Here is a 54,468-nt window from a genome sequence, read left to right as displayed (position 1 = left end):
GCGCCACCGCGCCGCCTTCGAAGCCGCGCTGCTGGCGTTCCAGGTCGCGGATCGCGGCGGTGCGCTCGATTTGCGCCTGGTCCAGCGACTTGCGCGCGTTGGAGCGCGCCAGCTGCGCGTCCAGCGCGGCGCGGCCGGCTTCGGCTTCCAGGCTGGCCAGGGTGGCCTGCTCCTGCGCCAGCTTGCTGCGCAGTTCCGGGCTGTCGATCTCGGCCAGCGCCTGGCCCTTCTTGACCACGTCGCCGGCGACCACCTTCAGGCTCACGGTGCCCGGGGCGATCGCGTACAGGGTGGGGCTGTTGGCGGCGATCACGCGGCCGTCGGCGGTGATGTCGCGCACCAGGTCGCCGCGCTTGACCTCGGCGATGCGCACCCGCGCCGCGTCGAAGGAACGGCCGCCGGCGCTCCAGCCCGCCAGCAGCCAGGCCGCGATGGCGACCGTGCCCACGCCGGCCGCGCCGGCCAGCAGCCAGGGACGGCGACGCTTGGCGACCGCGCTCGTGGGGGAGGAAGCGACGGGGCGGTCCTGGGCGGAGGTGTCGCGGATGCTCATGCGGGTGGCGGACTCGGCGTGTGGATGGAAGGTGCTCTACGCCCTTAACCAATGCACAAGCCGTGCCAACCGCAAGTGGTTGATTTAATTGATGCGGACAGCGTGTCCGGGTGTCCGTCCGGACGGACACCGCGTCCGCCGGACGGCCGTCCGGCCCCCGGCCGCTTACACTAGTGCGGACTACAGCAGGAGCTCACGCAGCATGTGCGGAATCGTCGGCGCGATCGCGGATCGCGATGTGGTACCGGTCCTGATCGAAGGCCTCAAGCGCCTGGAATACCGTGGTTACGATTCGGCCGGCATCGCCGTGATCGACGGCGCCGACGTGCGCCGCGTGCGCCGCACCGGCCGCGTGGCGGAAATGGAAGGCGCGGCTCAGGCTGAGTCCTTCCACGCCACCCTGGGCATCGGCCACACCCGCTGGGCCACCCACGGCGGCGTCACCGAAGCCAACGCCCACCCGCACATCAGCTTCGGCGAGCTGGCGGTGGTGCACAACGGCATCATCGAGAACCACGAAGAGCAGCGCGAACGCCTGCGCGCGGCCGGCTACACCTTCGAGTCGCAGACCGACACCGAAGTCATCGCCCACCTGATCCACCACTACCAGTCGCAGGGCGCGGACCTGCTGGCGGCGGTGCAGCGCGCGGTGCGCGAACTGGTGGGCGCCTACGCCATCGCCGTGGTCAGCAAGCGCGAACCCGGCCGCCTGGTCGCCGCGCGCATGGGCTGCCCGCTGCTGGTGGGCCTGGGCGAGGGCGAGAACTTCGTCGCCAGCGACGTGTCGGCCATCATCCAGGCCACCCGCAAGGTGATCTTCCTGGAAGAAGGCGACACCGCGGACGTCACCCGCGACAGCGTGCGCGTGTTCGACGAGCACGGCGCCCAGGTGCAGCGCGACACCCACCTGTCCGACGTCTCGCTGGCCTCGCTGGAGCTGGGCCCGTACCGCCACTTCATGCAGAAGGAAATCCACGAGCAGCCGCGCGCGATCGCCGACACCATCGAAGCGGTGATGGACGACGGCGGCTTCTCCGCCGCGCTGTTCGGCCGCGACGCCGAGCAGGTGCTGCGCGACATCGAAGGCGTGCAGATCCTGGCCTGCGGCACCAGCTATTACGCCGGCCTGACCGCTCGCTACTGGATCGAGGCCATCGCCGGCCTGCCCTGCCAGGTCGAGATCGCCAGCGAGTACCGCTACCGCAAGGCGGTGGCCAATCCCAAGCAACTGATCGTGACCATTTCCCAGTCCGGCGAAACCCTGGACACGATGGAAGCGCTGAAGTACGCCAAGTCGCTGGGCCACGACAAGACCCTGTCGATCTGCAACGTGCCCGAGAGCGCGATCCCGCGCGCGAGCAAGCTGGTCTATTACACCCGCGCCGGCGCCGAGATCGGCGTGGCCTCGACCAAGGCTTTCACCACCCAGCTGGTGGCGCTGTTCACCCTGACCTGCACCCTGGCCAAGCTGCACGGCCGCCTGGCGCCTGAGCAGGAAGCCGGCTACCTGGCCGACCTGCGCCACCTGCCCGGCAGCGTGCAGCACGCGCTGAACCTGGAACCGCAGATCACCGCCTGGGCCGAGCGCTTCGCGCCCAAGCAGCACGCGCTGTTCCTGGGCCGCGGCGTGCACTACCCGATCGCGCTGGAAGGCGCGCTCAAGCTCAAGGAAATCTCCTACATCCACGCCGAGGCCTACCCGGCCGGCGAACTCAAGCACGGCCCGCTGGCCCTGGTGGACGCGGCCATGCCGGTGGTGGTGATCGCCCCGCGCGACAGCCTGCTGGAGAAGGTCAAGTCGAACATGCAGGAAGTGCGCGCCCGCGGCGGCGAACTGTTCGTGTTCACCGACGAGGACAGCCAGTTCGGCCCCTCCGAAGGCGTGCACGTGATCCGCGCCCCGCGCCACGTCGGCGTGCTGTCGCCGGTGGTGCATGCGATTCCGGTGCAGCTGCTGGCTTATCACGCCGCGCTCGCGCGCGGGACGGATGTGGATAAGCCGCGGAATTTGGCTAAGTCGGTGACGGTGGAGTGATCGTGCGAAGGCAGATTGCCTAGGCGGCGCGATTCGGCCGCGACTCTAACCTGGTCATATGAGCTTGGAGCAGCATGGATTGGCGCTTCGTCTTGTTCGTTGCAGGTCAGGGCATTCCGGGACTGTTAGGTCTGTTGGCCACGTTCCCGGTCTTTGTCCTAGCGGCCTCGCCGGGGCGCAAGCTTAGGGCGGTTTCCGCCACGCTGGCTGCGTTGGCGGTGTTCTTTGCCGCATGCTTGTTGGCGGGTCTGCCCGATGTACAGACGTCTCGGCTCGCCGGGGCGTTCCCTGTTGTTGGGTCGTTGGCCGTGCTCAGCTTGCTGGTGCCTTCCATCCGGGCGCTGAAGTGGCGCTGGTTCGGCCTGCTACATGCAGTTACTTTGTTTGCATCGGCGTACTTATGCTTCATCGGGGCGCTAGGCATTAGTCACGACGCTACGTAGCAGGAAGCACTTGCGTGGCCAGTTTCAGCAGTTCCGCAGCTGATGCCAGGCCCAGGCTGACCCGGGCTCTGCCAAATTAGGTCGCGTGATCGGTCCAATCCTCTGATTCGCGTAGGAAACCCCCATTGAGGAGCTCCCTGAGGCGTGCCCAGAATCCGTGATACATCCCAATATGAGATCTAAACGTAGTTGGCCCTCATGGCACCAAGCCGCAACCTGATACCAAAGGTCAGCCTAGCCTTAGTCGTTGGCTTCTTTGTCTATGGCTGGTTCATAGCTGGCTCAAGCGCTACCGGCGGGCCCATTGAAGTACTAGGCATCCCTGGCGCCATCCTTTTGTATGCGGCCATTCTTGGCACACTAGCCACTATCGTCGTTGCCGCCATTCGTGCCCATAGTGCGGGCAGTTGGCTTTGGCTAGTGGTAGTCATTCTTGTTTGGCCGTTGAGCTACGTATATACGCTGGTGATTAATCGTCATGGTTGAGGGTGCTATCAATTCATTCAAGCCGAACCCGCTTCGCGGGTCAGCTTAATTCAGGCATTGGGTGGTCGTGGATACATCTCTGCTACTCGGAAGAACTATCCGCGCTATTTGGCTATTCCGGTCAGAGGGGGTGCACCCGGCTTGGGTAAGCCACCTCACTTTACCCATTGTTGGTTTCGACGCCTTCCTGGAGTTCGCCGATGGCGATCTGATCCAGATCAGCCCGTGTGAGGTAGATCTAGGCGCAGATAGGTATCCTGGCCTTGGCTTGGCGCTCCAACCTTGCACTTCCGAGGCACTGCATTTCATTTCGCCTAGTGGTCGCACTGTTGAGGCCGTCACTCTAGTGGAGGTAGATCCGCTTATGCCATTCGCTATCGCGGGCATTGAGGTGTCCGATCCACTGGGAGAGGACACTGTCAGCCAGTATTCTCTCGTCACTAGCAACGGCGGCCGCGTAACTTTTCGGCACATGTTTCCGCCAATGACGTTGGGGGTGAGCGTGGAGATCGCAGGCGGCACACCTGGCAGTTCGTTGAAGCCGACTCCGCTTCGCGGCGCGGCTTAATTCAGGCGTCAGGCCCAATGGCGACATCAACGCAAACTGCAGCAGATATCCAACGGCTCGTTTGGTTGTTCCTGCCTCGCTGCAATGACCGAGAAACCCTGCTGGCTCTCGACGCGATGGCTGCAGAGCCAAGCCAATGGCACGATGGACACGATTTGTTTCAGAAGATTCGTTCCAAGACGTTGGCGGCAGAGCGAGTTGGTGACCGGCTCAGCAATGCCCAATACTGCTTCGAGGAGGTCTGTGCCAAGACCCTCTACAATCTCAGCGGGTTTCCTGCACCCTTTGACAAAGACTCTCCTGATTGGATTCGCCCCAATGCTCTAGTATTGGCCCAAGCCTTGGGCATTGCCGATTCGGATTCCGTGGTCGGGCTTGGGATATAACAAATCATTCCAGCCGAAGCCGCTTCCCGGCGTGGGCTGATTCAGACGTTAGACCGCATGAATACTTGGCAGCCCATCACCGTAGAAGAGCTCAATGCGCTCATCGCTGAGCAACTCGTCGATTGCTCAGCAGATCAACAGGAGTTCTTTGAGCGCTTCAAGGTCGCCCCATATCTCGTCCCAATAGCTCGCCTTGGCAACACGGAGACTGTCTTTATCGTGGCAGAAGCTGGCGATTTAGTCCTGTACTATGAGGACGTTGAGGAGGGCTTCAACATTTCCGGGCTGTCACCGGATGGGGCAATTGCAACTCCTCATTGCGAGCAGTGGGAGTTGCGCCATGCACTCATCCACCTAGCTGTGGCCTAACAATTCATTCAAGCCGAGGCTGTTTCGCGGCTCGGCCCAATTCAGGCGTTCGGCCCCATGATCAAGATTCTCGTTGTTTCGACCACGGTCGTACTTCTTGGAGGTTGCGCCTCGGGCCGAGGGATGAGTGACTTCCCGCTGCAATATGCAAGCTCCTCGTCCACATTGGTGCTGGCGGACGACCTCCCGCAGCTTCCTGGCAATGGTTCGTATCTAGCTATCTCCGGTTATGTATTTGTGGCGGGGATGATGTCTTTTCACCCGGGAAAGCAACGGATCTCTTATTCATGCCCTGGCGATTGGGGTTGGCGGCAGGTCATCCACTATGTGCCGTCAGTAGAGTACGAGTTCCAGAAAGGAAAGCTGTATGAGCTTTACTGCGAGAATGGATACCCAAAGATTCGTCTCCGGGACGGTGATTAGTCTTGTCAGGTCACACAGCTAGCATGGGTCCTAACAATTTATTCAACCTGAAGCCGCGTCGCGGCTCGGCTTAATTCCGGCGTTAGATGCCATGGTGAGAACCGTCGCGGCCGCACTTCTACTTTTTCCGAGTCTCGAGCTTGGGCGGAACTGCTCCTGCAACCCTGTTGAGTCCAAAGCTCAATGGACTAGGGAGCTATTTCAAGGCTCCACGTACGTCTTCTACGGCCGCGTCGATTCCGTTGCGCCGCCACTTCTTGGTTCAAACGAGACGCGGGATTGCAGAAATGGGGTCAGAGTGCATTTCTCTCGGCTTAAGGAGATGTCATGAAACGCACATGGGCCATTATCGGTGTTGCCAACGTCGCCCGCAGCTACGACTGGTATCGGTCGCTGTTCGGGCAGGCTCCGTCCACTCCGGCTCACGACTACTTCGGCCAGCTTCGGGACGACGACGGCACGGTGCTGCTCTGCCTGCATCAGTGGGGCTCGCACGATCATCCGACACTGGCCAGTCCGGAACGAGCCGAGCCGGGTAATGGCTTGCTGCTGTTCTTTCGCGTGGACGACTTCGACGCGGCGCTAGCGCGTGCACGCGATTTAGGTCCGGAGCTGGAAGAGGAGCCGAGCATCAACCCGGCTACCGGCACCCGGGAGTTTGCGTTGCGCGATCCCGATGGGTACTACGTGATGATCAGCGAACTTGGGAGCGACGGATGAAGCGCACCGCAGGCGTTGGATGCTTGGTTCTGCTGGCATCCATGCCGGCCTGGGGCGTCTGCATCGTGGAGCCATTGGAGCCGCAGTTGCGCGCTGCTGACACGGTCTACGTAGGCACAGTGATCCGCTCGCAGCTGACTTCCAATCTCGAAACCCTGGGCGCGCTCAAAGACCCGCGCAAGCGCAGTGCAGAGATCGAACATACCCTCGTGCCCCAGATCGTACTGAAAGGCGAGCCATCGCAGGCGCCGAGCGTCGTATCGAGTTGGCGGTACAACGATCCACGAGCCGCCACCGTGGTGGAATTTTCGGAGCAGGCGACGCTTACGCCCGGAGATACCGTACTGGTCATCGCGCGTTCGGGCGAGCAGACACGATACAGCCTTTGCTCGGCCACTCGGAAGTGGGACCGCGACGCCATCAAGGCGACACGCGCGGTGTTTCGGCTTAAGCCCTAAAGCCTGCCAGCGCTCTTCGCGGAGGCAGGGCAAAAGCAAATCCCCCCTAGTTCCCCCCTTTTTCAAAAGGGGGGGGAAAGCCCGGCATGTGCCGGGCTTTTTTTTGGGGCGTAGCGACAAGGTGTTACTTCCCCGGCGCGTACCGCACCGTCAGGAACCACTCGCGCCCCGGCTGGTTGTAGAACGAGATCGTCTCGTAGTCCCGATCGAACACATTGGCCAGGCGCGCCTGCAGGGTCCAGGACGGGGTCAGCGCGTACTCGGCGCGCAGGTCTACGGTGCCGTAGCCGCCGACGCGGCGGCTGTTGGCCACGTCGTCGTAACGCGCGCTGGAGCCCACCGCGGTCAGGCCCAGGCGGAAGTCGCCGAAGGCGCGGTCCACGTCGATGCGCGCGCTGCGCTTGGCCCGGCGCGGCAGCTCGTTGCCGGCGTAGAAGCCCAGGCGGTTCTCGCTGTCCAGGAAGCTGGCGCTGGCGGCCACGCTCCACTCGTCGATGTTCGCGTCGAAGCCGATCTCGGCGCCGCGCAGGCGCGCGCTGTCGATGTTGTTGGGGCGGAAGATCGCCGAGTCGTAGGCGATCAGGTCGTCCACATCGGTCTGGAACGCATCGATGCGGGCGTTGAAGCGCTCGCCGCGGTAGGCCAGGCCGACTTCCCAGGTCTTGGATTCTTCCGGGCGCAGGTTGGGGTTGTTGAAGAACGGGTAGTACAGCTCGTTGAAGGTCGGCGCCTTGAACGCGGTGCCGTAGCCCGCGGTCACGCGCCAGCCCTCGCCGAAGCCCAGGCCCCAGGCGACGGAACCGGTGGTGTGGCCGTCGAACTGCTCGTTGTCGTCGCGGCGCAGGCTGGCTTCGATGGACTGGTTGCCGAAGCGGCCCTGGTACTGCACGAACACGGCGCGGTTGTCGCGTTCGGTCTCGTCGTAGGCGGTGTCGCTGTCGACGCGGTCGCGCAGCCAGTCGAAGCCCACGCTGAGCAGCTGGCCTTCGCCCACGCCGAAGTCGCCCTGCAGGTTGATCGTGTCGCGGTCGGTGGCGAAGTAGCCGTTGGCCACGCTGCCCAGGAAGTTGTCCGATGCGTCGCGGTTGCGGCCGGCCGACAGTTGCACGCGCACGGCGTCGCTGGGGCGGTACACGGCCTTGCCGCCGATCACCTGCTGCACCACTTCGGAGTAGTTGACGAAGCTGCCGTCGTATTCGTTGTCGCCTTCGGCGCGCAGGGCATGGCCTTCGAAGCTCAGCGCGTCGCTGGCGTCGAAGCCGCCACGCACGGACAGCGAGCGGTTGCGGTAGCCGTCGCGGTCGGGTTCTTCGGTGAAGCAGCCGGCGAACAGGGTGCTGGAGCCGTCGCAGGCGTTGATGCCGTCGGTGCGCTGGTAAGCGGCGTCCACGCCGAACCAGCCGCGGCCGACGCGGCCGCCGACGCCGGCGCTGGCTTCGCGGGCGCTGTTGCTGCCCACGGTGACGCTGGCGCGCGGCGCGACCGCGCCGCGATCGCGGCGGGTGAAGATCTGGATCACGCCGCCGACCGCGTCGGCGCCGTACAGGCTGGAGCGCGGACCGCGCACGATCTCGACCCGGTCGATCAGGGCCATGGGCAGGTCCTGGAACGAGGCCAGGCCCGAGGTGGGCGAGCCGATGCGCACGCCGTCCACCAGCACCAGCACGTGGTCGGTTTCGCTGCCGCGCAGCGACAGCGTGGTCAGCTTGCCCAGGCCGCCCTGGTTGCCGATGGAGATGCCGGCGCGGCCGCGCAGCAGGTCGGGCAGCGAGCGCGCCTGGCTGCGGGCGATGTCCTCGCTAGTGATCACTTCCACCGGAGCCAGGGCGTCGTTGGCGCTGATGGCGGTGCGGGTGGCGGTGACGATCACGTCGTCGAGGTCGGTGGCCTCGTCGGCGGGCTGCGCCTGCGCGTAGGCGGGCAGGGCGAGGGCGGCGGCGATGGCCAGGGGCAGAACACGCATGAGCAAACTCCAAAGGCGGGCCAGGGCCGCGCCGTCGATCAAAGGAGTTGCGAGGAGAGAGGCCGCGAATGCGGGCGCGGATGGCGCCGACGTCGCCGCCGCGACGCCCTCCGCATCGCAACCAGTCGCGCGTCGTGGCCGGTCTCCGGACTCGCGAGGCGGGCACTGGGCCCGGGTCGCGGCGCCTTCCCGTGCGATGCACAGTGGCGTAGGCCGCGGCCGACTCGCTTACCGTTGCGGGGGCAGCGCCGGACTGGCCTGGTCGCGCGCAGGGCGCGGGGGCGTCACCGGCTTCCCGTTTCAACCCAGGCGGCGCAGGCCGCCGGGGTCACCTCGAAGCGGGCGCAGTTTACGCGATTGGGCTGGTTGGCGGGCGGTCTGAAGCCCTTCCCCGCCCAGCGGGAGAGGGGTTGGGGTGAGGGCACGCGGGGTTACCTGCTTGCGGCGCGCCTTGCGCCATCGCGCGCCCTCATCCGCCCTTCGGGCACCCCCGATTCAAGCACTCGAGGGCAGGCTCTTCTCCCGCAAGCGGGAGAAGGGAATTCCTATTCCCGCTCTTCCGCCTCGTCCCCGCCATCCCCCGCCGGCTCGTCGTCGTAGCCGTCGTCGTAGGACGGCGGCAGCGCCACCGTGTCCTCGGTATGCACCGTGGTGCGCACCGGCGCGGCGGCCGGGCGGTTGCGCGGGGCGGGCAGCAGGGCGGTGGCGGCGTCGGCGGCCTGGATCAGCTCGTTGCGGCGCTCGTCGGAGATCTCCTGCCAGTGGCAGTCCAGCAGCGCGCCTTCGATCGCGTACAGCAGGTTCAAGGTCGGTTTGAAGCCGGCGCGCTTGACCCGCATGAAGGCCTCCACCGTGCCCACCGCGGCGATGTCCTCGTGCGAGCGCAGGCCGACCTGGCGCAGCCAGGCCGCGCTCTTGGGGCCGATGTTGCGCAGCTTGGCGCCGCTCATCGCAGCGTCTCCAGGTAAGCCTGGGCGATGGCTTCCAGGCCGGCCTGATCGTCGGCGTCGAAGCGGTCCAGGGCGGGGCTGTCCAGGTCGAACACGCCGATCAGCCGGCCGTCCAGGCTCAAGGGCACCACCAGTTCGGAGTTCGATGCCGAATCGCAGGCGATGTGGCCCGGGAACCGGTGCACGTCGGCGATGCGCTGGGTCCGGCCGCTGGAGGCGGCGGCACCGCACACGCCCTTGTCCAAGGGAATGCGGATGCAGGCCGGCAGGCCCTGGAAGGGGCCGACCACCAGTTCCTGGCCGTCGTAGAAATAGAAGCCGACCCAGTTCAGTTCCGGCAGGGCGTGATAGACCAGCGCCGACAGATTGGCGGCGTTGGCCACGCGGTCGCGCTCGCCCTCCATCAGGGCGCGCGCCTGGGACAGGAGCAGGGCGTATTGTTCCGGCTTGCTGCCGGTCAGGGCGTTGGCGGCGAACATATCGCGAGTGTAGCAGCGGCACGCCCGCGCATTACCATGGCCGCTATCCGCCCCTGGGGAATGCCGATGACCGAAGCCGGACAGCCGCGTCCCGGGCCGAGCAGCCAGTCGCCGAATACGAGCCCGCCGAGCGCCGCCCCGTCGCTGCCCGCCTTCCGCGAACGCGGCCACCAGGTCACGCGCCTGGAAAGCTTCGTCGATGCCGCCTTCGCGTTCTCGCTGACCATGCTGGTGATCCTGTTCAACGAACTGCCCGACACCGTGGCCGAGCTGCGCGAGGCGCTGCGGCGCGTGCCCACCTTCGTGTTCTGCTTCGTGCTGATCGCCATGTTCTGGGGCGCGCACAACCGCTGGAGCCGGCGCTACGGCCTGGACGATGCGCGCTCGATCGTGCTGAGCCTGGCCCTGGTGCTGGTGGTGATGATCTACGTCTATCCGCTGCGCATGGTGATCTCCAGCGCCATGTCGCTGTTCACCGGCGGCTGGGTGCGCAGCGAACTGGGCATCGACCCCGCGCATTGGAACGCCGACCTGCAGACCGCCTTCATGGTCTATGCGGTGGGCTTCGGCCTGCTGTCGCTGATCGTGTGCGAGCTCAACCGCCACGCCCTGCGCCGCGCCGATGCGCTGGGCCTGAGCGAGGCCGAACGCTACGAAACCCGCACCGAAATCGGCCTGCACTGGATCCTGGCCGGCAGCGCCGGGCTGAGCCTGTTGCTCAGCGGCGTGGCCCTGGCCTGGCCGGGCGAACGCACGCCGGGCCTGGTCGCCTCGCTGCCGGTGTGGGTGTACGCGGCGTTGGGCGCGGCGATGCCGTACTACGCGGTGCGCCGCAACCGGCAATGGCTGGCGCGCCAACGGCCGATCCAGGACGTCCCCGCGTGAGCCCGCGTCGTTACTTCGTCACCGGCACCGACACCGGCATCGGCAAGTCGGTGGCCAGCGCCACGCTGCTGCACGCGCTGCGTGCGCAGGGCTTGCGCGCGGTCGGCATGAAACCGGTGGCCAGCGGTTGCGAGGACACGCCCGAAGGCCTGCGCAACGAAGACGCGTTGCTGCTGCAGGGCGCCAGCGATCCGCGCCCGGCCTATGCCGACGTCAATCCGTATGCGCTGCGTCCGCCGCTGGCGCCGGAACTGGCCGCGGCCGACGCCGGCATCGAAGTGCGCCTGCCGCCGTTGCTCGATGCCTACGCGCGCCTGGCCGCGCAGGCCGATGCGGTGGTGGTGGAGGGCGTGGGCGGCTGGGACGCGCCGCTGTCGGCGAGCCTGGACCAGGCCGATCTGGCCCGCGCGATCGACGCGGAGGTGGTGTTGGTGGTCGGAATGCGGCTAGGCTGCATCAATCATGCGCGCCTGACCGCGCGCGCCGTCGCGGCCGAGGGTTTGCGGCTGGCCGGCTGGATCGCCAACGAAGTGGACCCGCACATGGATCGTCGCGACGACAATGTCCGATTGCTGCTGCAACGTATCGACGCACCCTGCTGGGGCCGGCTGCCTTACGCGACCGTGCCGGATCCGGCCGCTTTCTCGCGTTTGCTCAAGCTGGCGTAAGGCATCGGCCCCGTGACTTATGGGGGGTGGGGGCCGGATTCAGAATGCTAGACTTCCCAGTATAGGAATTAGAACAGTCACCGCGCGCGCGCGCGCAGAACAACGATGGAACCGGAGTCCTTTCCCATGACTATGAACCTGCGCTCCGTGGCATTGGTCGCCGCGTTGGCCCTGGCCCTGTCCGCCTGCGGTGGCGATGGCGAACAACAAGCCGGAGGCGCGCCGCCGCCGCCCGAGCTGGGCGTGGTCAAGGTGCAGCCGGCCAGCGTGCCGCTGCAGAAGGACCTGGTCGGCCGTCTGGCCGCCTACCGCAGCGCCGACGTGCGCGCCCGCGTGCCAGGCGTGCTGCAGCGCCGCGTCTACGCCGAAGGCACCGACGTGCGCGAAGGCCAGGTGCTGTTCGTGATCGACCCGGCGCAGATGGAAGCCGAAGTCGGCCAGGCCCAGGCCGGTCTGGCCTCGGCCCAGGCCAACTACGCCAACGCCAAGGCCGCCGCCGATCGCGCGCGCCGTCTGGCGCCGGAAAAGTTCATCTCCAAGTCCGACCTGGACAACGCCCTGGCCGCCGAACGCAGCGGCTCGGCCGCGGTCAAGCAGGCCGAGGCCGCGCTGGCCAACGCCCGCATCAACCTGGGTTACGCCACCGTGCGCGCGCCGATCGACGGCCGCGCCGGCAAGCAGCAGGTCACCGAGGGCGCGCTGGTCGGCCAGGGCACCGCGACCCTGCTGACCACGGTCGACCAGGTCGATCCGCTGTACGTGAACTTCTCGCTGAGCGTGTCCGAGCTGGAGCAGGTGCGTCGCGCCCAGGCCGGCGGCGGCGCCAGCCAGACCCAGGTGCAGGTGATCCTGCCCGACGGCACCCCGTACGAGCGCACCGGCACCATGGACTTCTCCGGCGACGTGGTCGATCCGGCCACCGGCGCGATCGCGCTGCGCGCGCGCGTGCCCAACCCGGACAAGACCCTGCTGCCCGGCACCTACGTGACCCTGAAGGCGACCCTGGGCACCCAGACCAACGCCTTCCTGGTGCCGCAGGCCGCGCTGCAGCGCGACCCGGCCGGTTCCTACGTGCTCACCGTCGGCGCCGACGGCAAGGTCGCGCGCAAGGACGTGGCCGCCGACCGTACCCAGGGCCCGAACTGGGTGATCAGCCGCGGCCTGGCCGCGGGCGATCAGGTGGTGGTGTCCGGCATCCAGCGCGCCCAGCCCGGCCAGCCGGCCAAGGCCGTGCCCTACCAGCCCGATGCGGGCAAGAAGCAGCCCGCCGCCGGCGCGGCACCGGCTGCCAAGGACTAAGCGACCGCCATGTCCAGATTCTTCATCAACCACCCGGTCTTCGCCTGGGTCATCGCGATCCTCATCACCCTCGGCGGTGTGCTCGCGATCCTCAACCTGGGCGTGGAGTCCTATCCCAACATCGCGCCGCCGCAGGTCAGCATCTCGGCCAGCTACCCGGGCGCGAGCGCGGAAACCGCCGAAGGTGCGGTCACCCAGGTGATCGAGCAGCAGCTGACCGGTATCGATAATCTCGATTACTTCAGCTCCTCCTCCAGCGCCTCGGGCGGCTCCTCGATCACCCTGACCTTCGCTCCGGGCACCGACCCGGACATCGCCCAGGTCCAGGTGCAGAACAAGGTCGCCCTGGCCACGCCGCGACTGCCGGAAGAAGTGACCCGGCAGGGCGTGGTGGTGGCCAAGTCGAACTCGAACTTCCTGATGGTGGTGGCGCTGCGTTCGGAGAACCCGAACGTGGACACCAACGCGCTCAGCGACATGATCGGCTCGCGCGTGCTCGACCAGATCGCGCGCGTGCCCGGCGTGGGCAGCACCCAGCAGTTCGGCTCCGAGTACGCCATGAACATCTGGCTCAACCCGGAGAAGCTGCAGGGCTACGGCCTGTCGGCGACCCAGGTGCTGAACTCGGTGCGCGGCCAGAACGTGCAGTTCGCCGCCGGTTCGATCGGCGCCGAGCCTTCGCCGCAGGAGCAGGCCTACACCGCCACGGTCTCGGCCGAGGGCCGCTTCAGCACGCCCGAAGAGTTCGGCAACATCATCCTGCGCGCCAACGCCGACGGCACCACCGTGCGGCTCAAGGACGTGGCCCGGATCAAGATCGGTTCGCAGTCCTACGGCTTCGAGGCGCGCTGGAACGGCGCCCCGACCGGCGCGTTCGCCGTGCTGCTCAGCCCCGGCGCCAACGCCCTGGGCGTGGCCGAGGCGGTGCGCAAGCGCATGGACGAGCTGCAGACCAGCTTCCCGCCGGGCGTGAAGTGGTTCTCGCCCTACGACACCTCGACGTTCGTGCGCATCTCGGTGGAGGAGGTCGTCAAGACCCTGCTCGAGGCGATCGTGCTGGTGTTCCTGGTGATGCTGATCTTCCTGCAGAACTTCCGCGCCACCCTGATCCCCACCCTGGTCATCCCGATCGCGCTGATGGGCACGTTCCTGGGCATGTACCTGCTCGGGTTCACCATCAACCAGCTCAGTCTGTTCGGCATGGTGCTGGCCATCGGCATCGTGGTGGACGACGCGATCGTGGTGATCGAGAACGTCGAACGCATCATGACCGAGGAGGGCCTCAACGCCCGCCAGGCCACGATCAAGGCGATGAGCCAGATCAGCGGCGCGGTCGTGGCCATCACCGTGGTGCTGGCGGCGGTGTTCATTCCGTCCGCGTTCCAGGGCGGTTCGGCCGGCGAGATCTACAAGCAGTTCGCCATCACCATCGCCATGGCCATGGCGTTCTCCGCGTTCCTGGCGCTGGGTTTCACCCCGGCGCTGTGCGCGAGCATGCTCAAGCCCACCGAGCACCATAAGTCGAACTTCGTCTTCCGCGCGTTCAACACGGTCTATAACAAGGTCGCCGACACGTACGTGGGCCACATCGCCGGCGCGATCCGGCATGCGCCGCGCTGGATGGCGGTGTTCGTGGCGCTGGCCCTGCTGTGCGGTTTCCTGTTCACGCGCATGCCCGGCAGCTTCCTGCCGGAAGAAGACCAGGGCTACGCGCTGGCGCTGGTGCAGCTGCCGCCGGGCGCGACCATGCGCCGCACCCAGGCGGTGTTCGACACCATGCGCCAGACCCTGGAGAAGCAGGAAGGCTACGACGGCATGATGGAAGTGGCCGGCTTCAGCTTCGTCGGCCAGGGCGAAAACATGGGCATGGCCTTCGTCCGCCTGAAGCCCTGGGGCGAGCGCAAGGTCGACGCGGCCACCTTCATCCAGAACGCCAACGGTGCGCTGTTCGGCATCCGCGACGCGCAGATCTTCGTGATCAACCTGCCCACGGTCAGCGGCCTGGGTTCGTTCGGCGGCTTCGACATGTACCTGCAGGACCGCAGCGGCCAAGGCCGCGACGCCCTGACCCAGGCGCGCAACATCCTGTTGGGCAAGGCCGGCGAGAACAAGGCCCTGGTCGGCGTGCGTCCGAACTCGCAGGAGGATTCGCCGCAGCTGAAGCTGGACGTGGACCGCGTGCAGGCGCAGGCGATGGGGCTGTCGGTGAACGACATCTACAGCTCGATCCAGCTGATGCTGGCGCCGGTGTACGTCAACGACTTCGTCGACAACGGCCGCATCAAGCGCGTGACCATGCAGGCCGACGCGCCTTACCGCACCGGCGCCGAGGCCCTGAGCAAGTTCTACACGCCCAATCCCTCGGCGGCGACCAACCCCGACGGCAGCAGCGCGGACAGCACCACCAACGCGATGATCCCGCTGACCAACGTGGTCCACAGCAAGTGGATCATGGCTTCGCCGTCGTTGACCCGCTACAACGGTTATTCGGCGGTGGAGATCGTGGGTTCGCAGGCGCCGGGGCACAGCTCGGGCGAGGCGATGAACGCCATGCAGGCGATCGTCGACAACGACCTGCCCGAGGGCTTCGGCTACGACTGGACCGGCCAGTCGTATCAGGAAATCCTGTCGGGCAACCAGGCGCCGATGCTGATGGTGCTGTCGATCCTGGTGGTGTTCCTGTGCTTGGCGGCGCTGTACGAAAGCTGGTCGGTGCCGGTGGCGGTGCTGCTGGTGGTGCCGCTGGGCGTGCTGGGCGCGGTGATCTTCTCGCTGCTGCGCGGCCTGCCCAACGACATCTACTTCAAGATCGGCCTGATCACGGTGATCGGCCTGGCGGCCAAGAACGCGATCCTGATCGTGGAGTTCGCGATCGAGCAGCGGCAGGCGGGCAAGACCCTGCGCGAGGCGACGATCGAGGCCTGCAAGCTGCGTTTCCGCCCGATCCTGATGACCTCGTTCGCGTTCATCATGGGCGTGATCCCGCTGGCCATCTCCTCCGGCGCCGGCGCCAACTCGCGCCACGCGATCGGCACGGGCGTGATCGGCGGCATGATCTTCGCGACCTTCCTGGGCGTGCTGCTGATCCCGGTGTTCTACGTGATCGTGCGCCGCATCCTGGGCGACAAGCTGGACGAGGCGCCCAAGCGCGTGCAGCACGACGACGAGGAGCCCGCGGCCAAACCCGCGCGCTGAGCGTCCGCTCCAAAGCTGAAGAAGCCCGCCACCCGGCGGGCTTCTTTTTTGCCTGGGCCCCCGTCGCTTTGGGGTAGGAGCGGCGTGAGCCGCGACCGCGAATCCTCACCTACGACGAAAACTACGCACGCCCCCCTGTAGGAGGTGCGCAAGCTGCGACCGCGAATCCGCACCTACGTCGTCACCTGGTTCTCTCCGCTTTGTCTTCCCCCTTTGACAAAGGGGGATTGAGGGGGATTTGCTTTGGCTGTTGCTCTTGCTTAGCAGCAACTGCAACAGCTTCCGTCCGCAAGCGGCCGCGTCACTTTCTTTTGATAAGCGTCAAAAGAAAGTAACCAAAGAAAAACGCTGTCCCTGGACAGAGCTTCCGTGCGAGATCGGAGCGGGCGCGGGGATTTTTCGATGGCACATCCCTGTGCCAGCGAAAAACGGCGCACCTCCTGTGCGCCGCCCTCCGGGTCTTCTATTGGTACGGCGAGTTCGGTGCCCGAGCGAAGATCAAGAGCATTCGCTGCGCTCACCCCCCTCACCCTAGCCCTCTCCCGCAAGCGGGAGAGGGGACACATTCGACGCCGCTGCCTTTTAGCCCCTCTCCCGCTTGCGGGAGAGGGGTTGGGGTGAGGGCGCGCGAAGCCTCAATCTCGCGTCGAACCTCGCGCTCTCAAACCTCCTGCGCCAGAGCGCGGGCTTGCGATCCCGCTCGGCACCGGCCGCCGCCAAAAACAAAAAACCCGGCAGCTCGCGCTGCCGGGTTTCGTGTCCGTCGGGGGTCGACGAGGAGAGAGACTTTGCGACTTACTTGGCGACCTTGGTCGCGGCCTTGGCGGCCTTCTCGACGTTGGCCTGAGCGGTCTTGGCGGTCGACTCGATCTGCGACTTGGCCAGCTCGCCGATGGCTTCGTTGGCCTTCAGGGTGCGGCCGAAGACTTCCTGACCGGTGGCGACGGCGCGCTCGACGTTCTCGCGGGCCACCTGCACGCCCTTCGGCCACAGGGTCTTGAGGGCGTCGAAGTCGCGGGCTTCGGCGGCTTCGCCGAAGAAAGCGAAGGTGGCGTTGACGCGGTCTTCGATCGCGGCCAGCTGCAGGCCGAACACGGCCTCGGCGTTGTCGAGGGTCAGACGGTTGACCTGAGCGGCCGTGTCAGCGAACTGACGCGTCGCGGCGGCGAACTGCTCGTTGAACTGCTGGTACATGGCTGGCTCCTGGAATGCGTTGTGGTCCGGGCCGGGGGGATGCCCGGATTGTGCGGTGCAGCATAATCCGGGGTTTGTTGCGATGCAACATCGATCCGACGAGCGGTTGCCGGCCATTCATCGGCCTAACCAAATCAACGGGTTATGTGGCGCGTGGACGCCATGGCGCCGCCAGCATGGGCGGCCAGGGTGACCGGACAATGACGTGCGCCTGCCTCCGAGCCGGGCTCAGCCCCGGTAGCGGCAGCCCGAAGTGCAGGTCTCGTGGACCACGATTTCGCTCAGCAGCGGCAGCTCGGGCTTGAGCTGCTCCCAGATCCATACCGCCAGCCGCTCGCTGGTCGGGTTCTCCAGGCCGGGGATGTCGTTGAGGTAGTGGTGGTCCAGCCGGTCGTACAGCGGCTGGAACGCGCGCTTCACGTCGGCGAAGTCCATCACCCAGCCGGTGTGCTCGCCGATCGGGCCGTCCAGGTGGATCTCGACCCGGAACGAATGGCCGTGCAGACGCGCGCATTTGTGGCCTTCCGGCACGTTGGGCAGGCGGTGCGCGGCTTCCAGGGTGAAGACTTTGAAGATGTTCATGCCGATATTGTGCCGCAAGCCCCGCCGGGCCGCCGGCACGCGGCGCTATGGGGCCTTCAACCGGTCCGTCGCCAACTGCGCGATCTGCCAGAAAAGCGCCGCATTGCCGGCGGCGCGCGCGGACAGCATCGCGCCGTGGATTGAGGCCATGAACATCGCCGCTTCCGCCGACGGGGTGTCGGCCAGGCGCACCGTTCCCTTCGCCGCGCCTTCTTCCATCGTCAGCGCGAGCCAGGCTTGCAGGCCGTCGAAATGCCCTCGGACCTCATCGGCGACCTCCGCCGGGATGGCCGGCAGTTCGGCCGCCAGCAGCGCGCAGATGCAGATCGGAGGATTCGACTCGCGGATGCATTCGGCCCAATAGCGGCTGTAGGCGATCAGTCGCGCATACGGATCGGCAACCCCTTGTTGCAGCGACTGCAATCCTTGCCGCATCGCCTCGCGATGCAGAGCGACCGTGGCCTTGACCAGGTCGGCCTTGGCCGGGAAGTGGTGATGGATGCTGGCTTTCCTGACCTGCACCAATTCGGCGATGTCGGCATAGCTGAAGCCGTTGTAGCCGCCCGCGGCCAACAGTTCGTTCGTGCGCCGAACGATCTCCAGGGCCTTGGGCGAATACGCGGGCAGGGGGCTTGCGGACGGCATCAACGCGTTACCTGGACTCGATGGGTGCGCTGCTTGTACAGCGCGCGCATTTGCAGCGGAATGCCGACGAGCAGCGCCAGAAAGAGCGCGCCCTGCACACCCAGCAGCAAGGGGTCCTTCAAGTCTGTCACCAGCGGATCGCCGACCGGAAGCCTGCGCAGGCTTTCGGTCGCCGTGGGCACCATCAGCAGGAACACGGTCAGGCTCAGCGCGATCGTCTGCAGGTAGGTCCACAGGCGCTGGGCCGGCCGCCACATCGCGATGCCGTACCCCAGCAGCAGCAAGGTCAAGGTCACGGTGGCGATGACCACGCTCACCGGCTGCCGGGCGATGGGGTAGACGGTGAGCACGCCCAGCAGCATGAACCAGAAATAGGCGCGACCGGCTTTGGTCTCCGGCGCGATCCGCCCGTGCCGGACCAGCAGATACGCGGCGAGCGGGATCGCCGGCAGGCTGCCCAGCGTGTGGAGCCAACCGATCGGTGAGATGCCCATGGGGACGCTTCGCTATGGTGAGGAGGCGTAAATCTACCTATCAGTAGGTAGACAAGTCAACGGGCAGCATGCGACGGCCGGCCGAATCGGGTCCGGAGGCTGCCCTGGCCGTAGCGAATGGAGTCGACCGCCCGCCGTTCCGGGTCGCTGCCGACGCAGGCGGAGCGGTGGGGGAGAGCAGGGGCCCGATCGAACGCGGATCGTCCGCGTCGGATGTTCGCCTATACGGCCGCGCTGGCTGAGGCTGCATGCGTTCGCGGGCGCGCGGCCAACAAAAAACCCGCCTCGCGGCGGGTTTCTTCGCTGCCCGGATTCCGCTGGGGAATCTGGTGGCTATGGGTGGACTCGAACCACCGACCCCAGCATTATGAGTGCTGTGCTCTAACCGGCTGAGCTACATAGCCACGGGGAACCGCGAATTATTCATGCCGGGCCCGGTGCCGTCAATCCTCCCGGGCCGGCTTGTGGTCGGCCAGGGCCCGTGGCAGAGTCGGGCACAGTGAATTCGGAGTCCGCATCGTGATCGATCCGGACGGCTACAGGCCCAATGTCGGCATCGTGCTGATGCATCCCGACGGCCGCTTGTTCTGGGCCCGCCGCGTGCATCGCGACGGCTGGCAATTCCCGCAAGGCGGGATGAACACCGACGAGACGCCGCTCGAGGCCATGTACCGCGAGCTGCGCGAGGAAACCGGGCTGCTGCCGCAGCACGTCGAAGTGCTGGGGGCGACCCCCGGCTGGCTGCGTTACCGCCTGCCCCAGCGTGCGATCCGCCGCAACGACCGCCTGGTCTGCATCGGCCAGAAGCAGGTCTGGTTCCTGTTGCGCCTGACGGGCGAGGAGTCGGACCTGCGCCTGGACCTGACCGATAAGCCCGAATTCGACCACTGGCGCTGGGTGGACTTCTGGTACCCGGTGGAGCACGTGGTGATGTTCAAGCGCGGGGTCTACGCCAGCGCCCTGCGCCACCTGGCCCCGTTCGCGCGCCGCATCGCCGGCGCCCAGGCCGTGCCGGCGCCCGGCCCGGACCTGCGCAGCCCGGAGGCCTGGCCTGCCCGCTGCCGGCAGCGGCCGCGCGCGCGGCAACCCGGGATGAACGCCCGCGGCGGCGGCGACCCTGCGTCGAATTGACAATCATTCTCATTCCTGGCGAAATGGTCCCGCAGCCATCCGGCTGCTCAGCCCGACCGACGCCACCGTGTACGTCTGCATCTGCAACGGAGTCACCGAACGCGACATCCTCCAGGCCGCCGAGGCCGGGTGCCGCAGCGTGCCCGAGCTGACCATGCGCACCGGTGCCGGCGCCAACTGCGGCAGCTGCCTGGACATGGCCAGCGAATTGCTCGAACGCGCCCGCGCGCAGCGCGAGCTGCCCTTGCCGGTGCTGTCGCAAGCCGCCTGATCGCGCCCGCGGCCGCGCTGCGCGACCGCCGCTTCCACGTTGAATCCTTCTCGTTTCGCCCGGCGCGAAATGCACTCGATTCGCGTTCCGTCATGGTCCGCGCGAAAGGTCTAGAGTGCCGCCATCGCAACGGCCGGAGACCGCCATGAAGGGCGACGCCAAAGTCATCGAATTCCTCAACAAGGCGCTCTACAACGAGCTGACCGCGATCAACCAGTACTTCCTGCACGCCAAGATGCTGAAGAACTGGGGCCTGAAGGAACTCGCCGAGCACGAGTACCACGAGTCCATCGACGAGATGAAACACGCGGACAAGCTGTCCGAGCGCATCCTGTTCCTGGACGGCCTGCCGAACTTCCAGGCGCTGGGCAAACTGCGCATCGGCGAGAACCCGCGCGAGCTGCTCAGCTGCGATCTGGCGCTGGAGCTGGAAGCGGTGCCGCTGCTGCGCGAGGCGATCAAGCATTGCGAATCGGTGGGCGACTACGTCAGCCGCAAGCTGTTCGCCGACATCCTCGATTCCGAGGAAGAGCACATCGACTGGATCGAAACCCAGCTGGCGCTGATCGATCGCCTGGGCGAGCAGAACTATCTGCTGACCAAGATCGAAGACTGAGTCGCGACCCGCTTATCCAGCCAGCTCGCGGCGCATGCGCCGCTGCCAGCCAGACACGAAAGCCACCGGCCCGCCGGTGGCTTTCTTTTTTTTTGTGCTTGTCGCTTTGGGGTAGGAGCGGCGTGAGCCGCGACCGCGAACCGACGCTTTACGACGTAAGCAACGCTTTCCTACGCCACACTCGGCTTCGGCGCCCGACGAAACAGCAACCGCCAAATCCACCACAGCAACATCGCCACCATCAGCGTGATCACGCCCACGATGGTCAGCGCCAGCCACGGATGCGCGAACACCAGCGCCAGGGTGCCGATCACGGCCACGTCCTCGCCGACCGAGGCGGTCCAGTTGGTCACCGGTTCGGGCGAGGTATTGAGCAGCACGCGCGAGCCGGCCTTGAGCAGGTGGCTGCCCAGGGCCACGCCGGCGCCGGTGGCCAGCGCGCCGGCGCCGAGCTGACCGTCGGGCGACAGGGTGGCCGCGGCCAGGAAGGCGCCCACGGGCACGCGCAGCAGGGTGTGCAGCAGGTCCCAGCCCGAGTCCACGCCGGGGATCTTGTCGGCGAAGAATTCGGTGGCGGCCAGGGCGCCGGAGACGCCGATGACCCAGGGCGATTCGGTGGCCTGCAGGGCCTGAGGCAGGTCCAGCCAGCCCAGGGCGCCGGCCAGGCCGACCCCGAACACCGTCAGGTAGACCCGGATGCCCGCCAGCCAGGCGAGAACTACCCCAATTGCGAACAGGTGCGCATCGGACACGGCGACAACCCCGCTAGACTTGTCGGCCGAGTATAGAACCACCTGCGGCCCCCGCCGCACCGTCGCATGGCCAAGGCACCACCGCCCCGCTTCGTTATCGTTCAGCAGCGGCCCGACCGCCGGCCGCTGATCGCGGCCGTGTTGGCGGCCGTCTGGCTGGCCAGCCTGGCCGGCGCCTGGGCCTGGGCGACCTGGCGCGCGGCGCCGCAGCTGCCCCGGCTCAGCGCCGAGCTCGATGCCACCCGCGCCCTGCTGCGCGAGCGCCAGTCGCGCCTGGATCGGCTGGAGCAGCGCGAGGCCACCTTGCAGCGCTCCGACCAGATCAGCCGCGTGGCCAACAAGCAGATCCAGGGCGCGCTGGCCGAGCGCGAGGAAGAGATCGCCGACCTGCGCGCCGACGTGGCCTTCTACGAGCGCCTGGTCGGTTCCACCGGCAAGGCCCAGGGCCTGAACGTGCACTCGGCGCAGTTCTCGCCCGAGAACGGCGGCACCTGGCGCTATCTCATCGTGCTGACCCAGAACCTCAACCGCGGCGCGATCAGCGCCGGCCGCCTGCAGTTCGCGGTGGAAGGCGTGCGCAACGGCAAGCTCACCACGGTGGGCTGGGACGAGCTGCACCAGCGCAGCGCGGTGCCGGCTCAGGACTATTCCTTCCGCTACTTCCAGCAGATCGACGGCAGCGTCATGCTGCCGGCCGGCTTCACCCCGCAACGCGTGCGCGTCTCCCTGCGCGGCGAGAACGCGAGCGTGGACCAGACCTTCGGCTGGCGCAGCGGCGCCACCGTCACTTCGGAAACCTGAGCCCCGGAACCCTGAGCATGTTCAAGAACAAACCCACCCAGATCGCGCCCGGCCAGGTCGACACCATGATCGGCCCGCAGGTGGTCATGCGCGGCGACCTGCAGTTCAGCGGCGGTCTGTATATCGAAGGCCGCATCGTCGGCAAGGTGATCGCCGAGCCGGGCCAGCCGGCGGTGCTGACCCTGGCCGAGAACGGCAGCATCGAGGGCGAGGTGCATGCGCCGGTGGTGGTCATCAACGGCGAGCTCACCGGCGACGTCTATGCCGGCGAGCGCGTGGAGCTGGCGGCCAAGGCGCGGGTGCTGGGCAACGTGCATTACAAGGTGGTCGAGATGATCGCCGGCTCCATGCTCACCGGCCGCCTGATCCACTCCGACACCGCTGGCGAAGTCCGCGGCGCCGCTGAAGCGGCGGTGACCGCGCACGCGCTGGCCGACTGAAGCGCATTGCGCGGGCCCCGCCGGGGCCCTATTAATGGGGGCATGGTCGACACCGCCCCCAAACCCCAACCCGGCTCCGCGCCCCCGCCGCGCAACGCGCCGGCGCACTGGCGCGCGGCCGCCGGCGTGGCCCTGGTCGCCGTGCTCGGCTTCGGCGCCTGGGGCCTGTGGCGCAGCCTGTCGCCGGTCGCGCCCGAGGCGCCGCCCTCGGCCGACGCCGTCCGCGACGCGCGCAGCCAGCAGGCCGAGCTGGAGCAGCTGCGCCAGCGCGTGACCACGCTGACCCGCTCCGACCAGATCAGCCGCGAGGCCAACCGCGACCTGCAGGGCACCCTGTCCGAGCGCGACGAGGAGATCGCCGGTCTGCGCGCCGACGTGGCCTTCTACGAGCGCCTGGTGGGCTCCACCGCGCAGCGCCGCGGCCTGGCCGTGCACGCCCTGCGGGTGCAGCCGCAGACCGGCGGCGCCTGGCATTTCACCAGCACCCTGACCCAGAACCTCAACCGCGGCGCGGTCAGCGCCGGCCGCCTGACCGTGGCGGTGGAAGGCACCCGCGCCGGCAAGCTGCAGAAGCTGAACTGGTCCGACCTGCGCCAGCAGGCCGACGCGCCCGGCGTGGCGTATTCGTTCAAGTATTTCCAGCAGGTCGACGGCGACCTGTTCCTGCCCGCAGGCCTGACCCCGGTGCGGGTCACGGTGCGGCTGACCCCGCAAAGCGGCGCCGCGGTGGAGCAGTCCTTCACCTGGGACGAGGCCACGCGCGACAGCGGCGCCGCCGCCGCGGTGGAATGAACCGGCGTTGCGGCGGCCGACCGCAGCGTTCGGCCGGCGCGGCTTGAATGCGCGCGCCGCGCGCCCCATCCTGATGGCATGGAAACGCTCACCGCTCTGCCCACCGCGCCCGGCTACCAGTCGCTGGAGCGCCCGCTGGAATTCACCGCCTCGGCCGCGGCCAAGGTCCGCGAGCTGATCGCCGAAGAAGGCAATGCGGCGCTGAAGCTGCGCGTCTACATCCAGGGCGGCGGCTGTTCGGGCTTCCAGTACGGTTTCGAATTCGACGAGCAACAGGGCGAGGACGACCTGACGGTGCAGACCGACGGCGTGACCCTGCTGGTGGACCCGCTGAGCCTGCAGTACCTGATGGGCGCGGTGGTCGATTACACCGAGAGCCTGCACGGTGCGCAGTTCGTGATCCGCAATCCGAACGCCAAGACCACCTGCGGCTGCGGTTCCTCGTTCGCGGTGTGAGCCAGCCCGCCGACCCCACCGAGCGCGCGCCGTTCGCCTTCGTCGAAGCCGGTAGCGACGCGGCTTGCCGCGCCGCGCTGGACCGTGCCGACCACCTGCGCGACCAGCCCGAGGCGCTGACCGCGCTGTGGTCCACCGCGCGGGTGATCCTGCTGGACGAGTCCGGCCAGGCCCTGGCCGACGAGGACCGCGCGCTGCTGGCGCCCACCGGTGCCGAGCTCAGCGCCGGCCCCGGCGGCGTGGGCGCGGCCGTGTTCCTGGGCCTGGCGCCCGACGGCGGCGCCTGGTTCGCGCTGGACGCCGCATTGACCGCATTCGAAGCGCCGCGCCGGGTCGAGTTGCGCGCGGCCGCCGCCTATTGGCCGGCGCTGCACGCCAGCGTGTTCGCCCAGGCGCGCGCGTTGCAACATTGGCGCAGCCGCAATCGCCATTGCGGCGTGTGCGGCGGCGAAGTCGCGTTCTCGCGCGGCGGCTGGCAAGGCCGCTGCACGCAGTGCGAGACCGAACACTATCCGCGCACCGACCCTGCCGTGATCGTGGCCGTCAGCGACGGCGAGCGCCTGCTGCTCGGGCGCCAGACCGGTTGGCCGGCGCGCCGCTATTCGGTGCTGGCCGGCTTCGTCGAGCCCGGCGAATCGCTGGAGCAGACCGTGGCCCGCGAGGTGCGCGAGGAGGCCGGCGTGCAGGTGCTGCGCTGCCGTTACCTGGCTTCGCAGCCCTGGCCCTTCCCGGGCGCGCTGATGCTGGGTTTCTTCGCCGATGCCGTGCCCGGCGAGCCGCAGGTGGGCGACGAGCTGGAGGAAGCGCGCTGGTTCACCGCCGAGGAGGTGCGCCAGGCGCAGCGCCGCGGCGAGCGCCCGCCGGCCGAGGACGACGAAGGCCCGCTGCTGTCGCCCAGCATCTCGATCTCGCGCTGGCTGATCGACCGCTGGCTGGCGGCCGCCGAGGAGCGTGCGTCGCGTTGAGCCACGGTAGAATCGGCTGAGACGTTATTCGCCGGGAGCCGCGCCGCAATGTCAGAAACGCTGATCGCCGCCGTCGTCGCGCTCGTGCTGGGCCACTTGGCGCAATCGCTGGCGGCCTCGGTGCGGCACTACGCCTGGTACGCCGATTGGCTGCGCTGGCTGGGCTCGCGTTTCCCCGAAGACAGCCTGTGGCGCGGCCGCTGGGGCATCGCCCTGGCCCTGTTGCCGCCGCTGCTGGCGGTGGGCCTGTTCCAACTGGCGCTGGACGAACCCCTGTACGGCCTGGCCGGGCTGGTGTTCGGCGTGGTGGTGCTGTTCTACGTCTGGGGGCCGCGCGATCTGGACCTGGACGTGGACGCGATCGTCGCCGCGCGCGACCCGCTGTCGCGGCGCGAGGCCGCGGCGCGGCTGTGGCCGGAAGGCGAGACGCCGTCGCTGGACGGCGGCTCGCTGGTGGAAGCGGTGTTCCGCAACGCGCTGCGGCGCTGGTTCGGCGTGCTGTTCTGGTTCCTGCTGCTGGGCCCGTTCGGCGCGGTGCTGTACCGCCTGACCGCGCTGGCGGTGGAAGGCGAGGCCGCGCGCGAAGTGCCCGGCGAGACCGGCGCGGGCGCGCGCACCCTGCTGGCGATCCTGGAATGGCCGGTGGCGCAACTGCTGACCCTGGCCATGGCCCTGGTCGGCAATTTCGACACCGTGATCGGCGCCTGGCGCGAATCCGGCGGCGCCTCGTTCAATCTGGACAACCGCTTCCTGGGCGCGGTCGCACGCGCGAGCGTGCGTACCGAGCTGGCCGAAGAGGCCGCCGAATACGCCGAGGAAGGCGGCAGCGCGCTGGTGGCCTCGGAGCTGCCGGAACTGCGCGATGCGATGAGCCTGGTCTGGCGCAGCCTGCTGGTGTGGCTGGCGGTGCTGGCGCTGTTCGTGATTGCGGGCTTCGTGAGTTGAGCTTGGGCGATTAGCGGATTATTGCGGCCAAACCTGGCGGTAAATCCGATTCGTCATCCCCGCGGAAGCGGGATCCAGAGACTTCAGCGTCATGCTCATTGAGCGCTGAGAAGGCGACTCAGCGCGTCCCTTCCAACATCGCGCCCATCACCGCCAGCCCGCCGAAGAACAGGAACCACAGGGTCAGCGCCACCGGCACCGCCAGCGCCGAGGCCAGCGCCCAGTTGCCGGCCGAGCGCGAGGCCGCGCGCGCGCCGACGATGTCGCCCGCGGCGCGTTTGCCGTCGACCTGCGCGGCATACACGATGGACACGATGCCCAGTGGCAGGCAGCAGAACAGCGTGGTCAGGATCGCCCAGACCAGGTGATTGGGGACGTATTCGCCGTGCGGTGCGTTCATGGATTACTCGATTGCGGATCGGCGCGCGATCAGCCCGGCGCCAGCCAGGAGAAAGGCCACCACGGCAGGTTGCGCAGCACCCAGTAACCGCCCATCAGGCCCAACCAGAACTTGGCGCTGAGCAGGGTGTCGATGGCGCGCTTGGGCAGCGGCAGGCGGTAGCCCATGCCGTGCAGGACCAGCAGCGGCAGCGCGGGCATCACCACCGCCAGCAGCGGGTTCATCGCCAGGAACTGGCCCAGGTCGCCGTGGACCAGGCCGTGCAGCGCACGCGTGGACCCGCAGCCCGGGCAGTACAGGCCGGTGAAGTGATAGAACAGACAACCCGGCAGCGGGCTGTCGGGCGCGTTGGGATCCACGCGCCGCAACACCCACACGCCGGCCCCGGCTGCGGCGACCGCGGCGGCGCCTGCCGCCGCATGCCATCCGCGCCACCGGGGCTGACGCAACGCGCTCATCTCAGCGCGCGTTCTGCATCTGCTGCATCATTTCCATGTACTGAGCGGTGCCGCCCATCATGAAGCTGCCGATGTTGAGCAGCAGGCCCAGCGCGACCACGGCGGTGGCCACCCAGCACCAGATCTTGGCGTTCTCGGAGGCTTTGCGCGCGCCTTCCAGGTCGCCCTGGTTGGCCTTGCTGTTGACCTGCGAGCCGTACACGATGCCGACGATGCCCGGCGCGCAACCGATGATGCAGCACAGACAGAAGCCCAGCACGGTCATGCTGATCGACCAGGCCAGGTAGTTGGGAATGGGCTGCGCGGGCGCGGCCGACGGCGGCATGTTCATGGGTGTCCCCTCTGAGTCGTTATTGTGATCGCCGGCTTCCCGCCGACGCCCCTGGGCGCATCCTAGCAGCGGCCCGCGACGGCTGTCAGTCCCGCGGGCCCTGTTTTCAGGGCTTTACGCCCAGGCGGTGGCCGTCATGGCGACCGTCGCCCCACGATCACGCGTCGCTGCCGCGCCGGGCCCGCACCTGCGCCTCCAGCTGCTCGGCGCTGGCGTCCGCCGCGGCTACCGGCGCGCCCGCGATGACCTCGACATGGGCGCGGAAGCGGCGCGGCACGCGCATGCGGCCCAGGCGCGAGTCGCGGCGGCTCCACATGCTGCTCCACATGCCGCGCAGCGCCATCGGGATCACCGGCACCGGGTTCTTGGCCAGGATGTGCTCCACGCCGGACTTGAAGGTGGCGATCTCGCCGTCGCGGGTCAGCGCGCCCTCGGGGAAGATGCCCACCAGCTGGCCGTCGGCCAGCGCGGCCTCGATCTCCTCGAACGCGCGCCGCATCACCTCCGGGTTCTCCTTGGCGCCGGCGATCGGAATGGCCTTGGCGGTGCGGAAGATCCAGCTCATCACCGGAATGTTGAAGATCTTGTAGTACATGACGAAACGCACCGGCCGCGGCACGCTGGCGCTGAGGATCAGCGCGTCCATGTAGCTGACGTGGTTGCACACGATCAGCGCCGGGCCCTCGTCGGGAATCCGCTCCATGCCCTGCGCGCGCAGCCGGTACAGCGTGCGCACGAACACCCAGCTCAGGAAGCGCATCAGGAATTCGGGCACCAGGGTGAAGATCCAGATCGCCACCAGCGCATTGGCCACGGCCAGGGCCAGGAACACCTGCGGAATGGTCCAGTGGAAGAAGCGCTGCACCACCAGGCCCAGCACCGCCGCCAGCACGATGAAGGCCGCGTTCTGGATGTTCATGCCGGCGATCACGCGCGAGAGTTCGTTCTTCGGCGTGCGGCTTTGGATCAGGGCGAACAGGGGGACGACGAAGAAGCCCGTGAACAGGCCGATGCCGACCAAGTCGATCACGATGCGCCAGCTGCCCGGCTGCTGCATGAATCCGGCCACGTCCAGGCCGGTGACCGCCGGCAGGCCGGTGCGGGCGAAGTACAGGTCGAACAGGAAGGCGCTGATGCCGAATGCGCCCAGCGGCACCAGACCGATTTCCACGGTGCGCGCCGACAGCTTTTCGCACAGCATCGAGCCCACGCCGGTGCCGATGGAAAACAGCGCCAACGGGAACACGTACCAATCGCCCATGCCGAGGTGGATTTCGGTGTAGTTGGGGATGTTGCCGGTCAGTACGGTGCCCACGAACCAGAACCAGGACACGCCCAAAATCGAGTTGCGTACCGCGACCTGCTTGCGCGCCAGGCGCACGATGGCCACCGACTCGGGGATAGGGTTCCAGTTGATCTTCAACTCTGGCGCGCCCGCCTCGGCACGCGGAATCGCCCGGCTGACCAAGTTGCCGGTGATGGCCAAGGCGATGATCGTCACCGCCGCCACGGTCGGGCCGTGGTCGCCGGCGATCTTGAAAATCAGGCCGCCGAAAATCATGCCGATCAGGATCGAGATCGAAGTGCCCATCTCGACCAAACCGTTGCCGCCGGTCAGTTCCTCGGGCTTGAGCACCGAGGGCAGGATCGAGTACTTCACCGGCCCGAACAGCGTCGATTGCAGGCCGGTGCAGAACAGCGCCGCCAACAGCACGATCAGGTTGTGGGTGAAGAAGCCGATCGCCGCCAACGACATGATCACGATTTCCATCGTGGTCGTGATCCGGATCAGCCGGGACTTCTCCAGCTTCTCGGCGATCTGGCCGGCGGTGGCCGAGAACAGGAAGTAGGGCAGGATGAAGATCGCCGGCGCCAGGTTGGTGTACAGCGTCTTGTCGGCCGCACTCACGCTCATATAGCCCAACAGGCCGATGATCGCCTGCCGGTAGACGTTGTCGTTGAACGCGCCCAGGGCCTGGGTCAGGAAGAACGGCAGGAAGCGCCGTTGCTTGAGCAGCTCGAACTGGTTGTGCGCCATGCGGCCTGCAGGTCCGGTCAGGTCCGCACGTCGATGTGCGGCTCGCGCGAAGGATTCGCCGGGCGAGCCTAGCAAAGCCCCTAGTCCGGGAGTAGCGGGGCCGGCGGGGTAGCGGAAAAGTAGCCTGGGCGGATTAGCGGGCCTAGACCGGGTGGGGCGGCGATCCGGCCGCGCCCCTTCTGTACGCCGGTTCGCGGAACCGCACGGCGTCGTCTAGGCAGGGTGAAGAGCGCGCGCTGTGTTTCGCGTCCAGCCAGCTTGGCCTGGATACCCTGGCGGCTGAACTAGCGAAGAGGAGGTTGCCATGTCCGCCGATACCAAGACGCCTTTGGATCACGTGAATGCGACGTTGAACCAGCTCAAGGAAATGCGCCACTACTCCAAGAACTATGTGGAGCAGCTGACGGCGCAGTGGCTGTTGTTCGACGGCGAGCTGAAGAAGCTCAAGCAGGCGCAGCGGATCGAGGAATTGATGACGCGCCAGGGCGAGTTGTACGAGGCGCTGGATAAGGAGATCGCGGAGCTGGAAGAGGTGGCGGTGTCGCTGCAGCCGGCGCCTGAGGAGGCGGCGGGGGCGGTGCATTAGTTGCTGGCGGAGAGCGGCGCCGGCGACTGCGATGTCGTGGTCGCGGCTTGCGCCGCTCCTACAGTCTGAAACGAAACGGCCGGGATCGCCCCGGCCGTTTCGTTTTTGCGCTGGCGCTCAGCCGGCTTGTTGTTCGCGCGCGATCGCGCGCCAGCCGATGTCGTGGCGGTGGAATTCGCCGTGCCAGGAGATGCCGGCCACGGCTTCGTAGGCGCGGTGCTGGGCGTCGGCGACGCTCTCGCCCAGGGCGCAGACGCAGAGCACGCGGCCGCCGGCGGTGAGCACCTGGCCGTCGACGAGTTTGGTGCCGGCGTGGAAGACCTTGCTGTCCTCCGGTACGGGCACGTCCCAGGAGCTGATCGGGTCGCCGGTACGCGGCGTTTCGGGGTAGTTCTCGGCGGCCATGACCACGCCCAGCGAGGGACGCGGGTCCCACTGCGCCGTGGCCTGGTCCAGGCGGCCGTCGATGGCGGCTTCGACCAGGTCGAGCAGGTCGGACTGCAGGCGCAGCATCACCGGCTGGGTTTCGGGGTCGCCGAAGCGCACGTTGAATTCGATGACCTTGGGCGCGCCGCTGTGGTCGATCATCAGGCCGGCGTAGAGGAAGCCGGTGAACGGGATGCCGTCGGCGATCATGCCCTGGACGGTGGGCTCGACGACTTCGCGCATGACCCGCGCGTGCACCTCGGGCGTGACCACGGGCGCGGGCGAGTAGGCGCCCATGCCGCCGGTGTTGGGGCCGGTGTCGCCATCAAACACGCGCTTGTGGTCCTGCGAGGTCGCCATGGGCAGGGCGGTGCGGCCGTCGACCATGGAGATGAAGCTGGCTTCCTCGCCGTCCAGGAATTCCTCGATGACCACGCGCGCGCCGGCGGCGCCGAAGGCGTAGTCGGCGAGCATGTCGGTGATCGCGGCTTCGGCTTCGGCCAGGGTCATGGCGACGATGACGCCCTTGCCCGCGGCCAGGCCGTCGGCCTTGATGACGATGGGCGCGCCTTTCTCGCGCACGTATTCCAGCGCTTCTTCGACGTGGGTGTGCACGGCGTAGTGCGCGGTCGGAATCCGGTGCCGGGCCAGGAAGTCCTTGGCGTAGGCCTTGCTGCCTTCCAGTTGCGCGGCGGCGGCGGTGGGGCCGAAGATGCGGCGGCCGTCGGCGCGGAAGCGGTCGACCACGCCAGCCACCAGCGGCGCCTCGGGGCCGACCACGGTCACGGCCACGCCTTCGTCGGCGGCCAGTTGCAGCAGGCCGTCGATGTCGGTGGCGGCCACGGCCACGTTGCGGCAGCCGGGCTCGGTGGCGGTGCCGGCGTTGCCGGGCGCGACCAGCACCTCGGCGATGCGCGGGGATTGCGCCAGCTTCCAGGCCAGCGCGTGCTCGCGTCCGCCGGAACCGATGACCAGGACTTTCATGCTTACTCCTGCGAAAGCGCGCGGCGGGCCGCGCCGATGGGGATGCGAATTTTACGCGAGCGGCACGTCAGGGCGTGTCGAAGGCGGGGTGATAGGCGACCGTGCCGCTAACGAAGCCGTCGAAGGACAGGGCCATGAAGTACTCGGGTGGCAGGCCGGGGTAGCGCAGCGCGGGATCGGCGCGGAAGCCGAAGCGTCCGTAATAGCCGGGGTCGCCGGCGACCACGCAGCCGCGCGCGCCCAGCGTGCGCAGGCGCGCGAGTCCGGCCTCGACCAGGGCGCGGCCGATGCCGCGGCCCTGTACGGCCGGCGCCACCGCGACCGGGCCCAGGCCGTACCAGCCGATGTCGGCGCCGTCGATGCGCACCGGCGACCAGGCGGCGTGGGCGACGATATGGCCGTCGCGCTCGGCCACCAGCGACAGCGTCATCGCATCGGCGGCGCGCAAGGCGTCGACGATGCGGTGTTCGGTCTGCTGGCTGTGCGGGTGGTCGGCGAAGGCCGCGGCGACCACACGGCCGATCGCGTCGGCGTCGCCGGCGCGTTCGTCGCGTAGGGTCGCGCCGCGGTCGGCCATGCTCAGTGGCGGAAGTGGCGCACGCCGGTGAACACCATCGCCAGGCCGTGCTCGTCGGCGGCGGCGATGACTTCGGCGTCGCGCATGGAGCCGCCCGGCTGGATCACCGCGCGCACGCCGGCGGCGGCGGCGGCGTCGATGCCGTCGCGGAACGGGAAGAAGGCGTCGGAGGCCATCACCGAGCCGGGCACAACCAGGCCGGCTTCCTCGGCCTTGAGCGCGGCGATCTTGGCCGAGACCACGCGGCTCATCTGGCCCGCGCCGATGCCGATGCTGCGGTGGTCGCGGGCGTAGACGATGGCATTGGATTTGACGAACTTGGCGATGCGCCAGGCGAACAGCAGGTCGCTCAGCTGCGCGTCGGTGGGCGCCAGCTTGCTGACCACCTTGAGCTCGTCGCGGCCGACTTCGCGGATGTCGGCGCTCTGCATCAGCAGGCCCGAGCCCACGCGCTTGACGTCGACGTTGTTGCGGCCGTCGCCGTGCGGAATGCGCAGCACGCGCACATTGGCCTTCTTGGCGCAGTAGGCCAGCGCGGCTTCGTCGTAATCCGGAGCGATCAGCACCTCGACGAACTGGCGGTCGAGGATGGCCTTGGCGGTGGCGGCGTCGAGCTGGGTGTTGAAGGCGATGATGCCGCCGAAGGCCGAGGTGGGATCGGTGGCGTAGGCCAGCTCATAAGCGTCGCCGCAGGCCACGCCCTCGGCCACGCCGCAGGGGTTGGCGTGCTTGACGATCACGCAGGCGGGGCGCTCGAACTGGCGCACGCACTCCCAGGCGGCGTCGGCGTCGGCCAGGTTGTTGTAGCTCAGCTCCTTGCCCTGCAACTGGCTGAAGGTGGCCAGGGTGCCCGGCACCGGATACAGGTCGCGGTAGAACGCGCCCTGCTGGTGCGGGTTTTCGCCGTAGCGCAGGTCCATGACCTTGACGAAGTTGCTGTGCTGCTGCGACGGGAACTGCTGGCTGCGCGCGCCGTCGGCGTCGAGCGAGGACAGATAGTTGGCGATGCAGGCATCGTACTGGGCGACGCGGTTGAACGCGGCCACCGACAGGGCGAAGCGGGTCTTGGCGGCGAGCGTGCCGGCGTTGGCGTCGAGTTCGGCGATCAGCTCGGCGTACTGCGCCGGGTCGGTGGCGACGGCGACGCGGGCGAAGTTCTTGGCCGCGGAACGCAGCATGGCGGGGCCGCCGATGTCGATGTTTTCGACGATGTCCTCGAACGAGCTGTCGGGGTTGGCCGAGACTTTTTCGAACGGATACAGGTTGAGCACCAGCAGGTCGATCGCGCCGATGCCGTGCTGCGCCATCACCGCTTCGTCGATGCCGGCGCGGCCGAGCAGGCCGCCATGCACCAGCGGGTGCAGGGTCTTGACCCGGCCGTCCATCATTTCCGGGAAACCGGTGACCTCGGCCACGTCGCGCACGGCCAGGCCGGCGTCGCGCAGGGCCTTGGCGGTGCCGCCGGTGGAGAGCAGTTCGACGTTGTGCGCGGCCAGGGCGCGGGCGAGTTCGAGCAGGCCGCTCTTGTCGGAGACGGAGAGCAGCGCCCGGCGGACGGGCAGGCGATCGGAGGTCATGCGGGGTTTGGGGCAGCGGAAGGGCGGGGGAATTATAGCGGGGCGGGGGTGGTGGGAGCCTTGGTTTTTTGCGGGTTTGGCGGGTTTTGGGCGCTGTGGTGGACCGTACGCGGGCGTTTTATGCGCAGGTTGGTGTGGGCGCTAGGGGCGAACTTTCGTCGCGAATGGCGGCTCCGCGTGCCCTCACCCCAACCCCTCTCCCGCATGCGGGAGAGGGGCTAAAGCAGCAAGAGGCGTCGGATGCATCCCCTCTCCCGCTTGCGGGAGAGGGTTAGGGTGAGGGGGTGAGCGAAGCGAATGCTCTCGACCCTCGCTCGGGCACCGAAGTCGCCGTCCCAACAGAAGACCCGGAGGGCGGCGCACAGGACGTGCGCCGTTTTTCGCTGGCACAGGATGTGCCATCGAAAAATCCCGGCGCAAACTCCGATCTCGCACGGGAGCTCTGGCGAAGCGCTTTTCTTTGGTTACTTTCTTTTGACGCTTATCAAAAGAAAGTGACCCGGCCGCTTGCGGACGGAAGCTGTTGCTGTTGCTTAAACCAGCACACCCAAACACCTGCGCGAGTTCGGAGCGGATCGCGGCTCACGCCGCTCCTACAGAAAGCACATTCCGCAGAGACCGCAGCGTTCGTCGTAGTTGCGGATTCGCGGTCGCAGCTTGCGCAGCGCCTACAGGGGCAAGCGCGGCATTCGTCGCAGATGAAAGGTCGCGGCCGCGGCTTACGCCGCTCCTACCCCAAAGCGGGGAGGATTACTCGAGGCCGTATTCGCGCAGCTTCTTGCGCAGGGTGGCGCGATGGATGCCGAGCATCGCCGCCGCGCGGCTCTGGTTGCCGTCGCAATGTTCCAGCACTTCGGCGAACAGCGGGATCTCCAGCTCGCGCAGCGCGATCTCGTAGAGGTTCTCGGTGCCGCTGCCGTTGAGGTCGCCCAGGTAACGCCGGATCGAGCTCGCCACGTGATCGCGCAACGGCACGCGGGCGCCGCTGCGGGTGGCTTCGTTGCGATCGGATGCGGAGTTCAAGTGCGTCCCCTGAGGCAGTGTCGTCCCGCCGGGCAGGTGCCTGGCGCAGGGCGCGGGCGGACGGGCGGGAGGGGGAGTCTAGCGCGCACGGGTCGCGGCGGACAACGCGACCGTCGCAGTTTTCATCGGAAATCGAAGGTGAATGCGACGATGCGGGGCGCCGGTTCGACCACGTCCAGTTGGACTGTCGCGCTTTGGCCCGGCGCCAGTTCGTCGGCTGTCCTGTGGCCGCGCCGGTAGTCCGCGGGAGCGAACGCGCGCTGTCCCACTTCCCTGCCATCGACATCGGACAGGGTCAGCAGCAGGGTCGGCCAGCGCTGCGGCCAACGCGCGTCGTTGCGGAAGCTCGCGTCCACCCGCAGCACGCCGGGCGCGCCGGGGCTGGGGCGCACGTTGCGGCCGAGCATGGTGTAGGCGGTGGGTTCGTGCCAGGGCGGCAGGCTGCATTGCAGGACCGCGCAGACCGCGCCGACCAGGGGGCGCCAGCGCGCGTCGGCGGCGAGCTCCTGGCGTTGCGCCAAGACCAGTTGCAAGGCCAGCGCCAGGACCAGGGCGACGACGGCGGCCAGCGCGCGCCCATCGTGGCGGCGCGGTGCGGCGTCGGTGGTGATCGTGCGGGCGAAGCTGGGTGCGTCGCGCTTGACCCGGGCGCGCGCGGCGCGGGCCGGGCGCGTGCGCGTATCGGGCAGGGCCGAAGCGGCGACGGCGGCGTCGAGGGTGGCTTCGACCGGCGCATCGGCGGTGACGGTGCCGGTGTCTGCGACGGGTTCGGATTCGTGGCTGTCGGTTGCGGCGACCGCGTCGCCGGTGGGCTCGGGCGCCGGCGCTTCGTCGGGCACGGCCTCGGCTTCGGTGGGCGCTGCGCTGTCGACGGCAGCGGCGTCCGCGGCATCGGCCTGCAGCGGACGCTCGCAGCGCGGGCAGTGCGACGGCGTTTCGCGCGCGCCGCTGCCGGAGGACGGCAGGACCAGCGCGACCAGGAATCCGCAATGAGGGCAGGCGACGAACATCGGCCTATTCAAGCATGCGGCCACGCCGTCCGCATCCGGGCGGTACGCGTTGCGCTACCGGTGTCGTGTCTTCGGGGATGCGGATGCAGCCGGGGAGCGAGATCAAAATGGGTTCCGGCTTGCGCCGGAATGACGGTCTGGAGAGGACTGCTTTTCGCTCGGCGCCATGCGCTTGCCCGCCATTCCGGCGCAAGCCGGAACCCATTTTGACTTTAGGCTTTCCGCCTCAGCCGCGCCGCGTACCCGTTACCCGCATCCAGTCGTCCAGGCGGTCGGCGCGCAGCTCGTCGAAGTCCTGGGCGTAGCGCGCGAGCACCTCGTCCTCCTGCCCGGCCAGGATGCCGGACAGGGCGATGCGGCCGCCCGGGGCCACGCGCGCGGCCAGCGCATCGGCCAGCGCGATCAGCGCCGAGGCCAGGATGTTGGCGACCACCACCGGGTACGTGGCCGCCGGTTCGTCCTGCGGCAGGTACACGGCCATGCGTTCGGATTCGCCGTTGCGCTGGGCGTTGTCGGCGGTGGCGATCACCGCCTGGGGGTCGTTGTCCACGCCTACCGCGTCGGCCGCGCCGAGCTTGAGCGCGGCCAGGGCCAGGATGCCGGAGCCGCAGCCGAAATCGAGCACGCGCCGGCCCTGCAGTTCGCCGGCCGCGGCCAGGCCGTCCAGCCACTGCAGGCACAGCGCGGTGGTGGGGTGGGTGCCGGAGCCGAAGGCCAGGCCCGGGTCCAGGCGCACCACGGCGGCGTGGGCGCCGGCCTCGTCGGGCAGTTCCTGGTTCCAGGGCACGATCCAGGTGCGCGCGCCGAAGCGCAGCGGCTCGTACTGGTCCATCCAGGCACGTTCCCAGTCCTGGTCCTCGACCTTGCGGAAGCGCGCCTGGGTCCAGTCCAGGCCGGGGTCGAAGGATTCCAGCGCGGCCAGCAGCACCAGCGCGTCGGTGTCCTCGGGGAACAGGGCGCTGAGCACGATCTCCTGCCACAGCGGGGTTTCGCCGACGCCGGGCTCGAGGATGGCGTGCTCGTTGTCGGTGTCCGCGTCGGCGTCGATCAGGGTCACGGCCAGAGCGCCCACGTCGTCCAGGGCGGCCTCGAAGCGCGGCTGTTCGGATTCGCGGCAGGGCAGGGTCAGTTCCAGGAAGGGCATTCGTGCATCGGTGGCGGGGGCAGGCCGGCATTATCCCATCCCCACCGCGCGCCGCCCCGCACCGGCCGTTGGTCCGCCGTTCCGGCGGCGGCCGGCGGCTTGCATTACTATTCGTGCCGTCCAGGCGGAATCCGTCCGCGCGGCTCGCCGCGCCGGCCGGCAGCGTCCGCCTAGTCAGGCTGCCATGGTGGCGCCAGGACCCAGGAGCGCATGCCCGATTCGCTGACATCCCCGCTAGCCAAGCCGTTGCAGGCGGCGCGCGCCGGTTTCCGCGCGCCGGGCCGGCCTTTGCTGTGGATGGCGGCGCTGGCCATGCTCGGCGGCGGCGTGCTGTACGCGCGCCGCGGCCAGGACATCGTGCCGCTGGCGGATGCGCCGGTGGTGGCCGGACGCGAAGCCGCGCGGCCCGCAACGGCGGGCGGCGCAGTGGACACCGCGGTCGCGCGCAGCCACGCGCGAGCGCAACCGCAGCGCGCGCCGACGCCGGCGCAGCAGCTGCGCGACCGTTTCGAGCGCAGCGACGACCTGTACCGCTACGCCCAGGACCTGCTGCCGGCGATGCGCGCCGGCGACGCCGACGCCACCTGGATGTACAGCCAGGTGCAGGACTACTGCTCCAGCTACGCCAGCTCGCCGGCCAACTACGGCCGCGACACCCAGGCCATCGCCGGCATGGGCTTGCGCACCTCGGCGGCGATGAGCGCGGCGCGCAACCGGGTCAGCGCGCGCTGCGCGCGTTTCAGCCCGAACGACGACCTGTCGTATGCGTCCATCCTGGGCAATCGGCTGCGCGCGGCCAAGGCCGGCAACCTGGCCGCCGAGGCCTCGCTGCTGACCATGGACCATCCGCTGCAGGGCGACGATGGCTACATACGCGACCTGATCGAGCGCGTGCGCAATTCGCTGGACCCCGATGCCTACTTCGCGCTGTCGCCGCGCATGGGCATCACCAGCAGCGGCAGGCGCGATTTCTACGGCCCGGTGTCCGGCAGCCAGTTCTCGGAACTGGCCTGGCAACTGGCCGCTTGCAGACTGGGGCTGCCGTGCGGCCCCAATAGCGTGCTGATGACGAATTACTGCGCCAACGGTGGCATCTGCTCGCAGGACCCCGATCAGGACTTCGACGGTTTCGTCTTCGACGCGGCGGTGCCGCGGCAGGGGGCGACGGTGTTGAACGGCCTGGTCGACAGCCTGGTGGGCGGAGAGAGGACCAAGAGATGAAAAACAAACGCTTCGTGCACAAGGCCAAGTTCTATTTTTGGGTGCTGCTGTTCGTCGCCTATTCGGTGGGCGCGGCCGGGGTCGTGATCGACGTGCTCGCCGACGATTACAGCGAGCTGTCGCAAGTCGCGGTGACCACGGTGCACTCGCCGGAGGAGATGCGGCGCACCAGTTCGGCGCAGATCGCGGCGATGTACCGCGCGCAGAGCGGCACGCCGTTCTCGTCGTTGCCGCCGGGCAGCACCTTCAAGGTGGTCTGGCCCGACGGCTCCAGCGAGTACGTGATGATCGTGAGCCCGGCTTCGGGCAGCGGCGTGCAGCCGATTCCCGGCACCCAGGCGCAGGCCGGCCAGGAAGCGCCGAGCACCAGTCTGCCGGGCGGCAACCTGCCGCTGGGCGGCGGCACGGTCGGCACCTCGGTCGGCGACGTGCGCGACACGCGCCAGCTCAATCTGAACTGAGCGCAGCGCAGTCGGCGGTTTCGCGCCGGCGCAAGGCCGGCGCGGCGGTGCTTTGGCTAGCGACGGATAGGCGCCCGCCTTCCGTACATCCGGCGGTAAATCTGCCCCGTCATTCCGGCGAAAGCCGGAACCCATTTTGATCTTCGCGCGATCAATGTCGCGGCGGCGCTGCACGAACTACAACAGCAACATGGGTTCCGGCTTTCGCCGGAATGACGGGTTAGAAGCAGGGCCGTGGGCCGCAAACGAAAACGGCGCCGGTGACCCGGCGCCGTCTCGGCGGAATCCGCAGAAGCTCAGACGATCGAGATCGACTTTTCCTTCTGCTCCTTGAGCCGCTTTTCCAGGTAGTGGATGTTCATGCCGCCCTGCTGGAAGCCCGCGTCGGACAGGATGCGCTGCTGCAGCGGGATGTTGGTCTTGATGCCGTCCACCACCATCTCGCTCAGCGCCACGCGCATGCGCGCGATCGCGGTCTCGCGGTCGCGGCCATGCACGATCAGCTTGCCGATCATCGAGTCGTAGTTGGCCGGAACCCGGTAACCCTCGTAGATGTGGCTGTCCACGCGCACGCCGGGGCCGCCGGGGGCGTGGAAGTGCTGGATCAGGCCGGGGCTGGGCAGGAAGCTGTCCGGGTCCTCGGCATTGATGCGGCATTCGATCGCATGGCCTTCCAGGACCACGTCGCTCTGCTTGATCGACAGCTTGTGGCCGGCGGCGATCATCAGCTGCTCGCGCACCAGGTCGATGCCGGTCACCAGCTCGGTCACCGGGTGCTCCACCTGGATGCGGGTGTTCATCTCGATGAAATAGAAGCGGCCGTTTTCGTACAGGAACTCGAAGGTGCCGGCGCCGCGGTAGCCGATGCGCAGGCAGGCCTCGACGCAGACCTTGCCGATTTCGGCGCGCTGCTCGGGGGTGATGCCCGGCGCCGGCGCTTCCTCGACCACCTTCTGGTGGCGGCGCTGCATCGAGCAATCGCGCTCGCCCAGGTGGATGGCGTTGCCCTGGCCGTCGGCCAGCACCTGGATCTCCACGTGGCGCGGGTTCTCCAGGAACTTCTCCATGTACACCATGTCGTTGCCGAAGGCGGCCTTGGCCTCGGACTTGGTGGTCTGGATGGCGGCGTTGAGATGGGCTTCGGTATGCACCACGCGCATGCCGCGGCCGCCGCCGCCGCCGGCGGCCTTGACGATGATCGGGTAGCCGATCTCGCGCGCGATCTTGATGTTGGTGGTGTTGTCGTCGCCGAGCGGGCCGCCGCTGCCGGGCACGCAGGGCACGCCGGCGTCCTTCATCGCGCGGATGGCTTCGACCTTGTCGCCCATCAGGCGGATGGTGTCGGCCTTGGGCCCGATGAAGATGAAGCCGGACTGCTCCACGCGCTCGGCGAAGTCGGCGTTCTCGCTGAGGAAGCCGTAGCCGGGGTGGATGGCCTGGGCGTCGGTGACCTCGGCCGCGGCGATGATCGAGGCCATGTTGAGGTAGCTCTCGGTCGACGGCGCCGGACCGATGCAGACCGACTCGTCGGCCATGGCCACGTGCTTGAGGTTGCGGTCCACGGTGGAGTGCACCGCGACCGTGCGGATGCCCAGCGCGTGGCAAGCGCGCAGGATGCGCAGCGCGATCTCTCCGCGATTGGCGATTACGACCTTATCCAGCATGGAGGTCGCCTCAGCCGATCACGAACAAGGGCTGATCGAACTCGATCGGCTGGCCGCTCTCGGCCAGCACCTTGAGCACGGTGCCGGACACGTCGGCCTCGATCGGGTTGAACATCTTCATCGCCTCGATGATGCCCAGGGTGTCGCCGGCCTTGACCGCCTGGCCCACGCTGACGAAGGCCGGCTTGTCCGGCGCCGGCGAGGCGTAGAAGGTGCCGACCATGGGCGCGCGCACCACGTGGCCGTCGGGCAGGTCGTTGGCGGGCTTGGCGCTGCCGCCGGTGGCCGCCTCGGTGGGCGAGTGCATGGGCATGGGCTGGGCCGGGCGCGCTTCGGCGACCATGGCCGGCATCGGCGCGGCCACGGCGTAGCCGCCCTTGGGCGCACGCGCCAGGCGTACCGACTCTTCGCCTTCCTTGATCTCGATCTCGGCGAGGTTGGATTCCTCGAGCAGGTCGATCAGCTTCTTGATTTTGCGCAGGTCCATGGAGCGGGCCTCAGGTAATGCCCCGTTGCGGCGGGGCGTTGGGTTCAGGAGGAGTGCGAGAGCCGCTGCAGCGCCGCATCCAGCGCGTAGCGGTAGCTGTCCGCGCCGAAGCCGCAGACCACGCCCAGCGCCAGGTCGCTGAAATAGCTGGTGCGGCGGAATTCTTCGCGGCGGTGCGGGTTGGACAGGTGGATCTCGATGAAGGGGATCGCCACCGCCGCCAGCGCGTCGCGCAGTGCCACGGAGGTGTGGGTGAAGGCGGCCGGGTTGATCAGGATCAGGTCGGTGCCGTCCTCGCGCGCGGCCTGGACCCGGTCCACCAGCACGTGCTCGGCGTTGGACTGCAGGCTGTCGTAGCCGTGGCCGGCGGCCTGCGCGCGGCCGCGCAGGTCGTCATCGATCTGGGCCAGGGTGGTGCGGCCGTAGACCTCCGGCTCGCGGGTGCCGAGCAGGTTGAGGTTGGGGCCGTGCAGGACCAGGAGCTTCGCCATCGGGACCGGACGGAGGCCTTCAGAGGGCGGCAGTGTGCGTGAAGGCCGTCCCGGTGTCCAGGAGTTCGCCGCCAAATCGGCGAAGTTGTTACAATTTAAGCGGTTGTTTGAGTGGCGGCTCTAAAATATCGGGCCTGGCGGCGCAGCGGGCGCGATTTGCCGGAACGATCGCCGACGATGCGGCGCGCAGGCGTCACGATGCCGGTTCAGGCACAGTGGCCGCCCTGCCGGGGCATGTCAAATCCGCCGGCCGACAGCCGGCAGCGGGGCGGAACTGCCTACTGCGCCGAGCGCACCCAGGCTTCGATCTCGCCGTGCTCGAACGGGCCGATCTTCTGCTTCAGCAGCCGTCCCTGCGGCGACACCAGCACGGTGTAGGGCAGCACGCCCTTGAGATTGCCCATCTGCACGCCCGCGTCGCGCGGGCCGGCCTGGTCGAGCAGGATCGGGTAGCGCACCGGCACGCGTCGCAGGAAGGCGCGCACGGCGTCGGCGTCGTCCAGGGCGATGCCGACCACTTGCACGCCGTTGCCGCCCTGGGCGCTGGCGTAGCGGTCCAGTTCCGGCATTTCCTGGATGCAGGGGCCGCACCAGCTGGCCCACAGATTGATCAGCACCGGCCGGCCCGGGTAGGCGGACGGCAGCCGCACCGGCGCGCCGTCCAGCGACGGCAGTTCCAGCACCGGCACCGGCGCGCCGCGCTTGGCCACGGCCAGATCCTCGGGCGGCGACGGCGCGGTGGAGTCCATCGCGCCCTGCAGCACGCGCTGGCCCAGTTCGGTGCGCAGCAGCGGGCCGGGGCCGTTGAGCCACAGGCCCAGCGTCGCGCCGAGCACGCCGGCCAGGCCGGCCACCAGCAGGACCTTGCCGGTCGAGCCCATCAGCGCGCGCGCCGCACGCGTTCGACGAACTTGGGCGCTTGCTCGTAGCCGAACAGGCGCAACTCGCGGCGTTCGCTGCCGTCGCGGTAGTACAGCGTGGCCGGCGGGCCGACGATGCCCAGCTCGCGCATCAGCGCCTGATCGAGTTCGTCGTTGGCGGTCACGTCGGCCTTGAGCAGGACGAAACCGTCCAGCGCTTCGTGCACCTGCGGCTGGGTGAAGGTGTACTTCTCCATTTCCTTGCAGGCCACGCACCAGTCGGCATAGAAGTCCAGCATCAGCGGCTGGCCGGCGGTCTTGGCCGCGGCGACTTCGCGCTGCAGGTCGGCCAGCGATTTGATCTTGCGGAACGGCAGTTCGCGCTGCGCGTGCGTGCCGCCGCGCAGGCCGGCCAGCGGCTGCAGCGGATCGCTGCTGCCGGCCAGAGCGCCCACGGTCTGGGCCACGCCCACCACGCCCAGCAGCAAGGCCGCGGCCCAACCCGCCACGCGCAGCCCGCTGCGCCCGCTCGGACGGCTCGCGGCCAGGCCCAGTGCCGCGGCGGCGGCGAAGGCCAGCGCGCCCCACAAGGCCAGCGCGGCCGGGCCGGGCAGGATGCGCGCCAGCATCCACACCGCCAGGCCCAGGAACACGAAGCCGAACGCGCGCTGCACGCCGACCATCCACGGCCCGCTGGTCGGCAGGCCCTTGCCCGCGGCCACGCCGAAGGCCAGCAGCGGCACGCCCATGCCCAGCGCGAGCAGGAACAGCGCCGCGCCGCCGAACCAGGGGTCGCCGGTCTGGCCGATGTACAGCACCGCCGCGGCCAGCGGCGGCGCCACGCAGGGGCCGACGATCAGCGAGGACAGCGCGCCCATCGCCGCCACGCCGGCCCAGGAGCCGCCTTGCTGGCGGTCGCTGAGCGTGCCCAGGCGCGAGCGCAACGCGTGCGGCAGCTGCAGTTCGTACAGGCCGAAGCTGGACAGCGACAGCAGCACGAACAGCAGGGCGAAGGCGACGATCACCCACGGCGTCTGGAACAGGATCTGCAGGTTCGCGCCCAGGCTGGCGGCGACCACGCCGGCGATGGCGAACACCACGGCGTTGGCCAGCACGTACACCAGCGACAAGGTGAAGGCGCGGCGCACGCCGATGCCGGGGCCGTGGCCGGCGATCAGGCCCGACAGGATCGGGATCATCGGCAGCACGCAAGGCGTGAACGACAGCGCCACGCCCAGGCCGAGGAAGCTCAGCAGCGCCAGCCAGCGGTGCGGGCCGGACAGATCCGCGGCCAGGCGGCTGTCTTCGGCTTGGCCTGCGGCGGCGGGCGCGGCGGTGTTTGCGGCGTCGGTGGCCGTCGCGCTTGCGGGCGCGAGGGTCGCGTCCGGCGCCGCGTTGGCGACAGGCGCGGCGCCGGTGGCGGCCGCCGTGGCCGCATTCGTTTCCAACGGCACCGCGTCGGCTGTGGTTGCGGCCGTCGTCGCGGCACTCAAGCTGCCGCGCGGCAGATCCACCGCCACCGTGCGCGTCATCGGCGGGTAGCAGATGCCGTCGGTCTGGCAGCCCATGAAGTTCGCGGTCAGCACCAGCTTGGCCGCGTCCTCGCGGCTGCGCTGCAGCGGCAGCGGCACGTCGATCTGGTCGAAGTACACGATCACCTGGCCGAAGTGCTCGTCGCGGTGCGCGCTGCCGCGCGGCCAACGCGGCGCGCCCAGGGCGATGCCGGCCTTGGCTGCGCCGGCATCGAGCTTGAACGAGGTCTTGTCGCGGTACAGGTAATAGCCGCGCGCCGGAGTGAAGCGCAGCAGCAGGGTGTTGCCGTCGCCGGCGATGGCCTCGAAACCGAAGGCCTGCTCCGGCGGCAGCGGCAGCGCGTCGGTGCCGGCGCCGGGCGCGGGGCTGGGCCCGCCCAGCAGGCCGCCGCCCAGCGGCGGCGCGCCGCCGCCGGCGTTGCCGAAGCGCACCAGCGGTTCGTCGTTGCCGGCGGCCGCGGCATTGGCCGCCACGGGCAGCGCGACGGTGAGGCTGCGGGTCTGCGGCGGGTAGCAGATGCCCGCGTCCGCGCAGCCCTGGTACTTCACCTGCACGGTCACCTGGGCCGGGCCGGTGCGGCCGGGCAAGGTCGCGCTCAGTGTTTTGCGGTAGGTCTCGACCTGGCCGAAGAACTCGTCGGTGTGCGACTCGCCCTTGGGCAGCTGCAGCGCCTGCGCGGCGAAGGCCGGATCGGTCTTGACCGAAATGCGGTGCTTGTAGAGGTAGTAGCCGTCGGCGATCTTCCAGCGCAGCGCGATGCGGTCGGCGGCCGGGGCTTCGGCGCTGAGCGCGAAGGCCTGGTCCACTGGCAGCAGGTCCGATTCGTCGATGGCCATTGCCGGCGCGGCGAACAGCGACAAGACCAGGGCGCACAGCGCGAGGGCGGCGGGCGCGGCACGGCGCGCGCGGGAGGCTAGGGCGTCAGTCATCGTCTCGGGTCTGTTCGGCCACCCAGTCCAAGTACCGGGGCAGGCCGCCGTGGGCTTCGACCGCGATCGCCTCCGGCAGTTCATACGGATGCAGTTCGACCAGCCGCGCCAGCAGGGCGTCGAGCCGGTCGGCGGTGGTCTTGATCAGCAACTGCACTTCGTCCGCGCTTTCCACCGCGCCTTGCCAGCGGTAGCTGGAGCGCAGCCCGGGCCAGCGGCTCACGCAGGCGGCCAGGCGCTCGCCCACCAGCGCCTGCGCGATCGCGTCGGCGCTGGCTGGGTCGGGGCAGGTGCTGAACACCAGGCGCACGGGCGAGGGGGCGGGCATGAGGGCCGCAGTGTAATGCCCGGCCCCGGGCGCGGCGACCGTGGAGCGGGCTACGGAGTGTTGCGGGGCGGCCAAGCAGTGCTTCGGCTTTGGGGTAGGAGCGGCGTGAGCCGCGACCGCGTCCTGTCCCGGAGCGTCGCCATCGCGGCTTACGCCGCTCCCACAGAAATCTGCGCTGGCCATCGGAGGGGGCGAGGTGAGTCCCCCGTTTGCGTAGCCGTTCGGCGTGGCGTGGTCGCGGCTTACGCCGCTCCTACCCCAAAGCAGTGCGCGAATGCGGGAAAACGAACGCCCGCATTGCGCGGGCGTTCGGGGTGCTGCCTTGCGATCGCTTACGGGATCAGCGTGCAGTTGGCCGGTTTGGCCGAGGTGAACAGCGCCGAGCTCGCCCATTCCGGGTGATCGATGAAGGGATTGCGGTTGCCCTGGAAGCTGAAGATCACTTCGTTGCGCGCCAGCTCGGCGGCATCCGGCGGGTCCTGGGTGTGCCAGGCCAGCAGGGTGCTGAGCAGGCCCATGTAGGCCGGCGAGGACGAGGTGATCACGATCTGGCTGCGGTTGTCGGTCAGCTCCAGGTCCGGCTCGCTCTGGCCGGTGACGGGATGGGTGCCGCCTTCGTAGCGGATCGCCATGTACATCACCGCGCGCGCCATGTTGCCCTTCATGTGGTTCCAGACCTGGAACGAGCCGGCGTTGCCGTCGGGCGTCTTGACCCAGTTGGAATTGCCCGGGTACACGCCGCTGCCGCCGCCGTAGCCGGCGTTGGCCTCGGTGATGCGCTCGCCGCAGCCGCTGGCCAGGGTGCAGTCCGCGTAAGGCTTGTTGCCGCGGTCGGCGTTCCAGGTGGCGTCGGTCAGGTACAGCATGTGGGTGTCGGTGTAGGGCCCGTGCGGCAGACCCAGGTTGCCGGTGGCGCTGCCGAAGCCCAGCGAGTTCGGCCAGGTGTGCTCGCGGTTGTACTTCAGGCCGCTGCCGCTGCCCGCGCGGTCGGTGACCTTGAGGTAGCTGCGGTTGCGGTAGGCATCGAGGATGCGGCCGGCGTTGTTCGGATCCTCGTCGGCGATTTCCAGGATGGTCCAGGTGTTGGTGGTGCCGCCGCTGTAGGGATAGACCGTGTGGCCCTTGATGGTCTCGTGCAGCGAGCAGCGCAGCTGGCTGGCGCTGCTGGTGTTGACGTGGGCGTAGTAGCCGCCGCCACCGCCGCCGCTGGCGACGTTGAAGTTGACCACGGTGTTGGCCGCCGGATGCGCGCCGCCGCTGTCGGTGACCTGGCTGGCGACCACGGTGTAGGTGCAGGCCTCGCCGGCGACCAGTGCGGTGCCGGTGGAGGCGGTGAAGCTGGTGCCGCTGGACGGATAGGTCAGCGCGACCGCGCCCGAGCTGGCGCAGCTCAGGGTCAGCGCGCCGCTGCCCAGGGTCACCGCTTCGCTGAAGCTCACCTGCAGGTCGCCCGCGGCCGGGAAGGTGTTGCTGCCGTTGGCCGGCGTGGTCGAGGTCACGGTGGGCGCCGGGTTCGGCGTGGAGAAGGTCTGGCCGGCGTTGCAGGCACCGAAGCTCTGCGTGGCCGAGGGCTGCCAGCTGAAGTTGGCGTAGCTGCTGCCGGTGCCGGACAGGCGCAGCGAGGTGCCGGCCGGCGTGGAGCCGGTTTCGGACACCGGCAGATTGGTGCTGGTCATGCCCGAGGCCGGGCCGCCGGAGGCGGTGATCGCGCCTTCGTAGCTCAGGAACTGGACCACGTTGCCGCTGCCGTCGACCAGGGCGAAGCCGTCGTTGCTGCCGTTCTGGATGCCGTTGGTGGGGTAGCTGAGCACGGCGATGCGCACGCTGCCGCCGCAGGCCACCACGCTGCCGGCGGGCAGCAGGTCGTTGTCGTAGGTGACGGCGGCCGAAGGCGTGGCGCCGTTGTACAGGTAGATGCGGTAGTTGCTGAGGGTTTCGCCGGCGGTGGCGACGACCTCGATCTTCTCGCCGACGTCGCCGCTGGAGGTGGCGTCGTCGTAGTGGAATTCGTTGATGAAGACGGCGGCCGGTGCGGCGGTGGGCAGCGCGGCGGCGAGCAGCAGGTACAGCGCGGAACGGCGCAAAGACGACGACATGGGCGACTCCCTTTCCCCAAAGGTGGTCGGGCGAGTCTATGCGGCCTTTGTGACAGGGCTTGATGCAGTGCGGCAAAGGCGCCGGCCGTGACGGCGCCTGACGGTTGCGCAGCGGCTGCGCAGCCGCGTTACAGCACCACGCGCGGGCCCTTGGCGGCGTTGGCGCGCGGCCGGCCAGTGCGCAGTTCCGCCAGTTGTTCGGCGATTTCCACCAGCGGCGCCTTGGACTTGGTGGGCGTGTCGCGGAAGGCCACGATCAGGCGCAGCTCCAGCGGGTCGTCGACCAGCAGCGCCTCGGCCGCGGCCACCGAATCCATTTCGGTGTCGGCCGAGAGATTCATCTTGCCGCGGCCGGTGGCCAGCCATTCGAACTGCACGCCGGTGACCAGCGCGACTTCGCGCAAATGCGCCACGCTGGGGAACTTGCCTTGTGCACTTTCCCAGTGCCCCACCGCGCTACGCTGCACGCCTACGGCGGCGCCCAGGGCCGCTTGCGACATGCCGGCGTGGCGGCGGGCCAATCTGATCCGTTGTTGTGGTGTCATCTAGCGCTCCTTGCTGGGTGGGATTCGAGCATTTTTGCCTACAAAATAGCCGTTTGCTACCAAAGCTCACCAGGCTACCGATATAGGCAGTACCTTGTGCTCTTTCGGTAGCAAAGTGGGCTTTATCCCCGGTCAGATGTCAACAGCGACGGGCTCCGGCGCTCAGCCGTGCTACCGGAAGTCGGCAAAAAAACCGGGGTAGGGTCTAGAAAACGTGACGAACAGTGAACAACATGGCCCCACGCCGACAGGGATGTGGGCAAACGACACGAGGTCGGTTCGGGGGAAGGGGCGCAGGATCGCGCCATGCTGAGGACGGCCATCTCCGCACCAAAGAGCGCGTTCCACGGGACGCGCTCTTTTCTTTTGGGCGTTCCCGAAGCGCAAAGTCGCTGTATCCAGCGTGCGCCGGGCCCGCGGGCCCTGGCCTTTTCTATAGTGAGCCGACCGCCCCGGGCGCGGCTGTGAGCCCGCGCGCGGCATCGTTGGGTGGCCCCTGGTGCCGTCCCAAGACGATCTGCGCGCCCCACGCTTGAAAAGCCCCGCCGCCGCCCCATCTCCTGGCCATCCCGGTTCTCCGGGCGTTTTTGTCCCCGGCATTGGCACTCCGCCGGGGCGACTGCTAAAATTTACGATCTTTCCCCACCCATTCAACCACTTAGAGGTTGCCAATGAACATCAAGCCGCTCTACGACCGCGTGGTCATCAAGCGCATGGAAGAAGAAAAGGTCTCCGCTGGCGGGATCGTGATCCCGGATTCGGCCACCGAAAAGCCGATCAAGGGCGAAGTCGTCGCGGTCGGCGAAGGCAAGGTGTTCGACAACGGCAACCTGCGCGCGCCCAAGGTCAAGGCCGGCGACAAGGTGCTGTTCGGCAAGTACAGCGGCACCGAGGTGAAGCTGGACGGCACCGAATACCTGGTCGTCAAAGAAGACGACATCTTCGCCGTCATCGGCTGATGAGCCGCGATTCGCGATCGGCGACTGGTAAAGCGCAACGCGCGACCAATCGCCAGCGGTCCGAATCGCATCGCTCCTAGCCAATCACGAATCACACATCACGAATTCCGGAGTTAACACTAATGGCTGCCAAGGAAATCCGTTTCGGTGAGGACGCGCGCGCGAAGATGGTGCGCGGCGTCAACGTGCTCGCCAATGCCGTCAAGGCCACCCTGGGCCCGAAGGGCCGCAACGTCGTGCTCGAGAAGAGCTTCGGCGCGCCGACGATCACCAAGGACGGCGTGTCCGTCGCCAAGGAGATCGAACTGGCCGACAAGTTCGAGAACATGGGCGCGCAGATGGTCAAGGAAGTCGCTTCCAAGACCTCCGACAACGCCGGCGACGGCACCACCACCGCCACCGTGCTGGCGCAGGCGCTGATCCGCGAGGGCATGAAGGCGGTCGCCGCCGGCATGAACCCGATGGACCTCAAGCGCGGCATCGACAAGGCCGTGACCGAGGCCGTGGGCGAGCTGAAGAAGCTGTCCAAGCCCTCGTCCACCTCCAAGGAAATCGCCCAGGTCGGCGCGATCTCCGCCAACTCCGACCACAACATCGGCGACCTGATCGCTCAGGCGATGGACAAGGTCGGCAAGGAAGGCGTGATCACCGTCGAAGACGGCTCGGGCCTGGAGAACGAGCTGGACGTGGTCGAGGGCATGCAGTTCGACCGCGGCTACCTGTCGCCGTACTTCATCAACAACCAGCAGTCGATGCAGGCCGAGCTGGACGATCCGTTCATCCTGCTGCACGACAAGAAGATCTCCAACGTGCGCGACCTGCTGCCGGTGCTGGAAGGCGTCGCCAAGGCCGGTAAGCCGCTGCTGATCGTGGCCGAGGAAGTCGAGGGCGAAGCCCTGGCGACCCTGGTGGTCAACACCATCCGCGGCATCGTCAAGGTCTGCGCCGTCAAGGCGCCGGGCTTCGGCGACCGTCGCAAGGCGATGCTGGAAGACATGGCCGTGCTGACCGGCGGCACCGTGATCTCCGAGGAAGTGGGCCTGCAGCTGGAGAAGGCCACGATCAAGGATCTGGGCCGCGCCAAGAAGATCCAGGTCTCCAAGGAGAACACCACCATCATCGACGGCGCTGGCGACACCGCCGGCATCGAAGCGCGCATCAAGCAGATCAAGGCGCAGATCGAGGAGACCTCCTCGGACTACGACCGCGAGAAGCTGCAGGAGCGCGTGGCCAAGCTGGCCGGCGGCGTGGCCGTCATCAAGGTCGGCGCCGCCACCGAAGTCGAGATGAAGGAAAAGAAGGCTCGCGTCGAAGACGCGCTGCACGCCACCCGCGCTGCCGTGGAAGAGGGCATCGTCCCGGGCGGCGGCGTCGCGCTGCTGCGCGCCAAGGCCGCCATCGGCGGGCTGAAGGGCGCCAACGAAGACCAGAACCACGGCATCGCCATCGCCCTGCGCGCGATGGAAGCGCCGCTGCGCGAGATCGTGACCAATGCCGGCGAAGAGCCGTCGGTCATCCTCAACAAGGTCATCGAAGGCAAGGGCGCCTACGGCTACAACGCCGCCACCGGCGAGTACGTCGACATGATCGAGGCCGGCATCCTGGATCCGACCAAGGTCACCCGCACCGCGCTGCAGAACGCGGCCTCCATCGCCGGTCTGATGATCACGACCGAAGCCATGGTCGCCGAGCTGCCGAAGAAGGACGAGCCGGCGATGCCGGGCGGCGGCGGCATGGGCGGCATGGGCGGCATGGATTTCTGATCCAGCGCGCTCGCCGTTGCAGCGAAACGAAAAACCCCGCCGCGAGGCGGGGTTTTTTTATGCGCGTCGCGGAAGCGCGACGGCCGCTTCGGGCCATGCGCCGTGCGCAAGCGCTTACCGCAACAGGGATCCGTCCGGGGTGGTGCGGTTGATCGAAAACCGAGTGGTCATGCCGGCGACGTCGAAGTGGGCCGCGCCGCCGAACGGCACGAACGCAACGCTAGGGCCATTGCGCCGCACCCCGCCGACCGCGCCCACGCGCAGGCGCACGCGGTCGCCCTTCTGCAGGGGTTGGCCGTGGAAGCGCAGTGTGGCCAGGTCGATGCTGCGGCTGCGTCCGATCGACAGGCGGCCCAGGCTGTTGGTCTGGCTGATCAGCCGGTCGCATACCAGGCGCTGGATGACGAAGCGCATCACGAACATCGCGCTGTTGCTGACGACCAGATGCTGAAACTCCGGTTCGAACTCCCCGGACTCCTCGAAGCGATGCATGGCGTGGGCCTCGTGCGTGGGAAGGCGGATCGGCTACAGCTGGCGGATCGAAAACGCCAAGGTCGTGCCGCGCACTTCGAACGCGGCGGTCTGGCCATTGGGCGCGTAGTGCACCAGCGGGCCGTTGCGCCGCACGCCGCCGACCGCGCCGATGCGCAGGCGCACCTGGTCTCCGACTTCCAAAGGCAGGCCATGGAAGCGCAGCGTGGTCAGATCGATGCTGCGGGTGTCCTGCATGCTCAACCGGCCGAGGATGCGCGTCTGGCTGATCAAGCGGCCTTCGACGAAGCGCTGGACGATGAAGCGCGATACGAAGGCGCCGCGGTTGGTGCACGTGAAGTAGTGGAAGTGCGGCTGCACGCCGCCGTCCGGTCCGATCCCCTGCATGGCAGCCCCCTGCGCCCGCAAAGATGGTCAGCGTGCAGTCTACGTGAAGACGGGTGCGGCGGCCGGTGTTTACGCCGGCGGGGACGGGCTCGACAATGCCGGCGGACCTCCCCCAACCGGATCGGACATGCGTGGTGTAGCGGGCTTGTTGGCGTTGCTGTTGCTGCTGGGCGGCAGCGGCTGTGCCGTGGTCAAGGTCAAGGAGCGCGCCTACGGCGACATCGCGGCCGAGCGCAACCTCGACGCGCTCAGCGGCGGGCGCCTGAGCGTGGCCGCGGCCTCGGCGCTGGGCTCGGCGGGCCTGGAACCGGACGTTTGCGCGCGCGAGCCCGAGCCCTGCATCGAACAGCTGCGCCCCTTGGCCACGGCCGAGGAGTGGCTGGCGACGTCGGCCGAGCTGCAGCTGCTGCGCATGAACGCCTTGCCGGCCACGGTGGGCAAGGCCGCCGAAAGCGCGGCCTTCGCCCCGCGCCGCGCCGCGCCCGAACCGCTGGCGGTGGCCCCCAGCGCCGCCGCGGACGACCCGCGCACGCGCGCTGCGGTCGCCACCGCGCGCTATGCCTATGCCTACCTGTTCGCGACCAAGCGCACGCCCGAGCAGCGCGTGTTCGAGGCGCGCCAGCAGCAGGTGCTGCAGTACTACAACCGCGCGGTGGAGGCCATCGCCCAGGCCGCGTTCACCGCCAGCGCCGGCCAGGCCGAGGAGACGCCGACTCTGCACGTGGGCGGGCTGGTGCTGGGCACGGCCCTGCACGGATTCGAGGCCACCGAGATCCGGCAGGACCCGGTGGCGCTGCTCGCCTCCGACACCCTGGGCTTCGCCAACCTGCGCGCGGTGTACCGCCGCGACGGCTTCGGCACCGATCTGGTCGCGGTGTTTCCGCGGCGCGGCGCGCGCGGCGCCGCGGCAGCGAGCGATGAGGACGCGTCGGCCGATCCCGATCCCGATCCCGATCCCGAAGCCGAAGCCGAGCCGACGCAGGCGACGGCGACGGCGACGGCGAAAGCCGCCTCCCTGTCGGGCGAACGCGCCTCGAACGACGTGCCTTATCGCGACACCCGCTACTTGCCGGTCACCGTGACTTTGCGTTTCGACGGCGAGGGCCTGGACGGTATGCTCGCCAGCACGCGCGCACGGCTGGACGTGTATAACCCCTTCCGTATCGACCAAGAGACGATCGCCGGGCGCCAGGTGCCGCTGTCGGCCAACTACTCGGCCGCCTACGGCGTGTGGCTGGCGCGCTCGGAGCTGGCGCGGCTGAGCCTGACCAGCCTGCTGCGGCCCAAGCAGGCGCGCGCCTTCCATCCGCGCGTCTACCTCAACCAGCCCTACGATCCGGACAAGCGCGTGATCGTGCTGATCCACGGCCTGGCCAGCAGCCCGGAGGCCTGGGTCAACCTGGCCAACGAACTGCTGGGCGACGAGACCCTGCGCCGCCGCTACCAGCTGTGGCAGGTGTTCTACCCGACCAACATCGACATGCTGTCCAACCGCGCGGCCATCGCCGCGGCGCTGCAGCAGACCTTCGCCCACTACGACCCGCAGGGCGACGACGTCGCCAGCCGCAACGCGGTGCTGGTGGGCCACAGCATGGGCGGTGTGATCGGGCGGTTGCTGGTCAGCGACAGCGGCGAGCATGTGCTGGATGCATTCCTGGACGGCCTGGACCCGGCGCTGGTCGCGCGCGTGCGCAAGGACCCGACCCTGCGTTCGTTGACCACGTTCCGTCCGATGCCGCAGTTCGGCCGCGCGGTGTTCATGGCCGCACCGCAACGCGGCGCCGTGGTCACCGACGGTTGGCCGCTGCGCCTGGTGCGCAAGCTGATCCGGCTGCCGCTGGACGTGCTGCGCGACACCGCCGCGCTGATCCAGCGTTACCAGGTCAGCGACGACGACCTCAAGCGCCTGGGCCTGCACAAGGGCAAGCCGCCGACCGGGCCGGACGATCTGAGCCCGAACTCGCGCTTCATGCACGCCACCCGCGACCTGCCGATCGAACCGGGGCTGCCGTACCACGTGATCGTGGCCCAACGCGATCCGAAGCTGCCGCTGGCGCAGTCCAGCGATGGTTTGGTGCCGTACCCCAGCGCGCACCTGGACGGCGCGGTGTCGGAGAAGGTCGTGGTCTCCGGGCACAGCGTGCAGGAGACACCGCAGGCGATCGCGGAGTTGCGGCGGATCCTGCGCCAGGATGCGGCGGAGTATGAGGGGCGCGGGAAGCGGTGACGGTTTGAGGGTTGGTGCTGCGGTCTGACGCCGCGATGTGCTACTCCGCGTGCCCTCACCCCAACCCCTCTCCCGTAAACGGGAGAGGGGCTAAAGCACAAGCCGCGCAGGATATGTCCCCTCTCCCGCTTGCGGGAGAGGGCTAGGGTGAGGGGGTGAGCGCAAAGCGCGAATGCTCTTGATCGGGCACCGAACTCGCCACGTAGATAGAAGACCCGGAGGGCGGCGCACAGGACGTGCGCCGTTTTTCGCTGGCACAGGGATGTGCCATCGAAAAATCCCCGCGCCTACTCCGATCTCGCAAGGGAGCTCTGGCAAAGCGTTTTTCTTTGGTGACTTTCTTTTGACGCTTACCAAAAGAAAGTGACCCGGCCGCTTGCGGACGGAAGCTGTTGCTGTTGCTTCAACCAGCACACCCACACACCTTCGCGAGTTCGGAGCGGATCGCGGCTCACGCCGCTCCTACACAGAGCAGGCTCCGCAGCAACCGAAGCCTTCGCCGTAGTTGCAGGTTCGCGGTCGCAGCTTGCGCAGCTCCTACAGGGGAATCCGCAGCTTTCGACGTGGCTGCGGATTCGCGGTCGCGGCTCACGCCGCTCCTACCCCAAGGCGCAAGACGGGCTCAGTGGTGGCTCTTGCCAATGCCGCCGCCTTCGCCGTCGGGCACCAGCACGCGTACGTTCTGCATCATGCCCTGGTCCTCGTGCTCCAGGATGTGGCAATGCAGCACGTACTCGCCGATGTAGCGCTGGTAGCGCGTGCGCACGAACACCGTGTAGCCGAATTTCACGAACACCGTGTCCTTCCAGGTGCCCTGCATCTGCGCGTACTGGCTGTCGTTCGGATCGCCGCTCACGCTCACGTCCACGCCCTTGGGGTTGAGCACGCGCACCACCTGGAACGGATTGACGTGGATGTGGAAGGGGTGGCCGCCGCGCGCCGAGCTCAGTTTCCACTCCTCCACGTTGCCCAGCACCAGATCGCGCGACTTGCCCGGGTCGTAGGCGTGGCCGTCGACCATGTACACGTTCGGCGTCTTGTCGGTGTCGATGTTGAATTCCAGTGTCTGCTCGCCGGTGAGCTCGCTCTGGGCGATGTCCCGGTGCGGCACGAAGGCGTCCAGGCGCAGGCCGTCGCGCAGCGCGGCGACGATGCCCGCGCGCAGGTCGGCCGGCATGCGGCTTTCCGCCGCGGCGACCAGCCGCTCGGTCACGTAGGGGCGCAGCTGCGCGATCGGCGCGCCGCCGCCGGCGGCCACATCGGCGATGCCCAGCAGCTGGCGGTCCTCGGCGGCATTGGTGATGCTGGCGCTGGCCACCGCGGCCGCGTCGATCACGCAGTACTGCCCGGCCTTCGGGAACACCACCAGCGCGTCGCTGCGGTAGCCCGGCTGCAGCACGTTCTCGTTCTTCTCGGCCACGCGCGCGCGGGTCAGGCCGTCGGTGGCCACTTCGAACTGCGGCACCACCGGGCCGGTGCAGTTGCGCGCGACCCAGTTGTCCAGCGC

53 protein-coding genes, 1 tRNA gene, 2 pseudogenes and 1 riboswitch (2 of these 57 only partly in view) are annotated in these 54,468 nt (G+C 68.3%); of the genes and pseudogenes, 25 read left to right on the top strand and 31 right to left on the bottom strand.

All coding sequences use genetic code 11. The annotated features are described in order from the left end of the window. On the bottom strand, positions 1–553 hold the 5' end (the start) of the coding sequence (locus DX914_RS18470; RefSeq protein ID WP_115861567.1) for an efflux RND transporter periplasmic adaptor subunit. Its footprint begins 737 nt before the window's first position; only the first 553 of its 1,290 coding nucleotides appear in the window; its start codon is at positions 551–553; the stop codon falls past the left edge of the window. 202 nt (positions 554–755) lie between these two features. Between DX914_RS18470 and glmS the strand changes: the two genes are divergently transcribed. The 6 genes from glmS (at position 756) to DX914_RS18445 (ending at position 6,441) form a co-directional block, all read left to right on the top strand. Then, positions 756–2,588 carry a glutamine--fructose-6-phosphate transaminase (isomerizing) gene (gene glmS, locus DX914_RS18465; RefSeq protein ID WP_115861565.1) on the top strand — a complete coding sequence of 611 codons (1,833 nt, stop codon included), beginning with the start codon at positions 756–758 and terminating at the stop codon, positions 2,586–2,588. A gap of 1,514 nt (positions 2,589–4,102) precedes the next feature. After that, positions 4,103–4,471 (top strand): hypothetical protein, encoded by a 369-nt coding sequence (locus DX914_RS20120; protein WP_147300726.1) that lies wholly within the window; start codon positions 4,103–4,105, stop codon positions 4,469–4,471. A gap of 57 nt (positions 4,472–4,528) precedes the next feature. Continuing rightward, a complete protein-coding gene (locus tag DX914_RS18455; protein ID WP_115861561.1) occupies positions 4,529–4,840 on the top strand; it encodes a hypothetical protein in 312 nt (103 codons plus the stop codon). Positions 4,841–4,897: 57 nt separating this feature from the next. Beyond that, the gene (locus DX914_RS20115) at positions 4,898–5,263 is read left to right on the top strand and encodes a hypothetical protein (protein WP_147300725.1); all 366 of its coding nucleotides are present in this window, start codon (positions 4,898–4,900) and stop codon (positions 5,261–5,263) included. A gap of 327 nt (positions 5,264–5,590) precedes the next feature. Then, on the top strand, positions 5,591–5,983 hold the full coding sequence (locus DX914_RS18450; RefSeq protein ID WP_115861559.1) for a VOC family protein: 393 nt from the start codon (positions 5,591–5,593) through the stop codon (positions 5,981–5,983). After that, positions 5,980–6,441, top strand: coding sequence for a hypothetical protein (locus DX914_RS18445; protein ID WP_147300724.1), 462 nt, complete (start codon positions 5,980–5,982; stop codon positions 6,439–6,441). The genes DX914_RS18450 and DX914_RS18445 overlap by 4 nt, the downstream gene beginning before the upstream one ends. A gap of 124 nt (positions 6,442–6,565) precedes the next feature. Here the strand turns inward: DX914_RS18445 and btuB are convergent, their stop codons facing one another. The 3 genes from btuB to DX914_RS18430 all read right to left on the bottom strand — a co-directional run bounded on the left by btuB (position 6,566) and on the right by DX914_RS18430 (position 9,833). Then, positions 6,566–8,404 carry a TonB-dependent vitamin B12 receptor gene (btuB, locus tag DX914_RS18440; protein ID WP_196778960.1) on the bottom strand — a complete coding sequence of 613 codons (1,839 nt, stop codon included), beginning with the start codon at positions 8,402–8,404 and terminating at the stop codon, positions 6,566–6,568. A 119-nt stretch (positions 8,405–8,523) separates the two neighbouring features. Further along, a riboswitch (cobalamin riboswitch) is annotated at positions 8,524–8,755 on the bottom strand. A 194-nt stretch (positions 8,756–8,949) separates the two neighbouring features. Further along, the gene (locus DX914_RS18435; protein WP_115861555.1) at positions 8,950–9,354 is read right to left on the bottom strand and encodes a TfoX/Sxy family protein; all 405 of its coding nucleotides are present in this window, start codon (positions 9,352–9,354) and stop codon (positions 8,950–8,952) included. Continuing rightward, the gene (locus DX914_RS18430; RefSeq protein WP_115861553.1) at positions 9,351–9,833 is read right to left on the bottom strand and encodes a GAF domain-containing protein; all 483 of its coding nucleotides are present in this window, start codon (positions 9,831–9,833) and stop codon (positions 9,351–9,353) included. Before DX914_RS18430 ends, DX914_RS18435 begins: the two co-directional genes overlap by 4 nt. Before the next feature lie 66 nt (positions 9,834–9,899). Here DX914_RS18430 and DX914_RS18425 point away from each other — a divergent pair, with 66 nt between their 5' ends. The 4 genes from DX914_RS18425 to DX914_RS18410 all read left to right on the top strand — a co-directional run bounded on the left by DX914_RS18425 (position 9,900) and on the right by DX914_RS18410 (position 15,880). Beyond that, positions 9,900–10,718, top strand: coding sequence for a TMEM175 family protein (locus DX914_RS18425; protein WP_158549397.1), 819 nt, complete (start codon positions 9,900–9,902; stop codon positions 10,716–10,718). Then, a complete protein-coding gene (gene bioD / locus DX914_RS18420; RefSeq protein WP_115861549.1) occupies positions 10,676–11,386 on the top strand; it encodes a dethiobiotin synthase in 711 nt (236 codons plus the stop codon). The genes DX914_RS18425 and bioD overlap by 43 nt, the downstream gene beginning before the upstream one ends. A gap of 126 nt (positions 11,387–11,512) precedes the next feature. Continuing rightward, a complete protein-coding gene (locus DX914_RS18415) occupies positions 11,513–12,685 on the top strand; it encodes an efflux RND transporter periplasmic adaptor subunit (protein ID WP_115861703.1) in 1,173 nt (390 codons plus the stop codon). A gap of 9 nt (positions 12,686–12,694) precedes the next feature. Beyond that, on the top strand, positions 12,695–15,880 hold the full coding sequence (locus DX914_RS18410; protein WP_115861547.1) for a multidrug efflux RND transporter permease subunit: 3,186 nt from the start codon (positions 12,695–12,697) through the stop codon (positions 15,878–15,880). A 795-nt stretch (positions 15,881–16,675) separates the two neighbouring features. Here DX914_RS18410 and DX914_RS18405 read toward each other — a convergent pair. From DX914_RS18405 to DX914_RS18385, 5 genes are all read right to left on the bottom strand, one after another. Then, positions 16,676–17,074, bottom strand: coding sequence for a phasin family protein (locus DX914_RS18405; protein ID WP_115861545.1), 399 nt, complete (start codon positions 17,072–17,074; stop codon positions 16,676–16,678). A 228-nt stretch (positions 17,075–17,302) separates the two neighbouring features. After that, positions 17,303–17,656: a 6-carboxytetrahydropterin synthase QueD gene (gene queD, locus DX914_RS18400; protein ID WP_115861543.1), complete on the bottom strand. Its 354-nt coding sequence runs from the start codon at positions 17,654–17,656 to the stop codon at positions 17,303–17,305. Positions 17,657–17,701: 45 nt separating this feature from the next. Further along, the gene (locus DX914_RS18395) at positions 17,702–18,301 is read right to left on the bottom strand and encodes a TetR/AcrR family transcriptional regulator (RefSeq protein WP_115861541.1); all 600 of its coding nucleotides are present in this window, start codon (positions 18,299–18,301) and stop codon (positions 17,702–17,704) included. Further along, a complete protein-coding gene (locus DX914_RS18390) occupies positions 18,301–18,795 on the bottom strand; it encodes a hypothetical protein (protein ID WP_115861539.1) in 495 nt (164 codons plus the stop codon). The genes DX914_RS18395 and DX914_RS18390 overlap by 1 nt, the downstream gene beginning before the upstream one ends. 327 nt (positions 18,796–19,122) lie before the next feature. Further along, positions 19,123–19,199 (bottom strand) — tRNA-Met (locus DX914_RS18385). A 115-nt stretch (positions 19,200–19,314) separates the two neighbouring features. Between DX914_RS18385 and DX914_RS18380 the strand changes: the two genes are divergently transcribed. The 3 genes from DX914_RS18380 to bfr all read left to right on the top strand — a co-directional run bounded on the left by DX914_RS18380 (position 19,315) and on the right by bfr (position 20,813). Then, positions 19,315–19,926: an RNA pyrophosphohydrolase gene (locus DX914_RS18380; protein ID WP_115861537.1), complete on the top strand. Its 612-nt coding sequence runs from the start codon at positions 19,315–19,317 to the stop codon at positions 19,924–19,926. Positions 19,927–19,993: 67 nt separating this feature from the next. Then, positions 19,994–20,197 (top strand): (2Fe-2S)-binding protein, encoded by a 204-nt coding sequence (locus DX914_RS18375; protein ID WP_115861535.1) that lies wholly within the window; start codon positions 19,994–19,996, stop codon positions 20,195–20,197. A gap of 145 nt (positions 20,198–20,342) precedes the next feature. Further along, positions 20,343–20,813 carry a bacterioferritin gene (gene bfr / locus DX914_RS18370; protein WP_115861533.1) on the top strand — a complete coding sequence of 157 codons (471 nt, stop codon included), beginning with the start codon at positions 20,343–20,345 and terminating at the stop codon, positions 20,811–20,813. A gap of 170 nt (positions 20,814–20,983) precedes the next feature. On the opposite strand, the gene DX914_RS18365 is transcribed toward bfr, so the two are convergent. Beyond that, positions 20,984–21,565 carry a DUF4126 domain-containing protein gene (locus tag DX914_RS18365; RefSeq protein ID WP_115861531.1) on the bottom strand — a complete coding sequence of 194 codons (582 nt, stop codon included), beginning with the start codon at positions 21,563–21,565 and terminating at the stop codon, positions 20,984–20,986. Between the two features lie 66 nt (positions 21,566–21,631). On the opposite strand from DX914_RS18365, the gene DX914_RS18360 reads away from it, so the two are divergent. From DX914_RS18360 to DX914_RS18335, 6 genes and pseudogenes are all read left to right on the top strand, one after another. Next, positions 21,632–22,366, top strand: coding sequence for a DUF6776 family protein (locus DX914_RS18360; RefSeq protein WP_115861529.1), 735 nt, complete (start codon positions 21,632–21,634; stop codon positions 22,364–22,366). Between the two features lie 17 nt (positions 22,367–22,383). Then, positions 22,384–22,752, top strand: a pseudogene (locus DX914_RS18355) (bactofilin family protein); the annotation flags it as partial. A 96-nt stretch (positions 22,753–22,848) separates the two neighbouring features. Beyond that, positions 22,849–23,598, top strand: a complete 750-nt coding sequence (locus tag DX914_RS18350; protein WP_231118328.1) for a DUF6776 family protein — start codon at positions 22,849–22,851, stop codon at positions 23,596–23,598. A gap of 78 nt (positions 23,599–23,676) precedes the next feature. Next, positions 23,677–24,054 carry an iron-sulfur cluster insertion protein ErpA gene (erpA, locus tag DX914_RS18345; protein ID WP_115861525.1) on the top strand — a complete coding sequence of 126 codons (378 nt, stop codon included), beginning with the start codon at positions 23,677–23,679 and terminating at the stop codon, positions 24,052–24,054. Then, complete coding sequence (nudC, locus tag DX914_RS18340; RefSeq protein WP_115861523.1) at positions 24,051–25,019, top strand: NAD(+) diphosphatase; 969 nt, start codon at positions 24,051–24,053, stop codon at positions 25,017–25,019. The genes erpA and nudC overlap by 4 nt, the downstream gene beginning before the upstream one ends. A gap of 48 nt (positions 25,020–25,067) precedes the next feature. Next, positions 25,068–25,964 (top strand): hypothetical protein, encoded by an 897-nt coding sequence (locus DX914_RS18335; protein WP_115861521.1) that lies wholly within the window; start codon positions 25,068–25,070, stop codon positions 25,962–25,964. A gap of 118 nt (positions 25,965–26,082) precedes the next feature. Here DX914_RS18335 and DX914_RS18330 read toward each other — a convergent pair whose 3' ends face one another. From DX914_RS18330 to DX914_RS18315, 4 genes are all read right to left on the bottom strand, one after another. Beyond that, entirely contained in the window at positions 26,083–26,364 is a 282-nt protein-coding gene (locus tag DX914_RS18330) for a CD225/dispanin family protein (protein WP_115861519.1), read from the bottom strand. Between the two features lie 29 nt (positions 26,365–26,393). After that, entirely contained in the window at positions 26,394–26,723 is a 330-nt protein-coding gene (locus DX914_RS18325; protein ID WP_231118327.1) for a DUF2752 domain-containing protein, read from the bottom strand. A 100-nt stretch (positions 26,724–26,823) separates the two neighbouring features. Next, on the bottom strand, positions 26,824–27,153 hold the full coding sequence (locus DX914_RS18320) for a CD225/dispanin family protein (RefSeq protein WP_115861515.1): 330 nt from the start codon (positions 27,151–27,153) through the stop codon (positions 26,824–26,826). Between the two features lie 157 nt (positions 27,154–27,310). Beyond that, complete coding sequence (locus DX914_RS18315) at positions 27,311–29,191, bottom strand: MFS transporter (RefSeq protein ID WP_115861513.1); 1,881 nt, start codon at positions 29,189–29,191, stop codon at positions 27,311–27,313. Between the two features lie 304 nt (positions 29,192–29,495). On the opposite strand from DX914_RS18315, the gene DX914_RS18310 reads away from it, so the two are divergent. After that, a complete protein-coding gene (locus tag DX914_RS18310) occupies positions 29,496–29,777 on the top strand; it encodes a hypothetical protein (RefSeq protein WP_115861511.1) in 282 nt (93 codons plus the stop codon). 117 nt (positions 29,778–29,894) lie between these two features. Here DX914_RS18310 and purD read toward each other — a convergent pair whose 3' ends face one another. From purD to prmA, 6 genes are all read right to left on the bottom strand, one after another. Further along, a complete protein-coding gene (purD, locus tag DX914_RS18305; RefSeq protein WP_115861509.1) occupies positions 29,895–31,187 on the bottom strand; it encodes a phosphoribosylamine--glycine ligase in 1,293 nt (430 codons plus the stop codon). A 67-nt stretch (positions 31,188–31,254) separates the two neighbouring features. Next, entirely contained in the window at positions 31,255–31,764 is a 510-nt protein-coding gene (locus DX914_RS18300; protein ID WP_115861507.1) for a GNAT family N-acetyltransferase, read from the bottom strand. Between the two features lie 2 nt (positions 31,765–31,766). Then, the gene (gene purH / locus DX914_RS18295; protein ID WP_115861505.1) at positions 31,767–33,341 is read right to left on the bottom strand and encodes a bifunctional phosphoribosylaminoimidazolecarboxamide formyltransferase/IMP cyclohydrolase; all 1,575 of its coding nucleotides are present in this window, start codon (positions 33,339–33,341) and stop codon (positions 31,767–31,769) included. A gap of 750 nt (positions 33,342–34,091) precedes the next feature. Next, a complete protein-coding gene (gene fis / locus DX914_RS18290) occupies positions 34,092–34,364 on the bottom strand; it encodes a DNA-binding transcriptional regulator Fis (protein WP_115861503.1) in 273 nt (90 codons plus the stop codon). A gap of 122 nt (positions 34,365–34,486) precedes the next feature. Continuing rightward, positions 34,487–35,374, bottom strand: coding sequence for a DUF3426 domain-containing protein (locus tag DX914_RS18285; protein ID WP_115861501.1), 888 nt, complete (start codon positions 35,372–35,374; stop codon positions 34,487–34,489). A 226-nt stretch (positions 35,375–35,600) separates the two neighbouring features. Beyond that, the gene (gene prmA, locus DX914_RS18280; RefSeq protein ID WP_115861499.1) at positions 35,601–36,518 is read right to left on the bottom strand and encodes a 50S ribosomal protein L11 methyltransferase; all 918 of its coding nucleotides are present in this window, start codon (positions 36,516–36,518) and stop codon (positions 35,601–35,603) included. Between the two features lie 210 nt (positions 36,519–36,728). Here prmA and DX914_RS18275 point away from each other — a divergent pair, with 210 nt between their 5' ends. After that, positions 36,729–37,739 (top strand): hypothetical protein, encoded by a 1,011-nt coding sequence (locus DX914_RS18275; protein WP_231118326.1) that lies wholly within the window; start codon positions 36,729–36,731, stop codon positions 37,737–37,739. Beyond that, positions 37,736–38,086, top strand: a pseudogene (locus DX914_RS18270) (hypothetical protein); the annotation flags it as partial. The gene DX914_RS18275 and the pseudogene DX914_RS18270, both read left to right, overlap by 4 nt. 410 nt (positions 38,087–38,496) lie before the next feature. On the opposite strand, the gene accC reads toward DX914_RS18270, so the two are convergent. The 8 genes from accC to DX914_RS18230 all read right to left on the bottom strand — a co-directional run bounded on the left by accC (position 38,497) and on the right by DX914_RS18230 (position 47,133). Next, positions 38,497–39,864 carry an acetyl-CoA carboxylase biotin carboxylase subunit gene (gene accC, locus DX914_RS18265; RefSeq protein ID WP_115861497.1) on the bottom strand — a complete coding sequence of 456 codons (1,368 nt, stop codon included), beginning with the start codon at positions 39,862–39,864 and terminating at the stop codon, positions 38,497–38,499. Between the two features lie 10 nt (positions 39,865–39,874). After that, on the bottom strand, positions 39,875–40,351 hold the full coding sequence (accB, locus tag DX914_RS18260) for an acetyl-CoA carboxylase biotin carboxyl carrier protein (RefSeq protein ID WP_115861495.1): 477 nt from the start codon (positions 40,349–40,351) through the stop codon (positions 39,875–39,877). Positions 40,352–40,395: 44 nt separating this feature from the next. Then, entirely contained in the window at positions 40,396–40,842 is a 447-nt protein-coding gene (aroQ, locus tag DX914_RS18255) for a type II 3-dehydroquinate dehydratase (protein ID WP_115861493.1), read from the bottom strand. Positions 40,843–41,120: 278 nt separating this feature from the next. Next, on the bottom strand, positions 41,121–41,723 hold the full coding sequence (locus DX914_RS18250; RefSeq protein WP_115861491.1) for a TlpA disulfide reductase family protein: 603 nt from the start codon (positions 41,721–41,723) through the stop codon (positions 41,121–41,123). Then, complete coding sequence (dsbD, locus tag DX914_RS18245) at positions 41,723–44,164, bottom strand: protein-disulfide reductase DsbD (protein ID WP_158549395.1); 2,442 nt, start codon at positions 44,162–44,164, stop codon at positions 41,723–41,725. The genes DX914_RS18250 and dsbD overlap by 1 nt, the downstream gene beginning before the upstream one ends. Next, entirely contained in the window at positions 44,157–44,492 is a 336-nt protein-coding gene (cutA, locus tag DX914_RS18240; RefSeq protein WP_115861487.1) for a divalent-cation tolerance protein CutA, read from the bottom strand. The genes dsbD and cutA overlap by 8 nt, the downstream gene beginning before the upstream one ends. A 332-nt stretch (positions 44,493–44,824) precedes the next feature. Beyond that, complete coding sequence (locus tag DX914_RS18235) at positions 44,825–46,588, bottom strand: endonuclease (RefSeq protein ID WP_115861485.1); 1,764 nt, start codon at positions 46,586–46,588, stop codon at positions 44,825–44,827. 128 nt (positions 46,589–46,716) lie between these two features. After that, complete coding sequence (locus tag DX914_RS18230; RefSeq protein ID WP_115861483.1) at positions 46,717–47,133, bottom strand: helix-turn-helix domain-containing protein; 417 nt, start codon at positions 47,131–47,133, stop codon at positions 46,717–46,719. A 671-nt stretch (positions 47,134–47,804) separates the two neighbouring features. Between DX914_RS18230 and groES the strand changes: the two genes are divergently transcribed. Further along, complete coding sequence (groES, locus tag DX914_RS18225) at positions 47,805–48,092, top strand: co-chaperone GroES (protein ID WP_115861481.1); 288 nt, start codon at positions 47,805–47,807, stop codon at positions 48,090–48,092. 122 nt (positions 48,093–48,214) lie between these two features. Next, positions 48,215–49,855, top strand: coding sequence for a chaperonin GroEL (gene groL / locus DX914_RS18220; RefSeq protein WP_115861479.1), 1,641 nt, complete (start codon positions 48,215–48,217; stop codon positions 49,853–49,855). A 114-nt stretch (positions 49,856–49,969) separates the two neighbouring features. Here the strand turns inward: groL and DX914_RS18215 are convergent, their stop codons facing one another. Then, the gene (locus DX914_RS18215; RefSeq protein WP_115861476.1) at positions 49,970–50,347 is read right to left on the bottom strand and encodes a hypothetical protein; all 378 of its coding nucleotides are present in this window, start codon (positions 50,345–50,347) and stop codon (positions 49,970–49,972) included. Between the two features lie 33 nt (positions 50,348–50,380). Continuing rightward, positions 50,381–50,734, bottom strand: coding sequence for a hypothetical protein (locus DX914_RS18210; RefSeq protein ID WP_115861474.1), 354 nt, complete (start codon positions 50,732–50,734; stop codon positions 50,381–50,383). 127 nt (positions 50,735–50,861) lie between these two features. On the opposite strand from DX914_RS18210, the gene DX914_RS18205 reads away from it, so the two are divergent. Further along, the gene (locus tag DX914_RS18205) at positions 50,862–52,961 is read left to right on the top strand and encodes an esterase/lipase family protein (protein ID WP_147300723.1); all 2,100 of its coding nucleotides are present in this window, start codon (positions 50,862–50,864) and stop codon (positions 52,959–52,961) included. Positions 52,962–53,583: 622 nt separating this feature from the next. Here the strand turns inward: DX914_RS18205 and DX914_RS18200 are convergent. Beyond that, a protein-coding gene (locus DX914_RS18200) for a multicopper oxidase family protein (protein ID WP_115861470.1) crosses the window boundary here: on the bottom strand, positions 53,584–54,468 show its 3' end. 1,116 nt of this gene lie beyond the right edge of the window; the window shows 885 of its 2,001 coding nt (coding positions 1,117–2,001); its start codon lies beyond the right edge, outside the window — the gene reads right to left on this strand; its stop codon occupies positions 53,584–53,586.

Origin of the sequence: Lysobacter silvisoli, from assembly GCF_003382365.1 — a bacterium.
In the GTDB taxonomy this organism is placed as follows: domain Bacteria; phylum Pseudomonadota; class Gammaproteobacteria; order Xanthomonadales; family Xanthomonadaceae; genus Lysobacter; species Lysobacter silvisoli.
Note: the sequence above shows the minus strand (reverse complement) of the source record. Positions and strands in the feature narration are given on the sequence as shown.

What these genes read in the sequence shown, in the direction of transcription:
- DX914_RS18235 (WP_115861485.1), bottom strand. Translation starts at nt 46,588, where the DNA reads ATGTCGTCGTCTTTGCGCCGTTCCGCGCTGTACCTGCTGCTCGCCGCC.
- DX914_RS18350 (WP_231118328.1), top strand. Translation starts at nt 22,849, where the DNA reads ATGGTCGACACCGCCCCCAAACCCCAACCCGGCTCCGCGCCCCCGCCG.
- DX914_RS18250 (WP_115861491.1), bottom strand. Translation starts at nt 41,723, where the DNA reads ATGGGCTCGACCGGCAAGGTCCTGCTGGTGGCCGGCCTGGCCGGCGTG.
- purD (WP_115861509.1), bottom strand. Translation starts at nt 31,187, where the DNA reads ATGAAAGTCCTGGTCATCGGTTCCGGCGGACGCGAGCACGCGCTGGCC.
- DX914_RS20115 (WP_147300725.1), top strand. Translation starts at nt 4,898, where the DNA reads ATGATCAAGATTCTCGTTGTTTCGACCACGGTCGTACTTCTTGGAGGT.
- DX914_RS18455 (WP_115861561.1), top strand. Translation starts at nt 4,529, where the DNA reads ATGAATACTTGGCAGCCCATCACCGTAGAAGAGCTCAATGCGCTCATC.
- DX914_RS18360 (WP_115861529.1), top strand. Translation starts at nt 21,632, where the DNA reads ATGGCCAAGGCACCACCGCCCCGCTTCGTTATCGTTCAGCAGCGGCCC.
- DX914_RS18430 (WP_115861553.1), bottom strand. Translation starts at nt 9,833, where the DNA reads ATGTTCGCCGCCAACGCCCTGACCGGCAGCAAGCCGGAACAATACGCC.
- DX914_RS18435 (WP_115861555.1), bottom strand. Translation starts at nt 9,354, where the DNA reads ATGAGCGGCGCCAAGCTGCGCAACATCGGCCCCAAGAGCGCGGCCTGG.
- groES (WP_115861481.1), top strand. Translation starts at nt 47,805, where the DNA reads ATGAACATCAAGCCGCTCTACGACCGCGTGGTCATCAAGCGCATGGAA.
- DX914_RS18300 (WP_115861507.1), bottom strand. Translation starts at nt 31,764, where the DNA reads ATGGCCGACCGCGGCGCGACCCTACGCGACGAACGCGCCGGCGACGCC.
- DX914_RS18210 (WP_115861474.1), bottom strand. Translation starts at nt 50,734, where the DNA reads ATGCAGGGGATCGGACCGGACGGCGGCGTGCAGCCGCACTTCCACTAC.
- erpA (WP_115861525.1), top strand. Translation starts at nt 23,677, where the DNA reads ATGGAAACGCTCACCGCTCTGCCCACCGCGCCCGGCTACCAGTCGCTG.
- DX914_RS18445 (WP_147300724.1), top strand. Translation starts at nt 5,980, where the DNA reads ATGAAGCGCACCGCAGGCGTTGGATGCTTGGTTCTGCTGGCATCCATG.
- DX914_RS18410 (WP_115861547.1), top strand. Translation starts at nt 12,695, where the DNA reads ATGTCCAGATTCTTCATCAACCACCCGGTCTTCGCCTGGGTCATCGCG.
- DX914_RS18395 (WP_115861541.1), bottom strand. Translation starts at nt 18,301, where the DNA reads ATGCCGTCCGCAAGCCCCCTGCCCGCGTATTCGCCCAAGGCCCTGGAG.
- DX914_RS18230 (WP_115861483.1), bottom strand. Translation starts at nt 47,133, where the DNA reads ATGACACCACAACAACGGATCAGATTGGCCCGCCGCCACGCCGGCATG.
- DX914_RS18405 (WP_115861545.1), bottom strand. Translation starts at nt 17,074, where the DNA reads ATGTACCAGCAGTTCAACGAGCAGTTCGCCGCCGCGACGCGTCAGTTC.
- DX914_RS18390 (WP_115861539.1), bottom strand. Translation starts at nt 18,795, where the DNA reads ATGGGCATCTCACCGATCGGTTGGCTCCACACGCTGGGCAGCCTGCCG.
- accC (WP_115861497.1), bottom strand. Translation starts at nt 39,864, where the DNA reads ATGCTGGATAAGGTCGTAATCGCCAATCGCGGAGAGATCGCGCTGCGC.
- accB (WP_115861495.1), bottom strand. Translation starts at nt 40,351, where the DNA reads ATGGACCTGCGCAAAATCAAGAAGCTGATCGACCTGCTCGAGGAATCC.
- bioD (WP_115861549.1), top strand. Translation starts at nt 10,676, where the DNA reads ATGGCTGGCGCGCCAACGGCCGATCCAGGACGTCCCCGCGTGAGCCCG.
- glmS (WP_115861565.1), top strand. Translation starts at nt 756, where the DNA reads ATGTGCGGAATCGTCGGCGCGATCGCGGATCGCGATGTGGTACCGGTC.
- DX914_RS18215 (WP_115861476.1), bottom strand. Translation starts at nt 50,347, where the DNA reads ATGCATCGCTTCGAGGAGTCCGGGGAGTTCGAACCGGAGTTTCAGCAT.
- DX914_RS18425 (WP_158549397.1), top strand. Translation starts at nt 9,900, where the DNA reads ATGACCGAAGCCGGACAGCCGCGTCCCGGGCCGAGCAGCCAGTCGCCG.
- DX914_RS18310 (WP_115861511.1), top strand. Translation starts at nt 29,496, where the DNA reads ATGTCCGCCGATACCAAGACGCCTTTGGATCACGTGAATGCGACGTTG.
- aroQ (WP_115861493.1), bottom strand. Translation starts at nt 40,842, where the DNA reads ATGGCGAAGCTCCTGGTCCTGCACGGCCCCAACCTCAACCTGCTCGGC.
- DX914_RS18415 (WP_115861703.1), top strand. Translation starts at nt 11,513, where the DNA reads ATGACTATGAACCTGCGCTCCGTGGCATTGGTCGCCGCGTTGGCCCTG.
- DX914_RS20120 (WP_147300726.1), top strand. Translation starts at nt 4,103, where the DNA reads ATGGCGACATCAACGCAAACTGCAGCAGATATCCAACGGCTCGTTTGG.
- DX914_RS18450 (WP_115861559.1), top strand. Translation starts at nt 5,591, where the DNA reads ATGAAACGCACATGGGCCATTATCGGTGTTGCCAACGTCGCCCGCAGC.
- dsbD (WP_158549395.1), bottom strand. Translation starts at nt 44,164, where the DNA reads ATGACTGACGCCCTAGCCTCCCGCGCGCGCCGTGCCGCGCCCGCCGCC.
- cutA (WP_115861487.1), bottom strand. Translation starts at nt 44,492, where the DNA reads ATGCCCGCCCCCTCGCCCGTGCGCCTGGTGTTCAGCACCTGCCCCGAC.
- DX914_RS18320 (WP_115861515.1), bottom strand. Translation starts at nt 27,153, where the DNA reads ATGAACATGCCGCCGTCGGCCGCGCCCGCGCAGCCCATTCCCAACTAC.
- bfr (WP_115861533.1), top strand. Translation starts at nt 20,343, where the DNA reads ATGAAGGGCGACGCCAAAGTCATCGAATTCCTCAACAAGGCGCTCTAC.
- btuB (WP_196778960.1), bottom strand. Translation starts at nt 8,404, where the DNA reads ATGCGTGTTCTGCCCCTGGCCATCGCCGCCGCCCTCGCCCTGCCCGCC.
- DX914_RS18315 (WP_115861513.1), bottom strand. Translation starts at nt 29,191, where the DNA reads ATGGCGCACAACCAGTTCGAGCTGCTCAAGCAACGGCGCTTCCTGCCG.
- purH (WP_115861505.1), bottom strand. Translation starts at nt 33,341, where the DNA reads ATGACCTCCGATCGCCTGCCCGTCCGCCGGGCGCTGCTCTCCGTCTCC.
- DX914_RS18330 (WP_115861519.1), bottom strand. Translation starts at nt 26,364, where the DNA reads ATGAACGCACCGCACGGCGAATACGTCCCCAATCACCTGGTCTGGGCG.
- DX914_RS18205 (WP_147300723.1), top strand. Translation starts at nt 50,862, where the DNA reads ATGCGTGGTGTAGCGGGCTTGTTGGCGTTGCTGTTGCTGCTGGGCGGC.
- DX914_RS18275 (WP_231118326.1), top strand. Translation starts at nt 36,729, where the DNA reads ATGCCCGATTCGCTGACATCCCCGCTAGCCAAGCCGTTGCAGGCGGCG.
- prmA (WP_115861499.1), bottom strand. Translation starts at nt 36,518, where the DNA reads ATGCCCTTCCTGGAACTGACCCTGCCCTGCCGCGAATCCGAACAGCCG.
- DX914_RS18335 (WP_115861521.1), top strand. Translation starts at nt 25,068, where the DNA reads ATGTCAGAAACGCTGATCGCCGCCGTCGTCGCGCTCGTGCTGGGCCAC.
- groL (WP_115861479.1), top strand. Translation starts at nt 48,215, where the DNA reads ATGGCTGCCAAGGAAATCCGTTTCGGTGAGGACGCGCGCGCGAAGATG.
- DX914_RS18285 (WP_115861501.1), bottom strand. Translation starts at nt 35,374, where the DNA reads ATGTTCGTCGCCTGCCCTCATTGCGGATTCCTGGTCGCGCTGGTCCTG.
- queD (WP_115861543.1), bottom strand. Translation starts at nt 17,656, where the DNA reads ATGAACATCTTCAAAGTCTTCACCCTGGAAGCCGCGCACCGCCTGCCC.